Genomic DNA, 55,544 nt, shown 5'->3' with positions numbered 1-55,544 from the left:
TTCCGCGCACCGACGAATACACCAATGGCTTGCAAGCCATTGGTGCACGCTTCAGCGCAAAGCAATGCTTTGCGAATTCCTGAAAACGTGTGTCAGTGATCATCAAAACCATGGCATTACTCCGGCAACCGGATTACTTGCTGCCCTTCTGCGCCGCAATCTTTTCCTTGAGCCAGCGATCCACCGATGGAAAGACGAATTTGGAGACATCGCCGCCCAGCGTAGCAATCTCGCGCACGATGGTGCCGGAGATGAACTGGTATTGATCGGAAGGCGTGAGGAACAGCGTTTCCACATCGGGCAACAGATAGCGGTTCATGCCGGCCATCTGGAATTCATATTCAAAGTCGGATACGGCGCGCAGGCCGCGCACGATCACGCGCGCGTCATGGCGGCGCACAAAATCCTTGAGCAGGCCGGAGAAGCTCTCGACGTGCACATTGGGATAATGACCAAGTACTTCGTTGGAAATCGTCAGGCGTTCTTCCAAGGTGAAGAACGGCTTTTTGTTCCGGCTGTCTGCAACGCCGACGATCAGTTTGTCGAACAAACCCGATGCGCGACGGACCAGATCCTCGTGCCCGCGTGTAAGCGGATCGAAGGTTCCCGGATAGATGGCTGTGACCATATTGGCTCCCGTATGGTGGCTAGTGTCGGCTGGCGGAAGAAGTAAGCGGCGCAGGCGCCTTTGGGCGGCGGGATGGCTAATTAGCGTAAAACGTTTAGCTCGATACTTGCTGGATACTTCACTTGGCGGCCCGACACGGCGGCACCGCAACTAACAGAAAGCGCATTATGCCTGAAGTTGGGGCAATTTTTTTGCCTGTAGCAAATGGTAGAACACCATGCCGGCATGATCGGCGCGCAGGATGTCCCAGTTTTTGAGCCATTCTGGGGCGTTATCTGCTGTCAATGCGACCTCGGATTCTACATAGAGCAGACCGTCGCGGCGAAGCAACGATTCGCACATCGGCACCACCCGATCCAGCCAGTTCTGGTGATACGGCGGATCAAGAAAGATCAAATCGAATTGCTGTTGCTTGCGTTGCAGGGATTGCATGGTTGCGACGGCATCGCCACGCACCAGTTCAATTTGCTCTGCATTCAGCTTGTCTTTGGTCGCCGCAATGTGCTTGAGTGCGGGGCCGAAGTTTTCAATCATCACGACTTGTTCTGCGCCACGGCTGGCCGCCTCAAAACCAAGTACGCCGGTGCCGGCAAACGCATCCAGACACACCATGCGATCCCAGTCGTTGTCGATCACGTGGTTGATCCAGTTGAAGACCGTCTCGCGCACACGATCCGGTGTCGGTCGCAGCCCCTCACCATCGGCAACCGTCAGCGGCGTGCGTTTCCACTGGCCGCCGATAATGCGGACCTGATGCGACGCAGAACGTGGCCTGCTCTGGGGATGACCCTGCGGCTTGCCTTGCTGCCTGCTCTGTTTGCCCGCTGGTTTGCTCATGCTGAAGCGACGGACTTGCCGTGTGAGTGGAAAAAGCGAGGATTGTAATCAGTGGCGACCACGAGCGCCAGCATCACCGCCGGCACCGCGGTCGTTGCCATCATCGTGCGCCGACGATGATGGTCGAGAAATGTTCGGTTTGCAGCTTGCGATTGAAGGCATCGCGAATCTGCGCCATCGTCACGCGCTCGACATTGGCGGTCCAAGTATCCAGATAATCGAGCGGCAAACCGTAAAAACCGATCATGGCGATGTTTTCAAGCAGCTTCTTGTTGCTGTCGATGCGCAATGAAAAACCGCCGACCAGATTATCTTTCGCCGCCTTCAGCTCGGTTGCGGTCGGACCTTGCTTGAGGAAGCCGTCAACCGTTTCGCGTACCACTTGCAGGGCCTGGTCAGCCTGCTCGGCCTTGGTCTGCAAACCAATCTGGAACGGCCCTGGTTGCGCCATCGGCTCGAAGTAACTGCTCACACCATAGGTCAGACCACGCTTTTCACGCACCTCATTCATCAGGCGCGATACAAAACCGCCGCCGCCCAAAACATAGTTACCCACCATCAGCGGGAAGAAATCCGGATCCGGGCGTTGCGCAGCCGGCATGCCGATCAGGATGTGCGCCTGCGAAGACGTATGCGCGATACGCTGCTCACCACCTTTGCCGACAGAAACCGCTGGCAATGCGGGCAGCGGCGCGCCTTGCGGCAGTTGTGCCGTTAGCTCGCGAGCGATGCCGTCGGCCTCGTCACGCGAGACATCGCCAATCATGGTGATGACTGCGTGATTGGCAACGTAATGCTGCTTGTGAAATGCAACCAGATCATCACGCGTGATGGCATTGACCGATGCTTCGGTCAGTTGTGCGCCATAAGGATGCGTGCCATACAAGGCCGTCGAGAAGGCACGTTCTGCAATCACTTCCGGCTTGGTCAGGTTTTCTTTCAGGTTGGCGATCGTGCGCACCTTGTCGCGTACCAAGAGCTCAGCCGGAAAACTCGGTTGCGCCAGCAGGCGCGTCAGCATGGCGACCGCAGGCTGACGCTCGGTCGTCAGCGTGCGCAACGTCAAACCACCCCGATCATTGTCAAGTCGATTACCGCGTTGCGCGGCCAGATCGGCAAAAGCATCGGAAATCTGGGCTTCATTCAAGGCCGGTGCGGTTGTGCTGGCGACAACGCCGCGTGACAGCATGGCGTTGGTCATTGCGGCCGTACCAACCTTGCCGGCAGGATCACGACGCGCACCGGCATCAAAATCCACACTCAAATCCAGAATCGGAATGCTCTTGCTCTGCACAAATAGCACGCGCGCGCCGTTATCCAGTGACCACGACTGAATCTGCAAGGCCGCATGCGAAACCGAGCATGCCAATGCCAGCACCGTACCGGCCATCAATTTGAACATGGGAGAACTCCGGAAAAATCTGGTGAAAGAAGGCGCAAACATGACGTGCCTCATCTCAATGTAATGGGCCGCTCAGCGCAGGCGCGGCAGCAGGCTTGCTCTGTTCCGTCATTGGCAGTGGTACCAGCGTGCCGATCGTCAAGGCATCGTCACCAAAATACTTTTGTGCCACGGCTTGCACCTGTTGTGGCGTGACGTCACGCAAGCGCGCAATCAGACGGTCGATGTCTCTCCACGAATGACCAGACATTTCCATCACACCGATTTCCATTGCCTGCCCGAATACCGAATCACGTTTGTAGATCTGGCTGGCAATCAGTTGTGTCTTGACGCGCTTGAGTTCACTTTCCGACACGCCTTCTTTGGCGATGCGTGCGACTTCGCCACGCAGATAACCTTCGAGTTGCTCGGTCGTTGTGCCCGCAGCCGGCGTGCCATCGAGGATGAACTGCACCGGCCCGCGTGCAACGCCGGAATATGACGCGCCGACCTCATTGGCGACACGATCCGTGCGTACCAGGCGCGCGCCAAGTCGTGCGTTGTCATAACCATCCAGCACGGCAGCCAGCACATCCAGCGCGAGCGGCTCTTCATCCTTGTCGGCATCACGCAGCGCCGGCACCTTGAAAGCCAGCATCACATACGGATTTTCGGCAGGCGCCTTGACCGTCACGCGCTTGATCCCTTTTTGCTCCGGCTCGTTCTGCGGACGCGTGCGGGTCAATGTCTTTGGTTGAAGTTTGCCGAAATATTTTTCGGCAAGACGATGCACCTGCCGGGGATCGACATCACCGGATACAACCATGGTGGCATTGTTGGGCGCATACCAGTGATCGTGCCAATCCTTGACGTCTTCGACGGTCATGTTTTCCAGATCATCCATCCAGCCGATGATCGGATTGCGGTAAGGATGTGCGGCGTAGGCCGTTGCCATCAATGCTTCATACAGCATGGCTTGCGGCTGATCGTCGGTACGCAGGCGGCGCTCTTCCATGATGACGCGAATTTCGCGGCCGAATTCATCCTTGTTGAAAACCAGATTTGCCATCCGATCTGCTTCCAGCGCCATCACAGCTTCAAGATGCGATTTTTCGATCTGCTGAAAATAGGCAGTGTAATCCTTGCTAGTAAAGGCATTTTCGCGACCGCCCATTTGCGCCACGCGACGGCTGAATTCGCCCGGCTTGAGCGTCTTGGTGCCTTTGAACATCATGTGCTCCAGTGCATGCGCGGTACCGGTGGTGCCGTTGCGCTCATCGACCGAACCAATGCGGTACCAGATCATGTGCGCCACCGTGGGTGCACGATGATCTTCGTTGACGATGACCTTCATGCCGTTCTTGAGGGTAAATTCCTGCGTCTGGGCGGCCAGGGCAATGACGGGGGCCAACAACATGGAAGCAACGACCAGCAAGGTCTTGATGCGCAATTTCATAATCTTTTGCTCTGATAGAATACGTCGATTGTAGCGCCTGCCCTGCGCATCCCGCGCTGGTTGACTCGCTAACCGCTGATCAGACTCCATTCCCGATGTTTAGTTTCTTCAAGAAAAAGCCGCAGGAACCTGCGCCGGCGCCCGCGCCGCAAGAGCCGGTTACCCCGTCGGTTACGCCGGATATCCCGGCTGCACCAGTGCATGCGCCCGCTGCACCAGAAACTGAAAACGCTGTCGCGTCTTCCGACACGCATGACATCATTGCCGTCGAAACACCTGCCGCGCAAAAGCAATCCTGGATGACGCGTCTGAAAAGCGGTCTGTCCAAAACGTCCTCCAATCTGACCACCCTGTTTGTCGGCGCCAAGATCGACGACGATCTGTATGACGAGCTGGAAGCGGCGTTGTTGATGTCGGACGCTGGCGTCGATGCCACGCAATTTCTGCTGGATAGCTTGAAGCGCAAGGTCAAGAACGATCGCCTAACAGAAGCATCACAAGTCAAACAGGCCTTGCGTTCACTGTTGATCGAGATGCTGACGCCCTTGCAAAAGCCGCTGGTACTGGGCCAGTACAAACCGATGGTAATGATGATTGCCGGCGTCAACGGTGCAGGAAAGACCACCACGATCGGCAAGTTGGCCAAGCATTTGCAGGCACATCAGCAGTCGGTATTGCTGGCAGCCGGCGACACCTTCCGGGCTGCGGCACGTGAGCAATTGACGGTCTGGGGTCAGCGCAACAACGTGACCGTGATCGCTCAGGAATCCGGCGATCCGGCTGCTGTCGCATTCGATGCCGTCCACTCCGCACAGGCGCGCAATACCGATGTCGTGATGGTCGATACCGCAGGCCGTCTGCCGACACAATTGCATCTGATGGAAGAACTCAAGAAGATCAAACGTGTCATTACCAAGGCGTCGAGCTCGGCACCGCATGAAGTGCTGCTGGTCATCGATGGCAATACCGGTCAGAACGCACTGACGCAGGTCAAGGCATTTGACGATGCATTGCAACTGACCGGACTGGTCGTGACCAAGCTGGATGGCACGGCAAAAGGCGGCGTGCTGGCAGCAATCGCACGAACCCGCCCGATACCGGTCTACTTCATCGGGGTCGGCGAGCAAATCGAGGATTTGCAGCCGTTTGATGCATCGGTATTTGTCGATGCGATTTTGGGTTAAGGCATACGCCAAGAGTCTGGATTGATCCACATCGATGATTGAATTCCAACAGGTTTCCAAGCAGTACCCGCCGAATGTCACGGCGCTGTCTGACATTACGCTCAAGGTCGACAAGGGCGAACTGGTTTTTCTGGCCGGCCCTTCCGGGGCCGGGAAATCCACGCTGCTCAAGATGATCGCCGCGATGGAGCGGCCAAGCGAAGGCACAGTCAATGTCAGCGGCTACGATATCGGCCGCATCAAGAATTCCGGCCTGCCTTATTTGCGCCGCAATCTCGGTTTGATTTTTCAGCAGCAACGCCTGCTGGATGATCGCAACGTGCTGGCCAACGTGATGTTGCCGCTGATCGTCTGCGGCGCAACCCGCGGCGATGCCGAACGCCGTGCGCGTGCAGCACTGGACAAGGTCGGCCTGCTCGACAAGGCACCGATGTCGCCCCAGAGTCTGTCGGGCGGTGAGCAGCAGCGCGTGTCGATTGCGCGTGCCATCGTCAATCGCCCGCAAATCATTCTGGCCGACGAGCCAACTGCCAATCTGGATCGCGAAGCCGCCAACAAGGTACTGGATGCGCTCAAGGCATTCCACGCGGTTGGCGTGACCTGCCTGATCTCGACCCATGACGAGCAATTTCTCGACACGGCGACACGTGTAATTTATCTGGATCACGGCCGGATTATCGAAAGCTGGCGCAGAACGACACCACATTCTTCTCAGGTGATGGCATGACAGGCTGGTTTCGACATCACGGCTTCGCGCTGGCGGACGCCTTCCGTCACTTGCTCAAAACGCCGGGCAATTTTCTGCTGAATGTATTGGTCGTTTCGATCGCACTGACCCTGCCATTTGCCGGCCTGACGCTGATCGAGAACGTGCGTCCTGTATCCGAACAACTGGCTGTCGAGCCTGAAATCAGCGTCTTCATGGAGGTTGATGCGACGCGGGAACGCGCGACTGCAATCGGCCCCGAAATTCGTCGTATTGCGCAGGAAAGCAAGCACGCGGTCAAGCTCGAATTCATCCCGCGTGAGAAAGCGCTCAGCACAATCAAGAGCAAGACCGGACTGGATGAAGCCATTACGGTCCTTGGCAACAATCCCCTGCCGGATGCTTACGTGGTCAAGATGACCGGCTTTCAGGAAGACGGCGATCCCAAGATCGTGACGCAGATCGCCGACAAGCTGAAAGAACTGGACGGCGTTGAATACGTACAGATCGATTCGGCATGGGTGGAAAGACTGGCAGCGCTGATGCAGGTCATGCGCCTGATCCTCGCGTTTCTCGCCATCACCCTGGGCGTGGTGGTCGTGGCCGTTGTCTTCAACACGATTCGCTTGCAGGTCATGACGCAGCGTGAGGAAATCGAAGTGTCGCGTCTGGTCGGGGCGACCGATGCCTTTATCTGCCGCCCGTTTTACTACACCGGCGCGCTGCTGGGTCTGATTGCTGGTGGCGTGGCATTGATTACAGTAGCCATCGGCCTGCAACCGTTGAACACGGCGATTGCCGATTTTGCAAGGTTGTACGCCTCGGAGTTCCGCCTCGCCAATCTGAACCCGCTATCGATGCTGACTTTGCTCGGCATCAGCGCTGCGCTTGGTTTTTTGGGGGCAGTCTTATCCGTTTCCCGCCAATTACGCCGGCTTCAAGACTAAACAGCCTGAAAGAGGGGGAACGCATGCTCCCCCTTACGTTTCGTCACAAAACAAATTAAAAACAACCGGAAAAGCGCCGCTGCAGACGCAACTTCATCGCCTGCAAGCTCTCTAAACTTCTGAACGCGACTTAAATCGTTGTCATAAAAGCCATAGCATTTAGCTATCAACGCCTTCAGAAAGCGCAATTAGCACTCAAAACGATAGAGTGCTAATATAAGGCTCAACAGTGGGATAACAACCCATCTTTCCTGAAGTCGCAAGCAAGGAGAAAACATGAAAGCAGCAACTGCATCCACCGCAATGATTCCATCGAGCAGCATTATGGCGCTCGGGTTTTCGGGCGCGCTGGGCAATATTGACGCTTACATTTCGGCGGTCAATCGCCTGCCTATGCTGACCCAGGAAGAAGAAATTTCGCTGGCTCGTCGCCTGCGTGATGAAAACGATCTGGGCGCTGCACAGAAACTCGTCATGTCGCACCTGCGTCTGGTCGTGTCGATCGCCCGCGGTTATCTCGGTTATGGCTTACCGCATGCCGACCTGATTCAGGAAGGCAATATCGGTTTGATGAAAGCCGTGAAACGCTTCGACCCGGACCAAGGCGTGCGTCTGGTGTCGTATTCGATGCACTGGATCAAGGCCGAAATGCACGAGTACATCCTGAAAAACTGGCGTTTGGTGAAGGTTGCAACCACGAAGGCACAGCGCAAGCTGTTCTTCAATCTGCGCAGTCATAAAACCGGTCTGGATTCGATGACGCCGGATCAGGTCAATGAGCTGGCCAAGACATTGAACGTCAAGCGCGAGGAAGTGATCGAGATGGAAACGCGTCTTTCCGGTCGTGACATCGCGCTGGAAGCGCCAACGGATGACGAAGACGACAAGTTCGCACCGATCGCGTATCTGTCGTCCGATGCGCAGGAGCCGACGCGCGTGCTGGAATCGCAGGATTATGATCGTCTGCAAACCGAAGGCCTGAGCACAGCACTCGAAAAGCTGGATCCGCGTTCGCGTCGTATCGTTGAAGCACGCTGGCTGGCAAACGACGATGGTTCAGGCGCCACGCTGCACGAACTGGCAGATGAATTTGGCGTGTCGGCAGAACGTATCCGTCAGATCGAAGCAGTCGCCCTGAAAAAAATGAAGGGCTCGCTGGCAGCCTTTGCCTGATCAAATCGTTGTTTCAACCAATAAAAAAGCGCTCCCCCGGAGCGCTTTTTCTTTTGTCTTTTTGGGCTGACGCCTTTTTGGCCCGACTTACTAACGTCTAACGACCGGACAACAGAATCTTCAAGTCATGCAGAATCGCGTCGACACCTTGTCCGTGGCGAATAAACAGGCGAATCCGGCCTTCCGGATCAAAGACATAGCTGCCTGCTGTGTGATCGATGGTATAGCTGCCAGGCTCCTTGCCCGCGACCTTTTCGTGGAAAACCTTGAATTCCTTGGCTGTCAGGTCGATTTCTTCCTGCGTGCCCAACAATCCCAGGAAGCGCGGGTCAAAAGCCGTCACATACTGCGACAGCAGATCAGCCGTATCACGTGCCGGGTCCAATGTGATGAAGAGTACCTGTACACGATCCGCATCCGGCCCCAGCACCTTCATGACATTCGACATTTCCATCATCGTCGTCGGACATACATCCGGACAATGCATGAAACCGAAGAACACGACCACGGCCTTGCCTTTGAAATCAGCCAGCGTGCGCTTCTGGCCTGTGTGATCCGTCAGCTCAAACCCTTTGCCGTACGCCAGCCCCGTGACATCCGTATTAACGAAACTGGCGGCTGGCGGTGATTTATCGCCACACGCAGCGAGCGCAAACACAGCAACGGAAAGGGCAAGAAAAGTACGTAGTCGGGATGAAATAGGCATCAATATCAGAATCTGAAGTAGTGATCGACCAGCAAGGCGGCGAACAGAATGGACAGATACACGATGGAATACGCAAACATCTTGCGTGCAATCATGTCGGAATAGTTACGATATACCTGCCATGCGTACCAGAGGAAAATCGCGTCCAGCACCAATGTCACCAGCAGGTAGATCAGGCCGCTCATGCCCACCGCAAACGGCAGCAAGGTACAGGCAACCAGCGCAATCGAGTACAGCAGAATCTGCAATTGTGTATAGGCCATGCCATGTGTGATCGGTAACATCGGCAAACCAGATTGCGCGTACTCGTCACGGCGATACAAAGCCAGCGCCCAGAAATGCGGAGGCGTCCAGACAAAGATGATCAATACCAGTAACCACGCTTCCATCGGCACCGTGTTGGCGATCGCCGCCCAACCGAGTGCGGGCGGCATGGCACCGGACAAACCACCGATCACGATGTTCTGTGGTGTGGCGGGCTTGAGAATCATGGTGTAGATGACGGCGTAACCAACAAAGGTCGCAAACGTCAGCCACATGGTCAGTGCGTTGACAAAGTTGTACAGCACCCACATGCCGGCACCACCAATCACGCCGGAAAAAATCAGCGTTTGCATCACGGTCAGTTCACCGCGCGCCATAGGGCGGCGTGCCGTGCGCGCCATGCGCGCATCGATCTCGCGCTCGACCAGACAATTGACCGCGAAAGCTGCACCAGCCAGCAACCAGATACCGATTGTTGCCGCCACGACAAGACGCCAGTCGGGCAAATCAGAGGAAGAAAGGAACATGCCAATCACAGCACAGAACACCGCAAGCTGCGTTACGCGCGGCTTGGTCAGCGCCCAGTATTGGGCAATGCGATTGGGAGAAGCAGTCAAGGTAGTCACGTTAATCGTTCGAAGCAGCGAGCGTGGGCGAATCGATCCGATCCGCAGTAGATAAATCGCCCGTTTGGCCGGCGATCTTAGCCTTGTAGTTTACCATGACCGTCAGCAGCACCAGCAGTGCGGCACAGCCGTTGTGTGCCACGGCCAACGCCAGCGGCCATTCAAGCGACACGGTTGATAAACCAATCACGATCTGCAATGCCAACGCCCCCAGCAATGCACGACCGACTTTTTCCATTCCTGCAATCCGCGTTGCGCGCCAGGCCGTCCAACCCATGACGGCAACCACCAGCAAGGCGAACATGCGATGCGTCCAGTGGATCGCAATCAAGGCATCAAACGGCAGATAGTCGCCTGCTGCCGTCATTCCGAGGCTGCGCCACAACGTAAAGCCATGCTCAAAATCCATTTGCGGCATGACTGCACCATGGCATAAGGGCAAATCAGGACAAGCCAGCGCTGCATAATTGGTGCTGACCCAGCCACCCAATGCAATCTGCATCGTCAGTACCAGCAACGACAGAAATGCCGGCAAGCGCAATTTCTTTCCTTCGATTGCCACCGGCACATGCGTATTCTGCCGTGCGCCAACCCAGGTCAGCATGGCAAGCAGCACCATGCCCAACAACAGATGAATCGTCACGATGATCGGCTGTAGCTTCATCGTCACCGTCCATGCACCGAAGGCACCTTGCAGACAGACAAAGAAAAACAGCGCCAGCGGAAACCATGGCGAAAATTGTGGGATCGTCTTGCCACTGCGCATCCAGAATCGCCATGAAATAACCAGGATCGCAATGATCAGGACACCAATGCCCATCGCCAGATAGCGGTGAATCATTTCAATCCATGCCTTCATCACCGTCACCGGTCCATCCGGCATCAAGGCTTCCGCCGCACGAATATGCTCCATCGCCTGAATCGGATTGGAATGACCATAACAACCTGGCCAGTCCGGACAACCGAGTCCAGAATCCGTCAGCCGCGTAAAGGCACCGAACATGATGACGTCAAAGGTCAGAAACACCGTGACCCACACCAGCTTGCGATACTTGTTGCGATCCCTGGACGACCAGACGATCACGCCAAACAACAGTCCGACAAACAGGCCCTTGCTGGCCAACTGAAACAGCAACGCCGAGTTATCCAATGGAAGACGCCTTCAACAATTTATACAGATCCTTCTTGATCTTGTTGGGATCGGCATCCTTGGGGAAGCGCATCATCAGGTTACCCAGCGGATCAATCATGAAAATATGATCACTGACCGTCGTATCGGGCTCGACCGGCAACCACGCACTGACCAGATCAGGATTGGCACGCAGCATATGCGTGCCATCAAATTCGCGAATCAGAATGGTATCGATCGGTTGCGCATCGGTAATCAGCCAGACGCGCTCGATGCGCTCCATCTCCTTGCCTTGCGCCAGTCGCAACTGACGGATGTCATGCAACTTCTTTTCGCATGACGACAGGCAGTCGCCACCCGCTACCAGCAGCATGATCCATTTTCCTTTATAGGCTTCCAGCGTGATCGGCTTGCCATCCAGCGTGGTGGTTTCCAGCACGGGCAAGGGATAAGCGCGTGGATCGATAAAGTCGCCGTAGTTGGTGCGGCCTTCCGGCTTGATCACGTAATACGTCAGATAGGAAAAAAAGATGGGCGATGCGCAGACCATCAAGATGGCCAGCAGCTTCCAGCGTCCAATGACCTTTTTACGTTCTTCCACGTCGGAATCCTGTCACAACAAAAAATACACACGCCATCAACGCCAGGCCATACCATTGAAAAGCATAGCCGCGATGCTTGTCGATACCGCTTGATGGCAACGGCCAGTCGCGCACCAGTTGGTCATCCATACGGATGGTGGCATCAGTCTGCTCGACAACCAGTGGCGCCATCGATAACCCGCTTGCCTTTGCCAGTTCCTCGAGTTGCAGATTCTGCACGATCGCACCGGGCCGCAATGCATCCGGTTTACCTAACTGCATGACTTGCCCGATGCCATTGCGCACCACGCCTTCAATCACCACGTCGCCAGCCGGCGTAACGATCGGCGGCAATCTGGTTCGATCAGCGACATCACGTGGAATCCATCCACGCATCACCAGCACGTGTTGACCGCCAGCCGCCATTTTAAAGGGCATCGCCAGATAGAATCCCGCTTGCCCCTTGTAAGGGCGATTGTCGAGATAAATCGGCCAGCCCGAAATAAATTGCCCATACAACTGCACACGTCGGAACTCGATCTCCGCCATCTCTGCAGGCACTTGCTCCAGCATCAAAACTGGCGCAGACTGCCTTGTCTGCCGCATGTTTTCAATAGCCTGTTTTTCATCAGCACGGCGGGTCTGCCACTGCGCCAGCGACACGCCTGTGGCAACCAGAACGACCGAGACGATAAACGGGACAATTCTGAAACGGAAGGAAATCTGCATGCGCTCTGTCTTCAATCCTGTGCTGTATGCGTTCCTGCCACTGACTGATCGCGAGCTCGCATGAAAATCATCGTCGCTGTTGCCTTCATCCTCATCCTTGGCAGCCTTGCTTCTGCACTGTTTTATCTGATGCGCGATCAGGGAAAAAGCAATCGTACCGTCAAGGCACTGGCCTTTCGCGTCGGCTTTTCCATCACGCTGTTTGTGCTGGTTCTGGTGGCATGGCGCCTCGGATATATCCAGCCTACCGGAATTCGCTGATTTCCGCGTCGGACAAGTTGTCCTACCCCTTAACAAAAAAGCCGCACACGGGTGCGGCTTTTGCATTTTTCACATCAAGATCGCATCGGATCAAAGCCAGTAAACAACCACATACAAGCCGAGCCATACCACGTCCACAAAGTGCCAATACCAGGCGGCACCTTCGAACGCAAAATGATTTTCCGCAGTGAAATGTCCTTTCATCACGCGATACAAGACCACCGCAAGCATGATCGCACCCAGCGTGACATGGAATCCATGAAACCCTGTCAACAGAAAGAAGGTGGATCCGTAAATGCCAGAGGTCAGCTTGAGATTGAGGTCGGCATAGGCATGCATGTACTCATACACTTGAAAGCCCATAAAGACAGCGCCGAGCAGAATCGTCGCCGCCAGCCAGATCGCGGTCTGGTTACGCTTGCCCGCACGAATGGCATGATGCGCAATCGTCAGCGTCACGCCAGAAGTAAGCAACAAGGCGGTATTGATCGTAGGAATCCAGAATGGCCCCATCGTGGCAAACGAATCAACAGTGTTGGCAGGACCCACCCCACCCCATTGCGCGCTGAAATCCGGCCATAACAGTTTGTGATCGAGATCCGCCAGCCAAGGCATCGTGATGCTACGCGCATAAAACAAGGCACCGAAGAATGCCGCAAAGAACATGACTTCGGAAAAGATGAACCAGCTCATGCTCCAGCGGAAAGAGACGTCGATCCGCTTGCTGTACATGCCACCTTCCGATTCGCCGATCGCATCACCAAACCAGCGAAACAGCACGAACAAAAAGCCGATCAGCCCAGCCATGTTGGCATAAGCGCCCCAGGCAATATCATTGACCCAGGCTGATGCGCCCGCCATCATCACCAGCAGGGAAATGCCAGCGGCAGCAGGCCAGCGCGATGGTCCCGGAACAAAGTAATAAGGGGCTTCTTTGTGTTGTGTACTCATTTCCGTCTCCTGATACGGACTTCGACGCACATGCAATGATCCGGCATCAGCCGGCTTGATACCTCAATAAGATTCATCATCCTGCCGTTGCCGGTTTGCCCGCTTCGACTTTTTCTGCTTTCCTGTTTTCCGCATTCTTGTCAAAGCCGCCTATATCGAAAAATGTATAGGACAAGGTGATCGTCTTTACATCCTTCGGCAACGCCGGATCGAGATAAAACACTACCGGCATCTGTCTCGCCTGCCCTGCCGTCATCGTCTGTTGCTGGAAGCAGAAGCATTCGACCTTCTTGAAATGCGCGGCAGCCTGTTGCGGCGCATAGCTTGGAATGGCCTGCGCCTCGACACTGCGCTGCTGCGTATTCACCACTTCATACAAGACCTGGGCCATTTCACCCGGATGCACCGTCATGCTGTTGACCGTCGGACGAAAGCGAAACGGTCCTTGTGCGTTTGCATCAAACTCCACCGTAATGGTACGACTGCGATCGATCTGCGAATTATCAATTGGCTTGACCTTCATGCCCTCGCCCTCCTGAAAGGCAAGGATGTTGATACCGGTGATTTCACAAATCTGCTTGTAGAGCGGGACCAATAGATAACCGAAGCCAAACATCATCACGGCAATGATGCACAGCTTGCCCAACATCTGCTTATTCAACAGGCGGATCGACGAATGCTGCGGCTCTTCCATACGCCCTCACATAAACCACATGCGTTTGGCAAACACACCAAACATGAACATTGCAGCAATCGACGCCAGTATCAGCGCCGTGCGCACGTTGCGTTTCTTCTGGTCGCTCGTCACCATCGCAATCGCTTATTTGACGGTTGGCGGTGTTTCAAATGTATGGAATGGCGCAGGGCTTGGCACAGTCCATTCCAGCCCTTCAGCCCCTTCCCATGGTTTGTCCGCGGCCTTGATACCACCACGAATCGACGGCAGCACCACGGCAAACAGAAAATACACCTGCATCAGGCCGAAGCCCAGGCCACCAATCGATGCAATCATGTTGAAGTCCGTGAACTGCGCCGGATAGTCGGCATAACGGCGCGGCATACCAGCCAGTCCGAGAAAGTGCATCGGAAAGAAGGTGATATTGAACAGGATCAACGAGCCCCAGAAATGAATCTTGCCGCGTGTTTCGTCATACATGAATCCCGTCCACTTCGGCCCCCAGTAATAGAAACCTGCAAACAGAGCGAACAAGGAACCCGCCACCAACACGTAATGGAAGTGTGCGACAACGTAGTAGGTATCCTGTAGTTGAATATCGATTGGTGTCACCGCCAGAATCAAGCCGGTAAAGCCGCCCATCGTGAACACGAAGATGAAACCGATCGCAAACAGCATCGGCGTCTCAAACGTCATCGAGCCGCGCCACATCGTGGCAACCCAGTTGAAAATCTTCACGCCGGTCGGCACCGCAATCAGCATCGTCGCGTACATGAAGAACAGCTGCGCCGTGACCGGCATGCCGGTGGTGAACATGTGGTGCGCCCACACCATGAAAGACAGAATCGCGATCGATGCCGTTGCATAGACCATCGAGGCATACCCAAACAATTGCTTGCGTGCGAAAGCCGGCACGATGTGCGAGATGATGCCGAACGCCGGCAGGATCATGATGTAGACCTCGGGATGTCCGAAGAACCAGAAGATGTGCTGATACATCACAGGGTCACCGCCACCAGCCGCGTTGAAGAACGATGTGCCGAAGTGTCGATCCGTCAACGTCATCGTGATCGCGCCTGCCAGCACCGGCATCACTGCAATCAGCAGATACGCTGTAATCAACCAGGTCCAGCAGAACATCGGCATCTTCATCAAGGTCATGCCAGGTGCACGCATGTTGAGAATCGTGACGATGATGTTGATCGAACCCATGATCGACGACGCCCCCATGATATGCATGGCAAAGATCGCCATGTCCATACCCGGCCCCATCTGTGTGGACAGCGGCGCATACAAGGTCCAGCCAGCAGCGGTTGCACCGCCAGGCACAGCAAACGAACCAACGAGAAGAATCGCAGCAGGCGGCAACAACCAGAACGAGAAGTTGTTCATGCGTGCAAATGCCATATCGGACGCACCGATCTGCAAGGGCACCATCCAGTTCGCGAAACCAACGAAAGCCGGCATGATCGCGCCGAACACCATGATCAGGCCATGCATGGTGGTCAGCTGATTAAAGAATTCGGGCTGCATCAACTGCAAACCAGGCTGGAAGAGCTCGGCCCGGATCAGCATCGCCAGAAAACCACCGGACAGCAACATGATGAACGAGAACCACAGATAAAGCGTACCGATGTCCTTGTGGTTAGTCGCGTAGACCCAGCGGCGCCAACCGTGCGGATGATCATGCGCATGGTCGTGTCCATGCTCATGTGCGTGATCGTGCCCGTGAGAATGGTCGTGGCCTTGATCGACTGCGCTTGTACTCATCTCAATCTCCTGATCTGATTCGTTTTATTTCGCAGCCAGAACGTCGGCCGGTTGCACGATATTTTCTGCAGCCTTGTTCGACCAGTGATTACGCGTGTAGGTAATCACAGCGGCGATTTCAGTTTCGGACAGAACGGACTGCCAGGCAGGCATTGCGCCTTTGCCGTGCAGAACGATATCGATATTGGCTTTCTTGGGTCCTAACACGATCGGCGAACCATCCAGGGCGGCAAAGCTGCCGGGAACGCCCTTGCCATTGGCCTGATGGCAGGCAATGCAATTGGAGGAATAGACTTTCTCACCGCGTTGCACAAGCTCATCAATTGTCCATACCTTATTCGGATCATCGACATTGGCGGCCATTTCCTTCTTCTTGCCATCGACCCATGTCTTGTAATCCTCATCGCTCACGACGTTCACGACAATCGGCATGAAGGCATGGTCTTTACCGCACAGTTCAACGCATTGACCACGGTACGTTCCGATCTTTTCCGCCTTGAACCAGGTATCACGCACAAAACCCGGAATCGCATCCTGTTTGACGCCGAAGGAAGGAATCATCCATGAGTGGATCACATCGTTAGCCGTCAGCACGATACGGATTTTTTTATTGACGGGAACGACGACAGGATTGTCGACTTCCATCAGATAATGTTCGCCCTTGGCTTCGGCATTATTGATTTGCTCACGTGGTGTCGACAAGTTGGAAAGGAAATTGATGCCTTCCCCCTCACCGGCCAGATAGTTGTAACCCCACTTCCACTGCATGCCGGTTGCCTTGATCGTGATATCGGCATTCGAGGTGTCCTTCATTGCCACCACCGTCTTGGTCGCCGGGAGTGCCATGCCGATCACAATCAGGAACGGCACCACCGTCCATGCAATTTCAACCGATGTACTTTCATGAAACTTGGCAGCCTGATGACCGAGCGATTTGCGGTGTTTGATGATCGAATAGAACATCACGGCAAACACGGCAATGAAGATCACCAGACAGATGATCAGCATCAGATTGTGGAGGGAATAGATTTCTTCTGCGATCTTGGTAACGGGAGGATGCAGATTAAGCTGACGGACGGTCGGACCGCCCGTATTGTCGGCAAGCACCGCAAGCGGCATGCCTGCCATCAGGAGAGACGCACCGAGCATCAAGGATTGAAGGCGCTTCGCATCTTTCATGGATTTCCCCAAAAGCCCACATTAAGAATTCATTCTAATTACCGGGCGTACTTGTCATCCTCAGTTCCTGACGCAGTTCGTGCATGAAGGCACGACGTTTCTTTTCCGTCAGAAATCGCCCCACTTCAACACAAATGCCGGCCGACTCCAGACCGATCAATCGTGTATGTACCATGAACCGAATTGCCATCTGCCGGCGCATCAGTCTGACTTGCCTGACCTTCTCTGCCTGCACAACCTCGACAATAAGAAAGCCATCGTGCAAAACCAATTGTTCGCGATCGCTCGCGTGACGTGCGTAATAAATGAAAGCGTATGCGACTGCTGCCTGCTCCAGGATTGAAAATCCCAGGATGATCCAGGTACCGCGGATGATAAAAAAGACGGAAATTGCCAGAGATACCGCGCACAATAACCCATAAACCTGTACTAGCTGCTGCGGAGATATCGAGCAATTACGTTTAAATAACCATTCGCGGCTGGCCACCACTGCACGCCCTAATATGGCGCCTCGACCAATCCCTCTACACGCAAAACCGTCGCAGTATAAGTCGGAAACTTACGTGTTATCAAGCATAAATACATGGCGCAAAACCTCCGGAAAAAGGACTTCAACGCAATGACGAAAAAGATAACGACAGCAGCTTGGCTGATTCTGAACGACTTTTCACAAACAGGCGAGCACTATATGCGGCGCCCAATCCGAAGAATAATGTTATTTTCGGGGCAAATCAAAACGAATAATTGATTCCCCGCTTGATGTGACGCGCGGTGCCGGCCGGAAAGCGTGACCGTAGACCACCTCGATTGTCAGCGGGATTTTGCCGTCGCTGGTGCGACGACGCGCTTCCAGCCGTTCGCTGACAGCTTGCCAGGCATGACGCCCCAGCAAGCCGCGCAAACGCGTATCCAGCGGATTGCCACCCAGCGCACGGACATCGGCAATCAGCTTGTCCACCGTACCATATGTAATGGTCAGCAACTCCATATCCATGACGGGCGTGGAAAAACCGGCATTTACCAGCATGTCGCCAAAGTCATGCATATCGACGAAAGGCAACACGTGCATACCGGCTGTTTCGGCAAAAGCGGCACGCAACTCTTTAAAAGTGTCCGGACCGAAGCAGGAAAACATCAGCAGCCCATCCTGACGCAACACCCGACGCCACTCCGAGAAGACAGCATCAGGCTGTGGATGCCAGTGCAAGGACAGATTCGACCAGACCGCATCAACAGCATTATCTGCCAGCGGCAATTGGGCAAAATTACCGCATGCCAGCTTTGCAATCGAATCGCGCCCCATTTTTGCCGGCAACCATTGCTGCAGCAAACGATTCATCGCGGACAGGCCGTCGTTCTGAACCGCTTGTGCCTCACGCAACATGGCATGCGACGCATCAATACCCAGGATCGTCGCCTGGCCAAACCGTTTCTGCAAGGTGCTTAGATCGGCGCCTTCACCACAGCCCGCATCCAGCACCACGCCTGGTTCAAGCTTGATCACCGCCAGACGCTCATGCATGCGACTCGCAACCTCACGACGCAGAAAGACGGATTCAGCCACCTTGACGGGGTCGCTGAACAGATGGCGTACACGGCCCAGATCAATAGGCGCACTCAGTCGGGAGTCGGATTTTGGAAATTCGGCAGACACAGGCAACAAATACGGAGCAAGACGATAGATAATGTGCGCAGTCTACACGGATGAGGATGAGGTTGTGCGATGTCCTATCGATTTCTCTCAAAAGCCGGTCTGCTGCTGCACACATTGCCAACGCTGATTCCTTCATCCTGCGCGTTATGCGGCATCGAGGATGATGCTTTGCTTTGCGCACACTGCGAACAGCGCTTTTTCACACATCGTCCCGTACGTTGTCAGCAATGCGGAATCAGCCTTCACGCCTTCGATGCAGCGCTGCCTTGTGCCCATTGTTTGCAAACAAACCCTGACTTCGATGCCACCATCGTGGCAACGGACTATGTCGCACCAGTGGATCAGTTGATTCTGGCGCTTAAGTTCGGACACCGGCTGGCGATTGCACCCTTGCTCGCACGCCTGCTGCACGACGCCATGCTGCAGCGACAAGACGCCTCACTGCCCGACATTCTGATCCCCGTGCCGCTCGGACAGCAGCGGTTGAGGGAACGTGGATTCAATCAGGCGCTGGAAATCGCACGGCCGCTTTCACGCGCAACAGGCATTGCCCTCGGCATACGGCTACTGGAGCGCACCCGTGACACCGCCATGCAGGCACAATTACCGCTCAAGGAGCGCCATCGGAACATACGCCATGCCTTTGTACCGACGATCAAAGGAGAGCAGGTCTTCCGCAATCGTCATATTGGATTGGTTGATGACGTATGTACCAGTGGCAATACGCTCAATGAAATCGCCGGCGTGCTCAAGCGCTACGGGGCGACACGTGTCACGAATCTGATCGTGGCCCGCACACCGGCGCAATGATTGACGCGCAGATACCTTATGATGTGCGCTTCTGAAAATACGCTGGTCACTTAAGCCGGCGGCAGCAAGGAGAATCGCTTGTTTCACGTTGTTCTGGTCGAGCCGGAAATCCCACCCAATACCGGCAACATCATTCGTCTGTGCGCCAATACAGGCGCGCAGCTTCACCTGATCGAACCCCTTGGCTTTCCATTGGACGACGCCAAAATGCGTCGGGCCGGTCTGGATTACCACGACTACGCCACGATGAAAGTACACGCGGACTGGCATGCTTTTCTTGCCTCCTCCACCGAGACACAACCGCTGAATCCCGCTCGCATGTTTGCGCTGACCACGCACGGATCCACACCGTTTGCAAGCATGGCGTTCCAGCCCGGCGATGTGTTTGTGTTCGGTTCCGAAACGCGTGGCCTGTCGCCCGAACGGCGTGAATCCTTTCCCGCCTCGCAACGCATTCGCCTGCCGATGCGCCCTGACAATCGCAGTCTGAACCTGTCGAATACCGTCGCTGTCGTTGTCTATGAAGCCTGGCGCCAGAACGGCTACCTGGGCGGCCAATAAACAATCCGGCTGGCTTCACAGCGCCGCACTACAATACCTGCTGCCAACCATTAGTGTTCCCCTTGAAAGGACTTACATGAAATTGCAACTTGCCACACTCGCCATCATGACCTCGCTTCTCGCACCGTTGAGCCAGGCGCAGCATGTGCACGGTGACAGCGGTATTCAGATCCACCAAGCCACCGCACGTGCAACGGTGCCCGGACAGACCAGCGGTGGCGCCTATCTCACGCTGGAAAATCATGGCAAGATCAATGACGCCTTGCTCAGCGCGCAGTCCGCTGCTGCCAAATCAATGGAAATCCACACCATGTCGATGGAAGGCAATGTCATGCGCATGCGCGAGGTCGCACGCATCGATATTGCCGCCGGACAGAAAGTTGCCATGGAGCCGGGCAAGGGATATCACCTGATGCTGATGGGATTGAAAGCACCATTGAAAGCGGGTGACAAAGTCCCCGTGACGCTGACGTTTGAAAAAGCGGGCAAGGTGGAAACCACGCTTGAGGTCAAAGATAGTCAGACCGCCAACCAGAAACAAGGCGGCCATCAGCATTAAGCGACGGTGACAGCCAATAAAAAAGGACGCCGTGGCGTCCTTTTTTCATACTCTCTGCAGACGTTCATTCTGCCGCAACATGCCGATACACGGTATGACTTCCATCCTTTTGGAATAGGAGAACGTCGTATGCATCAGCCTTCTGGCCCGGCACTTCCATACCGGGTGAGCCCATTGGCATGCCCGGCACAGTCAACCCTGCGGCCTTCGGCTTTTCTTTCAACAAGCGTTGAATATCGGCCGCAGGCACATGCCCTTCGAGCGCGTACCCTCCTACCGTCGCCGTGTGGCAGCTCCCCAGCGAAGGTGGCACCTGATACCGCTCGCGATAAGCCGCGGTATTGGGCACATTACGCGCCTTGACCGCGAAGCCATTTGCTTCCAGATGCTTGACCCACTCGGTACAACAACCGCAAGTCTCGCTTTTATATACCTCGATCACCTGTTTACCGGATTGCGCTATTGCCACGCCCGGCAAGAAGGCAAAGACCGTGAGCAGCTTGAACAAATTACGACGCGTCATCATGGATCATCCTTTCGATTTCAGACAAGAAAAAGGCCGCAACACGTGCGGCCTTCTTGCGGGTGGTACTGATCAGGCGGCCTGCGCTTGCACTGCTGCGAGTCGCGTCACGATTTCCTTGCGGTAGCGATTGAGATCCTGCACCGTGCCGAATGTACGCTCGAACAACAACGACATATTGTGCAGAATGCGGTCGACCACTTTCTTTTCCCATTCGCTGTCAAACTTGATCTGGTTATCGAGCCAGCGCTCCAGCCATTCCGGATCAGGCAGGCGCGACTGCACCGTGTCGTTCGGGAACAGCGACTGATTGACATGCAGATTGGTTGGATGCAGCGGCTTTTCGGTACGACGTGCCGAAGCCATCAAAACACCAATCTTGGCAAACGCAGCACGTGCGCTGTCGCCCACATCATTCAATGCCTTCTTCATGTAACGCAGATAAGCACCGCCGTGGCGCGCCTCATCCTGGCTGATGATTTTATAGATCTGCTTGATGACCGGTTCAGTATGCCATTCGGCCGCACAGCGATACCAGTGGTTCAGACGAATCTCGCCGCAAAAATGCATCATCAGCGTTTCCAGCGCCGGCGCAGGGTCGAATTCGAAACGCACGTTATGCAGTTCTTCTTCGGTTGGCACGAGTTCAGGACGGAAACGACGCAGGTATTCCATCAACACCAGTGAATGCTTTTGTTCTTCAAAAAACCATACCGACATGAACGCGCAAAAATCGCTGTCGCCGCGATTGTCGCGCAGAAACATTTCGGTCGCAGGCAAGGCAGACCATTCCGTAATCGCATTCATGCGAATGGTCTGAGCCTGTTCGTCCGTGAGCTTGGAACCGTCAAACTGATCCCATGGAATATCGTGCTCCAAATTCCAACGAACCTGTTCAAGCGATTTAAACAATTCTGGGTACAGCATAAGCGCCTTCAAAATGAGTTAAGTGCTTGATTCTACCAAGAAAATCACGCTCTACACACCCCTGCCCATGATGGAATCAGGGATTTTGAATCGTAAATTAACGATGTGACAAGGTGATGAAAAGAATAAGAAGCAGCCGAAAACCCGCATCGACACTCGCATCAAGATTCTGTTAAGAGCTTGAAGATTGATAAAAAGACACATTCTCAATTCATAAATTTTTTCCGTTGAACAGCCGCTTGGGCACCGCATGCGGGATGACAATCTGCGCAACTTGATGCAAGATGCAGCGATTACAGATTCCGGCCCACCTCTGCATGCCCTCTGCCCTGACCGCCCTGCTGCTACGCTGCGCACTTGCTCTCTTTCTGGGACCGAGTCTGTCTGCCATGGCGCAGAGCAATAGCTGTCCGGCAACGCTTAATTTCAAGATGGATCGGCTGCAGGATGAAACGCCGCAGAACCTTTGCCAATACGCGGGCAAGGTCGTATTGGTCGTCAATACGGCCAGCTATTGTGGCTTTACCAGTCAGTACGAAGGTCTGGAGAAACTGTACGCACAATATCAGTCGAAAGGACTGGTCGTACTCGGATTTGCCTCTAACGACTTTGGCCAGCAGGAACCAGGCAGCAATCAGGAAATTGCCGCTTTCTGCCACAACACCTTTGGCGTGAAATTTCCGATGTTTGCCAAAAGCAGTGTCATTGGCAAGGATGCCAGCCCGTTCTACCAGTCCCTGATCAAGGCTGGCGCATCACCGCCCAAATGGAATTTTCACAAGATTCTGCTGGATCGAAACGGACGCGTCATCCAAAGCTATCCTTCCAGAGTCAACCCGAATGACAAGGTGCTCGTTACGGATATCGAACACGCACTCGCACAAAAGCCCTGAAAATCGCCCTGCCGCAATCATCGCCATCCAAAGCGGCAGCGTACGGTCTGAGGGGCAAAATGCTAGGATCACGCATTCGCAGCGCTTGCAGCTTGTCTCTTTTATCTTTTGCATCAACACGCGCAGTCGCAGTCTTGATCAAGCATTCACAAAACAATATCCATGTCTGCACCTAACCGCTCTCAAACCATGCGCATTCTTATCATTGAAGACAACGCCGACATCGTCGCCAATCTCTACGCTTTTCTGGAGCCACGTGGCTACGTGCTCGACTCTGCTGCCAACGGTTACGCCGGCTTTGCACTGGCAGCGCAACACGAATATGACGCCATCATTCTCGACATCAAAGTGCCGGGCATTGATGGCCTGGCCGTCTGCCGCAAGCTACGCGACGAGCTGAAAAAAGATACGCCAGTTCTGATGCTGACCGCTCGCGACACACTCGACGACAAGGTTGCAGGTTTCGACAGCGGTGCCGATGATTATCTGGTCAAGCCTTTCTCGTTGCTGGAAGTCGAAGTCCGCCTCAAAGCCCTGATCCGTCGTGCACGCGGCAAAAATCAAGGCACCAATTCGCTCAGCGTTGGCGATCTGGTATTCGATACCTCGACATATGAAGTCAGCCGCAACGGCATTCCCATCACGCTGACCAAAACAGGCTTCAAGATCCTGACCTGCCTCATGAAGGAAGCGCCCAAGGTCGTTTCGCGCGAAACACTTGAACTTGAAGTCTGGGGCGATCATCCACCAGATAGCGATGCACTGCGCACGCACATCCATGCCCTGCGTCAGGCTCTCGACAAATCCCATCCGTTCGCGATGTTGCGCACCGTGCAGGGGATTGGTTACCGGCTGGTAGAGTCGGATGATCAAGGGTAATGCCCAGTCACTACGCCGGCGCATCGTTACGGCTTATCTGTATTTTGCGCTAGCAATCTGTACCTTCTTTGGTCTGGTCGCTTCGTTCGCCGTGCATGGCGTTGAAGACTTGCTGGTCGACGAACATCTTCACAGTATTGCGGAGTGGGCCTCGCCACGCTATTCCTCCGGCCAACCGGTGGAAATGCCTTCCGGCCTCGCCTTCTATCACGGCGGCGCCATCCCCGAAGAGCTGCGCAGTCTGCCGCTTGGCGTCGGCCGTGTAAATTTCGAAGACAGCACCGTTCATGTGCTGGTCGGTGAAGACTATGTCGGACGCTATGTCGTGATCGACAAGGCCAGCGAATTCAAAAGCATTGAGCGTGTCATTTACGTTGCCATCACGATTGGCCTGCTCGGCTTCGTCGCTTTCTCCTTTTTCCTCGGCACCTTTATTGCACGTGGTTTTGTTGACCCGATCGGACGCCTGGCGGAGTCTGTCAAAAGTCAGAAATCCAGCTCCCTTCCCTTGCTCGACAACGAAGATGAACTCGGCGTGCTGGCACGCGCATTTGATGCCCACACAGCCGAACTCAAACAGTTTCTTGCCCGCGAACGCTTCTTCACCGGTGACGTCAGCCACGAGCTGCGCACACCCCTGACCATCATCATCGGTGCGGCAGAGTTACTGATCGAACAAACAGAAGATCGCCCCGCACTGAATGCCGCTGCCAAACGCATTCTGCATGCAGCCAAAGACGCGACCGAATGTGTGAGTACGCTACTGCTACTTGCACGCAAGCCTGACAGTCTCGAACGACCGGAAACATCGGTTGCCGACGTCATCCACGCTGAAGTCGAACGTTGTCGTCAGCTGGTACGCGACAAACCCGTCGACTTGCATTACGAAGAAGAAGACGACTTCATCGTGTGCGCACGACAGGAACTGCTGACGTCAGCCATTGGCAATCTGGTACGCAATGCCTGTCAGTACACCGAAGAAGGCAGCGTCATCGTTCGCACGCGTGGACGTACCGTCTCGGTTGAAGATACCGGCCCGGGCATTCCTGACGTGATTCGCGCCCGACTGACCAATCATGCCAATGGCACGCCACTGGTCGGCTCCGCCGGATCGGGTCTCGGCCTGGCACTGGTAGTGCGTATTTGCGAGCATCTTGGTGCGACGCTTGAGATTGCAGACCAGCCAGACCATGGCAGTATTTTCCGTATTCACTTCCCACCACAGTTAACGTCAACTTAACGATTTAATGACGTTACTTTGATTTTGCGCTCGCTAATCTGAAACCACTTGATACCACAACGGTGTCTGGTTCGACCGCCCATGGCAGCCGAACAGTTTCTGTAACAACGCACTGCGTGGATCGCATCCAGTCGACCGGATGACGAAATCACAGTCGCGAAGACGACTGCCACGTTCGTTTAACTTCGTCTCTGGCCGCATCGGAGAGCGAGCACTCATGAGGAAGACATGGAATTACTGACTACCCCAGCATTTTGGGCTGCCCTAGGCAACATTATTCTGATCAACATCGTGCTGTCCGGCGACAATGCCGTCGTGATCGCACTGGCTGCCAAATCCCTGCCTGAAAAGCAGAAGAAACTCGCGGTTCTTTACGGGAGCGCTGCTGCCATCATCCTGCGTATTGTCCTGACGATCTTCGCACTGCAATTGCTGACGCTGCCTTATCTGAAACTGATCGGCGCTGCCGCCCTGTTCTACATCGGCGTCCAGTTGCTGGCAGAGGAGGATGGCGATGAAGATATCGAAGGCCACGCCAATCTGTGGGGTGCCATCAAGACCATTCTGATCGCCGATCTGGTCATGAGTCTGGACAACGTACTGGGCGTTGCTGCTGCAGCAAACGGCAATATCACCTTGCTGATCATCGGCCTGGCCATTAGCGTGCCGCTGATCGTATTTGGCAGCACACTGGTGCTGAAACTGATGGAAAAATTCCCGATCATCATCACCTTGGGTGCGGGTCTGCTTGGTTATCTGGCCGGTGAAATGCTGTTCTCGGACACCGCCGTGCAACCGTGGATCCATGATCACATTCCACACCATGAGGTCGCCCTGTTTGGCAGCAGCCATCTGAGCCTGCCAGGTCTCGCACTCGCAGCGGGCGTAATCGTCATTGGCACCTACCTGTCGAAACGTCACAACAAACCTGCTGCTGCATAAAACAAACGTGGCAGCAATGCCACTACTGTTGCAAAAAAGAGTCGGTCACACCCACAGTGTGCCGACTCTTTTTTCATTTTCCTTCACAGAAATTTAACAACCCGTCCAACGCGCTAAAATTTTCTTATCTGAAAGTCATGATCCGTCACGATATCGGTGGCGGCAATCAACGGACTCAAGCCGAGTACAAGTTGCGTCAACACATCTGCCGGCAGGTGCCATCGTTGTCCCTGCTGCATGGCTCCGCCGGTTGCCGCAGCAATCGCCGGCGCTACCCATGCAGCGTCTTCCGGCACATCAAGTACGACGTCACCCTCTTGCGTGGTGTGCAGATAAATCGTGCCGCCCAATGCAAGATGAAAACTCAGGCCGCAACGCTCCGATTTGCTCTTGCCGGCATGCCGCTGCAAGTGTCGATTCTGATGATCAATCCACGTTTCCACATCGTAAGTTGTCTTTAGAACGATCCACGGTCGCTCGGTCGTGGAATCAAATTCCTCGTCTTCCAGGTTTGCCATACTGATTCTGTTCCCATCGAATTGAGACAAGTGCAAAGGGCATGCTATCCTGCCGGCTGATTTACCTTGTCTGATTGCTGTTCATGACCACCAACGAATCCACGTCAACATCCACCGATACACCGCGCACGCTCCTGAAAGAGCTGCAGGAAAAATTTTCCGTCTTTGGCGAATGCCAGCCACTTGCCATCGGCATCGACAAGCAGTTGTTCGCCGAACGTCCGGACGTCAGCCGCAAGATGCTGCGTACCGCGCTCGGTATCCATACCAACTCGCTGCGTTATCTGAAAGCGATGGAAAAAGCGACCGCACGTTTCAATCTGGATGGTTCGCAAGCCGACGAAGTCACGGAAGAACACCGTCAGCATGCCGCCAATACGCTGAAAGAACGCTTCAAGAAAAATGCCGAACAACGCAAGGCACAACGTCAGGCAGAAGAAGCGCAGCGCAAAGCGGAAGAAGCCGAACGTCAGCGCGCTGACAAACTCAATCAGCTTGCCGCCAAATTCTCCCGCAAGCATTAAGCGTGCTGCTGCTTGCGGCGGATTCTTACCAGTAAGTCCACAACATCTTTGCCGCCAGCACATACAGCAGGCAGGCAAAGATGCGCTTGAGCGTCACGACGGGCAAGCGATGCGCCAGTCGCGCGCCCATCGGTGCGGTAAAGACACTGCCGCAAACAATCCCTACCAGTGCCGGCAGCAGAATAAAGCCCATGGTGTAATCGGGCAAACCCTCCACACGCCATCCCGAAATGGTATAGCCAATCGTTCCAACGATCGCGAGTGGAATTCCCATCATCGCGCCGGTCCCGATCGTCTTCTTCATCGGCACGCCACACCACAGCATGAACGGCACGGTAAGAAATGCGCCGCCGGCCGACACCAGTCCGGCAACGGCGCCGATCAACACACCGACCAGAAACAAGGGAATCGCCGATGGCAAGGTGCGCGCCGCCGTCGGTTTTTTATTGAGGATGATCTGCGTCGCGCCAAAAATCACGATGACGGCAAAACTCAATGCCAGCATACGCTGCGGAATCCATGCGGACACCGAGGTTGCCAGCAGACTGCCCACCAGCAAACCCGGCGTCATGCGTTTGACGATGGTGAAATCGACACCATCGAATTTCAGATGCTCGCGTACGCTGGAACTGGACGTAAAGACAATCGACGCCATGCAGGTCGCCAGCGCCATATGGACGATATGGTCGGGCGCAAAGTGCTGTGCCGCAAACAACGCCGCCATGATCGGCACCAGCGTCATCCCGCCACCAATTCCCAGCAGTCCGGCCAAGACGCCGACAAATGCACCTGCCAAAACATAGGCCGCAAACCAGATCATCGCTTTTCCTTCATGAGAACATGCAACTCGGCAAGGGCAACCATACAGACGGAAATATCGGAATTTCTTTTATGAACAACAAGGTGATGCACAGCAACATCAAGGGAGGCAATTATACGATTTGCATTCCGTCACAGAGCATAAAAAGTCCGTCATTTTCAACTCTGCAGTAAACTAGCGCCGCTGCACTTCCATTAATGATCAATCTGTACACAAATTGTCCGAAACCACCACCACGATTCCACCTGAAAACAAACGTTCACTGCTGGGTGCAGTGGCAACGTTTCTTTACCTGATTGCCGTCTCGCTGATTATTCTGGTGGTCTGGAGCGTCTGGCAAACACGTGTACAAACCCTCAATCAAAGCAAAGGTGCCACCGCCAATCTGGCCCTTGCGCTCTCGCAGCATGCAAGCAATACCATTTTGGCTTCCGGCACCATCCTCCGCAATGTCGTCCGCGAAGTAGAGAAGAATGATGTTCGCCTGACGTCACCACATGACTTGCATCTCTTCCTGAAAGATACGATTGTCGATCAGCCCATGCTGTCGAATCTGGTGGTGTACGACGCACAAGGCAAAACGGTTGCCAACTCCGGATCCCGCAATTCACCCGATGCCACTGTTGCCGATCGCGCTTACTTTCAGTTTCACAAGGATTCGAACGATCGGGGCCCGCATGTTGGCGGTCCGATCGTTGGTCGCCTCACCAATGAATGGGTGATGACCGTCTCGCTGCGACTCAACGATCCTCTCGGTGGATTTGCCGGCATTGCATTAGCGTCGGTGCGTGTCGATTTTTTCAGAAAGTATTACGAGAAATTCGATATCGGCAATTTCGGTACGATCCTGCTGGCATCCGACACCGGTGAGCTGTTTGTACGCCTGGCACAGAAAGATGTGCCGGTGGGTACCAGCATCGCCAATGGGCCGCTGTTCAATGAATATCGCACCAAAGGCCCGACGGGCACCGCCATGCTGGTTGCGCGTCTGGACAATACCGAGCGTCTCTACAGTTATCGTCATCTGGAACAGTATCCGCTGATCGTTGCAGTGGCGCTGGCAAAGGAAGATATCTTTGCCACATGGCAGGCACAGACCTATCAGATCATCTCCATCACCACAGGATTGTTGCTGTTACTTGGCATGATCGGTTTCCGGCTGGTCTACATGATCACCGCCAAGGATGCGATCGAAGATGAATTACGCAGCGCCAAGGATCAGTTGCAGGAATTGAACGGCGAGCTGGAAACGCTGGCGTCGCTCGACAGCCTGACAGGATTGGCCAATCGCAGAAAGTTTGACGGAACGCTCGCCATCGAATTCAATCGCGCCCTGCGCAATCACACATCGATTGCCCTCATCATGCTCGACGTCGATTGCTTCAAGCAGTACAACGATCTGTACGGCCATCCGGCGGGAGATGAGTGTCTGCGTCAGATCGGACGCGTACTACGCGAACAGGGCCCTAATCGCGCAACCGATTTACCCGCGCGCTACGGTGGGGAAGAGATGGTGATACTGCTGCCTGATACCGATCGCACGGGCGCTGTCGCCATTGCCGAGCGTATCCGTTTGGCTATTCGGGAACTGGCGATCGTGCACCAGGCCAATCAAAACGGCATCGTCACGATCAGTGCAGGCGTCGCGGCTTGCACGCCACAGCATGCAGAACACACCGCTGCGCAGTTGATCAAGGCAGCCGACGCCGCCTTGTATGAAGCCAAGGCCACTGGCCGGGATCGCGTCTGCAGCAATGATGTGGCGTCAACATCCGCTGCCTGACAATCGATACGATCAGGGCCGCTGCATACGACAACTCGTTTTGAGTGCTGTCTGGGCCGATGGCAGATAACGCTCGGTACGGAATCCGTAGCCACTGCCTTCGTTATCAAAACGAATACCGCCATCCTGGATACGCCGCATCACCGACACATACAAGGGTTGGATCAATTGATGGTCTTCTGCCCGCATCATCGCATCGTGAAAACTGTTGTGATAAGACGCCCCTTCCAAGGCGCGCGCGACAGCAATCGCCTCTGTTGATCCCGCCTTCTCAATCGCCTTGACCAGCATATCGATCATGACATGCATACGCAGCAAGAGATAATCATCCTGCGGTTGCGGATAACGCTGACGGAATCGTTGATAGAACCGATCGCTTGCATTGTCTGTCTGCATTCCGCCAACATTCGGATGCCACTCCGCAACTGCACGCACACGATCCACGCCAGCATCACCGATGGCAGCAGGCGCGCCAAGACTATTGCCGTAAAAGGTATAAAACTTGGCATCCAGACCAAATTCCTTGGCGGCTTTAACAAGCAGCGTCAAATCATTGCCCCAGTTGCCGGTCATGACCGTATCCGCACCGGCGGCCTTGATCTTGGCAATGTAAGGTGCAAAGTCCTTGATCTTGCCAATCGGATGCAGTTCGTTGCCGACAATGCGGATGTCCGGTCGCTTGGCACGCAATTGCTGACGCGCCGCTTCCGCCACCATGCGACCGAAGCTGTAATCCTGACCAATCAGGTACACCCGACTCGCTTGCCGGTCACCGCGAATGACTTCAGTCAGGGCATGCATGCGCATGTCGGCATTGGCATCAAAACGAAAATGCCAGAAACTGCACTGACTGTTTGTCAATGCCGGATCGACAGCGGAATAATTAAGAAACAGCACACGCGCATCCGGTGCGCGTCGATTGTGTCGCTCGATCGCATCGACCAGCGCCGCCGCCACCGAGGAGCTGTTCCCCTGCAAGACGAAGCGAATATGGCGGTCCGTCAGGCGACGCAACTCGATGAGTGACTCTTCAACACCCTGCTTGTTATCGAAAATCTCGAGCCGCAATGGATGCATGCCGTCCGGCAGACGCACTCCGCCACGCGCGTTGACATCCTCAATCGCCATTTGCAGATTGCGCACAACCGCCTCACCTGCATTGGCAAAAGGCCCGGACATGCCCTCGATCATGCCCAGCGAAATAGGTGCTGCGGCGTATGCGGAAACAGCAACGCAGCTCAAAAACGAAATCAGTAACTTCTTGATCAACATACTTGTCCAGCAGGTGCAATAAACCGTCATTTTACGTGTTGGATTTCCATCCCGGGACAGCCCGCAATCAGGCGCTTGCCGCTACACTAGCGCGATGACATCGGCTGCATACTCATTCTCCACGTCCAGACAGAAAAACATGCGCTGGCATTGGGTCGTCATGCTGCTTCTGTCTGTACTGTTGCACCTGATTTTTATCGGCAGCGTCAGCGACCTGATCGCCTTTCCGTCCAAAACAGCACCACAGGACCATCCTGCATCCAGTGTTGTCTCTGCCGCGCTGATCGCACCGCCTGCACCACCACCGGCCATGCCGCAGGTCAAGGCGGCAACGATCAAACCCAAACCTGTCAAACGCCCACCACCAGCGGAGCAGGAGCCTGCTTCAAATGCCACGCCCTTTGCCGAAGCCGCAGGCACCCCGACAGGAGAGTCGGAAGGTGTGACGACAGAAGCTGCATCGTCATCAGAGCAACCAGAAAAGGCTACGACAGAAAACGGCCCCGCATCAGAGAGTTCCCCCACCTATCGCATCGCCTTACTGCCGTCAGCCCAGTTGAAATTCGATATTGAAAAGACGCCAGCCAATGGTGCGTCCATGCATGGCAGCGGTACGATCGACTGGCAAACCGACCAACAGCGCTATGAAATCAGTGGCGACTTCGGCGTATTGTTCATCACTGCCTTGCGGTTCAAGAGCAGGGGAACCATCGAACAGACCGGCATCGCCCCCGAACTGTATGCAGAAAAACGCATGCGTCGCTCCGAAACCAATACGCATTTTCATCGCGAACGCCATACCATCAGTTTTTCTGCCTCGACAAACAATTATCCGCGACTGGGTGATGAACAGGATCGCGCCAGCATCATCTGGCAGGTTGCCGCCATCGGTCGTGGCGATCCCGCGCAGTTTTATCCGGGCGCCGTCATTCCGATTACCGTTGCCGGCACGCGCGATGCCACTCCATGGCAGATCACGATTGTTGGCAACGAGCAAATCGACGTCGATGGCAAACCACTCGCAGCATGGCGCTTGTTACGCGCACCGCGTCCCGGCTCCTATGACCAGACGCTGGAATTCTGGCTCGCGCCGGAAATCGGCTGGTATCCGGTGCGCTTGCGCTATACCGAACCTAACGGCGACGTGCTGGATATGGTGATGCGTCGTCTGAACGTTTCCGCCCCATTGCAGTCTGATTGACAACAACATTCCATTTGGTGACCCCATGAAGTACAAGGCATCCTCCGCATTTTCTCTCTTGTTCGTGACGAGCATGCTGCTCGTGCCCTCCACGCAAGTATTGGCCCAAAAGGCAAGCAGAACCGCCAACGTACCGCCCTCGGCCGATCTCACCTACGCCATTAGCGCCGTGCAAAAAGGTTTGTCACTCAACGGCAATGCCTCCTTGCAGTGGCGTGCTGATGACGGACGCTATTCAATTGCAAGTGAAACGCGTGCGTCGATCGTGGGCAAGATTCTGGAATCAAAAAGCGAAGGACGCATCGACAGTAACGGACTAGTGCCACAAACGTCCGTGGAAAAACGCTTCCGTAAAGAAGCCACCACAACGACGTTTGATCGCGATGCAAACGTCATCCGCTTTTCTGCCTCTGATCAAACCTATCCAATCAAGGGGGGTGAACAAGATCGAAATAGCGTGATCTGGCAACTGGCCACCATCGCACGCAGCACACCTGCCAAATTCAAGAGTGGCTCGACCGTTTCCGCCTTTGTAGCCGGTCAAAAGAATGCCGAAGCCTGGTCCTTCAAAGTTGGCAAAGCTGAAAATATCAAGACAGGAATCGGGGATATGAGCGCGGTCAAAGTCAGCAAGGTTGCAGGCACGGACAAGGATCAGAAAATCGATCTGTGGCTGGCACCATCGCAAAACTGGTATCCGGTACGTATCCGCTTTTCCGAACCGGATGGCGACTTCATCGAACAAACCATCAGCAAAATCACCACACCATAACCCGGCCGCCCTTACAGATTTATAATCGCGGTGATTCGATGGCGCCATGGTGGCGCCATCCTGCTTCCGACGATCAAGGGCAACATGATTTCTCAAGAGGGCGCATTGGTTCTTTTCAGTGGTGGTCAGGACTCCACCACTTGCCTGGCCTGGGCACTCGACCGCTATGCGCATGTGGAAACCATCGGTTTCGACTACGGCCAGCGTCATGCAGTGGAACTGGCCGTCCGCCCGACAGTCCTGCAAAAAATCCGCACGCTTTCCGTTGACTGGGACCAGCGGCTTGGCAACGATCACATGATCGATCTATCGCTCATCGCGCACATTTCAGATACGGCGCTGACCAGCAATATGGAAATCGCCATGCAGGAAAACGGTTTGCCAAACACCTTCGTGCCAGGCCGCAATCTGCTTTTCCTGACAACGGCCGCGACCGTTGCCTACCGGCGTGGCTTGAACGTTCTGGTCGGTGGCATGTGTGAGACCGATTTTTCCGGCTACCCCGACTGTCGCGATGACACGATCAAGGCGTTACAGGTTGCACTCAATCTTGGCATGGCGACCCGCCTCAAACTGGAAACCCCCTTGATGTGGCTGGATAAAGCCCAGACATGGCAACTAGCCCAAGCGGCGGGCGGAAAGAAACTGGTCGATCTGATTCGCAGCGAAACCCACACTTGCTATCTGGGTGAACGTGGCACCCTGCATGATTGGGGCTACGGCTGCGGCACCTGTCCTGCCTGCGCATTGCGGGCGCGTGGCTATCAACAGTTCGCGACCGGAAAAACAGACTGACAGATGCACGTAAAAAAGGCAGCCAGGGCTGCCTTTTCTTCTTCAATAACGCTGTGCTGGTGGCGGGACAACAGGGACCGGCTCATAAGCTGGCGCAGGAGGTGGTTCCACTGGTACGGTGGTACGCGTTTCGCGGTAGATGCCGCCTGACTCCACGCTACCTGAAGCGGTACCCGCTCCCTGCACGCGCCGGATACAGTCATCACGGTCTGCCGGCGGCAAAACGGAACAGCGCTGGGAGGCATTATTGTCGTAAGACGAGCTCTCGGTCAGATTGCCACGCTTGGCCTCACCGCGCGCCGCAGCGGCTTCGCGCAGGCAGGTTGCACGATCCTGGTGTGACGTGCCATCCAGACAGGCGGCGCGCTCCTTTTGGTATGTATCCGTCGCTTTGGCGTCTGCCGCATTCGCCGACGAACCGAACGCAACGCTCGCTGCCATCAGGGAAAAACCGATCAGATATTTGCGGGTCATGCCCTTTACATGATGGTGGTAAGACATGGTGCCTCCTCGCTTTGTAAATGGATAAAAATCACGGTAAAGTTTAGGCATGGCACGACAGCCCGTATGTACGGTAACCGACTTACGGCAACCATTCAAAGAATAACAATATGCCGGTCCACATGCCCATTTCCAGCAGCTTCAGTGCATACTGTGCAGAGACAACCACAGCCGGACCGACGTCATGACAGGGATCGCAAACATTCATGCAATCAGATAAACCGCCACGCAAACATTTTTCGATGCTGCGGGAATTCCATCTCGCGGACTTCTTCACGCTTGGCAATGCTGCCTGTGGTGTGGCTGCGGTCTTCTTCGCCATGTTGTACATGGGCAGCCAGTCGCTTGATCACTTCTATGCAGCCGCGGCAATGGCACCGGCGGCTTTTATCTTTGATGTACTGGATGGCCGTATTGCACGCTGGCGCCAGCAGCATTCCGCTCTGGGACGCGAACTGGATTCATTGGCGGACATCATTTCATTCGGTGTGGCACCCGCTACTCTCGGTTTTGCCGCCGGCCTGACCGGAGGCTGGGACTGCGCAATCCTGATTTATTTCGTGTGCTGCGGTGTCAGCCGACTGGCGCGCTTCAATGTCACGGCAGAAACGCTGTCCAATGACAGCGGCAAAGTCGCCTACTTTGAAGGCACGCCAATCCCGACCAGTGTGGTGCTGACCGGCGTGCTAGCTTGGCTGGCCTCTCAGTCACTCGTTGGTGACGCCTTGTGGGGCGGGACCTGGATGATCGGGCCTTGGCAGCTCCATCCTGTCTCGCTGCTATTCGGATTGTCTGGCACCTTGATGATCAGCAAAACACTGCATATTCCAAAGTTCTGATCACGCCAGCTCGTAGGAAAATGGCAAGTTCGGTGTGATTTCGCACGGAAAGGGTTGATGATTCGCCAGAAGATGGCACTCGCCAGACGACATTTTGCATGTAAGCAAGCTTGCTACAAATGTAACAATCCGTAAATGAAGTTGGGGATATAAAGCATTCGGCATTCAATGGTTGGACTGCGCATTCGTCTTGATAGGGGAGTATCAAATGAACGCTAAACACCTGATTACCATTTCCGCCTTATTTTTCAGCCATCTTGCACTTGCGCAATCTGTTGTGCCGGCAAGCATTCAAAAAAACGCCTCCATGCCGAACCTGCAGGTTTCCAATCCGGTTCAAAGCATCACCAAGGCAGAAGCAAAACATGCAGGCATCACGTTGATTGTCGAGAATTTTGACAAGATCGACGCCAACCGAGATGGCATCGTCACCCGCGCAGAACTACGTTCCTATCTTTTGGCCAATCGTCGTCACGTACCGATGACTTGAGCACTTGTATAACGCCTGCACGTACCCAAAGCCACTGTTAGTCAGTGGCTTTTCCGCATCTGGCCAGACAGGCCTTGACCATGGAAACACGTTGCTGGTGAATCGCCTCTGGAATACGTTCTGGCTGATCCGGATAACGTTGTCGTGTCGCCGCAGCCACCAACCCGCCGTCCACCGTTTGTGCACTCTCCAGTGCAGCGGTCAGATAGGCACGCTGCGGAAACGCGCGATCCGCGAAACCGGTTCTGCCTCGGTGGTCGCATTCCGCCGCGGCCAACATGTCAAGAAAACGCTGTGGCTTGCGAAAGGCATCACAACGCTCGAACAACGCGACGATCGTGGTCGCGCGCAATTCCATCGCACGCCCTACATTGCCGTGCTCCCGCGCTGTCATCAACGCCAGATCACGGCATTCATTGGGAAGGCGCAAGCGTTTGCTGACGGCTTCCACCAGACGTGCGCTGTGCATTTCATGTCCGTGATGACGGGGCCAGAGTTCTGGCGGTGTCACCCCCTTACCCAAATCATGTAACAACGCCGCGCACCGGATCGGCAGACTCAGATGCTGGCTGGCTGCATAATCAATCACCATCATGATGTGCACGCCCGTATCGATTTCCGGATGATGCTGGGCCGGTTGCGGCACACCCCACAACACATCCAGCTCCGGCAGAATGCGCTGCAGGGCACCGCAGTCACGCAACACGGCAAACATGCGCGATGGCCGCACTTCCATCAGACCTCGTGCCAGCTCCTGCCAGACACGTTCTGGCACCAGTGCATCCACTTCCCCCTGCGCCACCATCTGCTGCATGAGGCAGTTGGTTTCTTCCGCAACGGTGAACTCGGGAAACCGAGCCGCAAACCGCGCCACGCGCAGGATACGTACGGGGTCTTCCGCGAATGCCGGCGACACATGGCGAAACAGACGCTGCGACAGATCAGTCTGGCCGCCGAACGGATCGACGATGCGACCATCCTCATCCTGTGCCATCGCATTGATGGTCAGATCACGCCGGATCAGATCCTCTTCCAGCGTGACATGGGCATCGGTATGAAAAACGAATCCCTTGTAACCGGGCGCCGTCTTGCGCTCGGTGCGTGCCAGCGCATATTCGGCACGCGTATCAGGATGCAGGAAAACCGGAAAGTCTTTGCCAACGGGCCGGTAACCGAGTTGTACCATCTGCTCAGGCGTCGCGCCCACCACGACGTAATCCTTGTCCTTGACCGGCACACCGAGCAAGGCATCACGGACGGCTCCGCCAACAACATAGGTTCTCATGCCGGATCAGGATAGTTGTCGTACTTCGCGATATGCGTGGTCTCAAGCTCGGCGGCATTGATCCATTGCGCTACCGGCGGATATGCAAGGACGCGCTCCACATAAGCGTCGAGCAACGGTCCCAGCGACACATCATAGGTGCGAAAACGTGTCGCCACGGGGGCAAAATAGGCATCGGCAATCGAAAACTCACCAAACAGAAAATCGTTGGGACCCGACACGGCCAGGCAGTCCTCCCAAATCTCGCTGATCCGTCCGATATCGGCCTGAGCACCGACCGTACGCCCTCGACCGGGAAAACGCGCGCGAATGTTCATCCACATCGCGCTGCGCAGATCACGAAAGCCAGCATGCATTTCGGCACAGATTGACCGTGCAATGGCGCGCGCGCTTACATCTTCCGGCCACATGCGTTTTTCCGGGAACTGCTCGGCCAGATATTCACAGATCGCCAGCGAATCCCAGATTGCTGCTTCCCCCGTCAGCAGGATAGGGACACGGCCCGACGCAGAGTAATGCGTAATCTGCGCAGCGGTATCGTCTCTGTCGAGCAGTACCTTAATTTCCTGAAAAGGAATATTGAACGCCGTCATCAATACCCATGGCCGCATGGACCACGACGAATAATTCTTGTTGGCGATGACGAGCTTGAGACCGCTGTTTTCCGCATCGCTGAGAGCCAGCGATACGCCCGGATCGAGTTCGGTGGTTTGCATAGGGTCTGACATCAATCAGGGAAGCGTACTCGGCACGAAAGCTGCGGGCCCGACCATCCCGAGTCGCGCCTTGAGCGACTGCGGACGATTCTCGAACATGGCCGCGTAGTAGGTGGCGTTAGACAGCACCTTCTTCACGTAATCACGCGTTTCGGAGAAGGGAATCGACTCCGCAAAGATGGCGCCTTCCACCGGTTGTGCCAAGGTGGAACGCCATGCACGCGGGCGCCCCGGCCCTGCATTATAGGCAGCCGTTGCCATCGTTTGCGAGCCTTCCAGATCGCCAAGGACCATGTTCAGATAATTTGTGCCGAGCAGCACATTGGTTTCGATCTCATTCACACGAGCGGGCGTGAAATCGTTGTAACCGATCCTCTTCGCCACATAACGCGCCGTCGCCGGCATCAACTGCATCAGGCCGGAAGCACCGACATGCGAACGTGCATCACGCACAAAGCGCGACTCCTGACGAATCAGGCCATAAACCCATGCCATCTCAAGTTGCAGACGCTGCGTCGCCGTCGCCATCACTTCGCGATGGGGAGTCGGAAAGCGTTGATCGTAATTGACTTCAACCACGGTGCGATCCGACGTATTAACCATGCGATCCAGTACATCATTGCGACGCGCGAATTCGGCTGCTGCAAGCAACTGTCGTTCGTTCATGCCACGCAGTTCCCAGTTCCATTCGCGGTAGCCTTCAAAGCGCAATCCCAGTTCAAAGAATTTGAACGCACGCTTGAAACCCGCGTTGTTTTCCATGGGCGCAAGTTCTGCTGCCGTCACCGCGGCAGCACGTGGCGGAATCGTTGTACGCTGGCCCAATTCCTCCAGCGCCAGTTGTCCGTAAAATCCGGGCTGGGAAGCAATCGATTGCCATAGCGTGATGGCTTTTTCTTTCTTGTCATCCTGCGCATAAGCGCGTGCCAGCCAGTACGTCCAGGTCGGATCATTACGCAGCGCATTCGGCATCATTTCAATCCCGTGTCGCACCAGTTTCCAGTCACCGGCACGCAAGGCCGAACGAATCTTCCATTCGTGCGCTTCGACAGACAACGGCGCATCGCCTGCCTTGCGCCAATACTCGACTGCCTCCGGTTGCAGTTTTCGCGCTGATTGCAAAGCAATCTGCGCCCAAGCCAGCTTTTGCTGCTTGTTGTTCAGGCGTTGCCCATCGTTCGACATCAATGCATCGGCAGCCTGCTGAGGGTTGTTCCGCGCCACACGGCCCAGCGCCACGATATACACCTCGTGCTTGACGCGACGGAAACCCGGGCCTTTGGCAACAATCAGCGCAGGTTTGTCGATGGCTGTCATCAGGGAACCATCGTCAATGCCTGACAGTGGTACCAGCCGGCGGACGAAATCCGCATTGCCGGTATCAGCAGCCAGACGAATTTGCGCCCACAGGTCGTCCTCGTCAAACTGCTTGGTTTCCATCAGCAAGGCAATCAGCGCAATGCACGCTTCGCCAAAATCTTTGGGCACCGCCAGCAACGCACGCGCCTCGTCAGCGACATTGCCTCCCTTGAGTGCCTTGGACATCAATGCATAACACTTGAGCTGCGTATCATCATTCAGGACGAACATGGGATACTGCGCATCAAAGGTCGCCCAGTCGCGACGCTTGCCCAGCTCCAGCAACCAGTCGTTGCGCAAACGATCTGCAATCGCCGTGCCACGATATTGATCGATGAAGCCCAGCACATCGGAAGCCGAGGCATCCTTGATGCGCGGACGAATCTGGTAATAGTCAACGTAGGAAGGAATCGGATAATTACCAAGGCCGGCGGCAATCTCAGCTGCCTTGGTGGCGTCGCCACGGCGCGAGGCATCGCGCAAAGCCAGAAAAGCATCATCAGCACTGGCGAAGCCGGCAACACGTTGTGCCTGCGCGGCAGGAACAAAAGCCGCTACGGAAACGGCTGCGAACAGAAAGCGGGTCAGCACTTTTTTTACAAACATAAACTTCTCGATCCTTTCGATGGTCTGGCCCAGCCGTGCGCGCCAACGACGGCTTGCGCATTGACGGCTAGAATAGCACGCGACGTCAAGCAATAAACAACGATACGCACGCATCAATACAGGCAAAAATACATGCAGAAATCCGAGCTGAGAAAGCCCTTGCTGGTACAACGCTCCAGCCTTGATCACGATGACAAGATCCGCATGGATCAGGCCATCGGCAACCGCCTGCTCGACTGGATACAAACCCACAAGCCCGCCGTGCTGGGCGTGTATTCACCCATGCGGGGCGAACCGGATCTGCAGGTAACGTTTCTCGCCCTGCACAAGCAGGGCATACGTCTCGCGTTGCCCACGGTTGTGAGTGACAATGCCCCATTAAAGTTCGTGGAATGGCTCCCCGGCGAAGCAATGATCAAGGATCGATTTGGTGCCATGATGCCGGCCGCCGAACGCGATGAAATCTTTCCCCACGCGCTGGTAATCCCTTGTGTCGGGTTCAGCCAGCAACTGTTTCGCCTTGGCTATGGGGGCGGCTTCTATGACAGGACGGTCGCGCGTGCGCCACGACCACACATGGTTGGTGTCGCCTATGCGTTTAGTCTGATCGAGTTCGAAGCAGACTCGTTCGATATTGCGATGGATTGCGTTCTGACAGAGAGGGAAGCGCTGCGTTGATCTGCCATGATGCGCAGACATAAAAAAACGGAGAGCCACGATCGGCTCTCCGTTTTTCTTGATCTCACACTATTACTTTGCGGACAGATTGAGCCGCGACCAGATCGCATGGGTTGCCGCAGCCTGATTCAATGAGTAGAAATGCAGACCCGGCGCGCCGCCCGCCAGCAAGCGCTCACACAGATCCGTCACGACATCGAGCCCAAACGCACGGATCGAGTCGGCATCATCGTTGTACGCGGCCAGCTTCAGGCGAATCCAGCGCGGAATCTCGGCACCGCAGGTATCCGAGAAACGCATGAGATTCGCATAATTGGTAATGGGCATGATGCCGGCGACAATCGGCACATCGGCACCGGCTTTGTTCGCATCGTTCACAAACCGAAAATAGGCATCCGGATTGTAAAAATACTGCGTGATTGCCGAGTTGGCGCCGGCCTTCACCTTGCGCACAAAATTGGTCACGTCATCCTGCGGCGATTTTGCCTGTGGATGCATTTCCGGATAAGCCGCCACCTCGATATGGAACCAGTCGCCGGTTTCGGCACGGATGAATTCCACCAGTTGATTGGCATGATGAAACTCACTTGAGGACATATCCATCGCACCGTAACCGCTCGGCAGATCGCCGCGCAAGGCGACGATACGCTTGATGCCATGGGATTTGTACTCTTGCAAAATGGCGCGCAAGCTTTCGCGCGAGCTGCCAATGCACGAAAGGTGCGGCGCTGCATCATGGCCCGCCTTGCGGATTTCCAGCACGGTATCGAGCGTACCGTGCTGGGTCGAGCCACCCGCACCAAAGGTGACGGAAAAATATTTGGGATCGAGCTCCCCCAGCTTGGCGCAGGTTTCACGCAGCTTCTCGACACCAGCCGGTGTCTTTGGGGGAAAAAACTCGATACTGAAATTCTGTTGTGTCATTTTTCTTGTAATAAAAGCGAGGACAGCACCCACGAAATGACGCTGTACACAATCGCGCCAAAGAAGGCTGACCAGAAGCCTGCCACATGGAAGCCGCTTACCAGCTCAGATGCCGCCCAGAACATCAGCGCATTGATCACGAAGATAAACAAACCAAGAGTCAGCAGGGTTGCCGGCAAGGTCAGCAAGATCAGGACCGGCCGGATCAAGGCGTTGATCAGCCCCAATACCAGCGCTGCAATGATCGCCGTGCCAAATCCGTCGATGCGGATCGACGACATCAGAAAAGGCAGCGCAAACAGCGCAGCCGCATTGATTGCCCAGATGATTAATAAACGCATGTCATTCTCCCCTTGAAGGATACCCGGCACGAACCGGTTATCGACAAATTGCCTAGTCTGACATCAGACAAGGCAGGCAACGCAATGAAGCCTTGCTTGAGCGTATGACCAGATTTAGTAACGATAGTGCTCTGGCTTGTACGGACCAACCTGCTTGACGCCGATATACGCCGCTTGCTCTTCGGTCAGCGTGGTCAGTTGCGCGTTCAGTTTCTTCAGCTGCAGGCGGGCGACTTTCTCGTCCAGATGCTTGGGCAGGGTGTAGACGCCAACCGGATAAGCACTGGTGTTCGTGTACAGCTCGATCTGCGCGATCGTCTGGTTGGCGAACGAGGAGCTCATTACATACGAAGGATGACCAGTACCGCAACCAAGGTTCACGAGGCGACCTTCGGCCAGCAGGATGATGCGCTTGCCATCCGGGAAGATGATGTGATCGACCTGCGGCTTGATGTTTTCCCACGTGTATTTCTTCAGCGCGGCGACTTCGATCTCGTTGTCGAAGTGACCAATGTTGCAGACGATGGCCTGGTCTTTCATCTTGGTCATGTGGTCATGCGTGATGACGTGGTAGTTACCGGTACAGGTGACGAAAATGTCGCCGTGTTCAGCCGCATAATCCATCGTCACGACACGGTAGCCTTCCATCGCCGCCTGCAACGCGCAGATCGGATCGATTTCGGTCACCCAGACTTGCGCCGACAAGGCACGCATCGCTTGCGCCGAGCCCTTGCCGACGTCACCGTAGCCAGCAATGACAGCGATCTTGCCGGCGATCATCACGTCGGTCGCACGCTTAATACCATCGACCAGCGATTCGCGGCAGCCGTACAGGTTGTCGAACTTGGACTTGGTGACCGAGTCATTGACGTTGATCGCAGGGAAAGCCAGCTTGCCTTCCTTGTGCATTTGGTACAAACGATGCACACCGGTCGTGGTTTCTTCTGTCACGCCCTTGATTTCTTTCAGACGCTTCGAATACCAGGCCGGATCGATCGCCAGATATTTCTTGATCGCGGCGTACAGACAAACGGCTTCTTCCGAATCCGGATTGTTCAGAACACTGATGTCTTTCTCAGCACGTGCACCCAGGTGCAACAGCAGTGTTGCATCACCACCGTCATCGAGAATCATGTTGGCTTGTTCGCCGTTCGGCCAGTCGAAAATACGGTGCGTATATTCCCAGTACTCTTCGAGCGTTTCGCCCTTGATCGCGAACACCGGCGTACCGTTCGCAGCAATCGCGGCAGCGGCATGATCCTGCGTCGAATAGATGTTGCACGATGCCCAGCGAACCGATGCGCCCAATGCTTCCAGCGTCTGGATCAGGACGGCCGTCTGGATCGTCATGTGCAGCGAACCGGTGATGCGTGCGCCCTTCAATGGTTGCGCCGCCGCGAATTCTTCACGGATGGCCATCAGGCCAGGCATTTCGGTTTCGGCGATGCGAATTTCCTTGTTGCCCCAGTCAGCCAGCGAGAGGTCGGCAACAATGTAGTCTTTGGAATTGGAATTCAGTACTGCGGCGTTCATCACGCCCTCCTTTCGTTAGAAAAAAAGAAAACGTGAGCGCAGTTGCAGATGAGACATGCATCAAGCCTGGCAGGAAGATTTCCTGTCGCAACGCTCCTTGATGCGGGTTGCCATTTTAATCGAAAAACCTGTACAAGGCACCTGCCTGCCTTGCGACTCTGGTTAAATGTTGCCGGCAGTGCTAGCCAGCATCAGCGCGCTGGTGAGCCCAGCCCCGCTTTAGCCGAGCGCGCGCTGGATTTCGCTTCCTTGACCGGATCCTCCTGCGGCTCGACCTTGTCATTAATCCAATTCAGCATATCCACCCAGATGCGCCGCACCTCCGCTTTGGGTGGCATTTTTTGCGCATTGGGCAATTCAATCGTGATCACCGGCACATTTTTATGGACACCGCTGTAATTGCCCAGCGACCCCGGATAGATGCCGACGCGATTGAGCAGTAAACGACCGAACTTGCGTGGCGGCTGCGCCGGGCCGTCAAAATCCAGCACACCATACGGTGCATGGACGGAAATGATCACGTCCGGCTTGAAGACCTGCATTTCATGTTCCACCCAACGACTTTCCGGCTCGGACAAAGGCGCTTTGCCGGGGAAACGACGTGGATCAGAACGTGTACGTGTCTGCCAGTATGCGGGGGCTTCCGCCTCCCAGTCCGGCGTCGGAAAATTGCGATTCAGATCAACCCCATTCGCATTCATGCGTGACGCTTTTTTTGCCAACAAGCCATCAGGGTTCACCACCGGCATGATGCGCCATCGAATGCTTTGGGCAATCGGGCCAGACATCCCGTCCAGCCAGCGATAGACAATCGCGGCCGATGTCAGCTCATCGCCGTGGATGCCGCCCATCAGCAACACACGCAAGGGACGTTTTTTCTTCCCTTTGCCATTGGCTTTCACATCTTTTGCCAACAGCGGAAAACCTTGCAGGGAATGGCGGCCGGTCGGTAAAAATCCTGCCTGCTCGCATGCACTTTGCGTCACTGTCGGCATGCGTGGAATCAACCGCTCGCACCATTCGGCAGGTTTCAACTCCACAGACTTGGCAGCGTACGCAGACATCGGCGCTAACACCGCCGCGACTGCCATAAGCAAGGCAGGAACAATCAGGTTGGCATTCAACATGCAGGCATTCCACAAACAAAAAGGCCGGCCAATCCTTGGATTGATCCGGCCCGCACTTCAAACAGGTTTACAGTCCTGCTGCTGCACGCAAGGCAGCTGCCTTGTCCGTGCGCTCCCAGCTGAACTCGGGCTCTTCACGACCGAAGTGGCCGTATGCTGCCGTCTTGCTGTAAATCGGACGCAGCAGGTCCAGCATCTGCACAATCCCTTTCGGACGCAGGTCGAAATGTTCCTGTACCAGTTGCGCAATTTTTGCGTCACTGATCTTGCCCGTGCCAAAAGTCGTCACCATGACCGACGTCGGCTTGGCAACACCAATCGCATACGAAATCTGAATTTGCGCACGTTCTGCCAGGCCGGCAGCAACGATATTTTTCGCCACGTAGCGACCCGCGTACGCCGCCGAACGATCAACCTTGGAAGGATCCTTGCCGGAGAAGGCACCACCGCCGTGTGGTGCTGCGCCGCCGTAGGTGTCAACGATGATCTTGCGACCGGTCAGACCGCAATCGCCTTGCGGGCCGCCGATAACGAAACGGCCGGTCGGATTGACTAGGAAACGTGTGTCTTTCAGCCATTCCGCAGGCACGACCGGCTTGATGATGCTTTCAATGACCGCTTCTTCGATCTGCTTATGCTGCATTTCCGGCGCATGCTGGGTCGACAGCACGATCGTATCGATCGACACCGGACGACCATCTACGTAGCGCAGGGTAACCTGTGATTTGGCATCCGGACGCAGCCATGGCAAACGACCATCCTTGCGCAAATCTGCCTGGCGTTCGACGATGCGATGCGCATAATAGATCGCTGCAGGCATCAGTTCCGGCGTTTCGTCACAGGCATAACCAAACATCAAGCCCTGATCGCCTGCCCCCTGATCAAGGTCGATACCCGCGCCTTCGTCCACACCTTGTGCGATGTCAGGCGACTGCTTGTCGTACGCGACCAGCACGGCGCAGCTCTTGTAATCGATACCGTAGTCGGCATTGTCATAGCCGATACGCTTGATGGTGTCGCGTGCAACCTTGATGTAATCGACGTTGGCGGTCGTGGTAATTTCACCAGCCAGTACTACCAGACCGGTGTTGCACAGCGTTTCTGCAGCAACACGCGCTTTCGGATCTTGTTCAAAGATCGCGTCGAGGATGGAATCGGAGATTTGATCCGCAACCTTGTCAGGATGGCCTTCGGAAACGGATTCAGAGGTAAACAGATAATCATTTGCCATGATGGCAGGACTCCCTGGCAACTACAGTTGGTCAAATGTCGCGGCCAACCTGGCGAGCCTGCGACGCTTTAGCGAAATTTATATACCGCCTCGCAAGTTGTCATTAACTCGGCGGGTAACACTTTGTGCTATTTTACGCGTCTTGAATCAAAACGGCAAAATCTCGCGACGAATCTCGCGGGACCCGCGCTGACGGCATGCTTGTCTTACTCTTCCGCCTCCTTTCCTATCTGCCTTTGCCGGTTCTGCATGCCCTCGGCGTCGCAGCGGGCTGGCTGGTCTATCTCGCCTCACCGCGTTATCGCAAGCACCTGCGTAACAATATTCATCAGGCTGGTCTTGGTCAGCACTTAAGTGCAGCCATTGGCGAAGCCGGCAAGAACGTTCTTGAACTTCCCTTCATCTGGTGTGCCGCACCGGAACGTGTGTTGCGTAGCGGTCGTATCGAAAACTGGGCGGTCGTCGAAGCCGCGCGCGCTAAAGGCAAGGGGCTGCTTTTTCTGACCCCTCACCTTGGCTGCTTTGAAATCTCAGCCCAACTGGCTTCGGTACATGAACCCATGACCGTCATGTATCGCCCGCCCAAACAGGCTGCACTCAAACCATTAATAGAAGGCGCCCGTGCACGCACCAACCTGTCGCTGGCACCTGCGAATCTGAGCGGCGTGCGCAGCCTGTTCAAGGTGCTTAAACGCGGCGGTGCGATCGGCGTACTACCGGATCAGGTCCCGCAAAATGGTGAAGGCGTCTGGGCGGATTTTTTTGGCAAACCAGCCTACACCATGACACTGCCGGGGAAGCTGGCGGAAATGACGGATGCGGCCATTGTGCTCGCCTATGCCGAACGCCTGCCGCGTGGCAAAGGGTATGTATTACACATGAGCAGCTTTGAACTGCCAACCGGACTTTCGCCGCAGCAGCAGGCAACCGCCATCAACGCTGCCATGGAAAAATTGATCTTGCGCTGCCCGGCGCAGTACTTCTGGAGCTACAACCATTACAAAGTACCCTCGGGCGTGACCCCACCCGATGCGCAATCTGATGGGAAGGAAAACTGACGATGCGTATTGCACTGGCGTTTCTGTGGCTATTGCACTGGCTGCCCTTGTGCGTGATCGGCCGTTTGGGTGAAGCGATTGGCCGCTTTTTGTATGCCTATAAGAAAAAACGCCGCCACATCACCCTCACCAACCTGCGCTTATGCTTCCCGGAGTGGAGCGAAGCGGAACGTGAAGCCGTCGCGAAACAGCATTTTCAGGCGTATGCGCGCAGCGTACTGGAACGCGGTATTCTCTGGTGGGCATCCGAAGCGCGACTGCGTCGGCTGATCCGCATCGAGCCTGGCGTGCCAGTCGAACAAATCGCTGCCAAGCCGACCATTTTGCTGTGCCCGCATTTCGTCGGGCTGGATGTGGCTGGCGTGGCCGTCATGCTCGAATCGTCGCTCTGTTCGATTTATACCAAGCAACTCAACGATGCTTTCGACAAAGTGCTGCGCAAAGGCCGCTCCCGCTTCCGTCCGGTCAAACTCTTTTCACGGGAAGAAGGCGTCAAGCCCATCATTCGTGCCATGCGCGAAGGTCTGCCCTTCTTCATGCTGCCTGATATGGATTTTGGCGCCAGGGATGCCGCCTTCGTCCCCTTTTTTCATACGACGGCCGCAACACTGACTGCGCCGGCCCGTATTGCTGCGGCAACGGGCGCGCAGGTCATTCCCGTCATTGCGACCTATCGACCCCATTACGCCGGCTGGGTCGTGCGCTTTTATCCGGCATGGGAAGATTACCCGGGCGATGATCTGATCGAGGCAACACGTCGCATGAACCGCTTCATCGAAGCGCGCTCTCGCGAGGTGCCAGCCGAGTATTTCTGGACGCATAAGCGCTTCAAAACACGTCCGCCAGGCGAACCCGGCGTGTACTGATCGCCACACACCAGCGCGATCAGGATGACCTTTCCCCTGACGTCTTGATCACCGATCACTATAATCATTCTATGAAACTCAAGTTCACCAAAATGCACGGTGCCGGCAATGATTTTGTCGTCGTCGATGCCATCAACCAAGACATTCACCTGACACCGGAACAATGGCGTTTTGTCGCCGATCGTCGTTTCGGTATCGGCGCCGACCAGATTCTGGTGGTTGAAAAACCGCAAAGCGACGACGTCGATTTCCGCTACCGTATCTATAACGCCGATGGCGGCGAAGTCGAACAATGCGGCAACGGCGCACGTGCCTTCGTCCGCTTTGTGACCGAGAAGGGTCTGACCGACAAGCAGGCAATCCGTGTGCAGACCATGAGCGGCATCATCGAACCACGCCTTGAAGCAGATGGTGGCATCACGGTCGACATGGGCGCCCCCATTCTCGATCCGGCACAAGTGCCCTTCAACAACGAAGGCTTGTTGGGCAAGGTCGAAGGCGACGAGACACTCTGGCCACTCGAACTGCCTGGTGGCACCTGCTGGGTTGGCGCCGTTTCCATGGGCAATCCGCATGCCGTGCAGATCGTCAACGATGTCGACAAAGCCCCCGTACAAGAGCACGGCACCTTGATCGAACGCCATCCGCGTTTCCCACGTCGCGTCAACGCCGGCTTCATGCAGGTCATCAATCCGCATGAAATCAAGCTGCGCGTATTCGAACGCGGCGCCGGTGAGACACTCGCATGCGGTACCGGCGCGTGCGCTGCCGTGGTTTCGGGTATCCGTCGTGGCATGCTGTCATCGCCGGTCAAGGTGCATACACGCGGCGGCGACCTGTCAATTGCATGGGCTGGCGACAATCAGCCGGTCATGATGACCGGCCCCGCCGTCACAGTCTTCGAAGGTGAGATCACGCTGTAAGGGTATCGTCATGCCTGACCGGCTGTTGCCGCATGACGATGGTTGTCGGTTAAAATCCCCGCACACTTTGTCGGCATTCGACCGGCGCACCACACATTCTCAGGAAAAAACGCTCCATGGATTCTCAAGCCGTTGCCGACTATCTGTTGAACAATCCCCAGTTCTTTGAAGAACATGCCGAAGTATTGGCACAGGTTCGCCTGTCCAGCGCACTTGGCGCACGCACCCTTTCTCTGCAAGAGCGCCAGATGGACGTCATGCGCGAGAAATTCAAGGTCATGGAACTGCGTCTGGCAGAACTGATGCGTATCGGACAAGAGAACGACCAGATTTCCCAGAAATTTCAGGTGTGGACACGCGACTTGCTTGTTGCGCGCAATGATGTCGATCTGCCGCACACGCTGACCAGTGGCCTGCAGCGCACCTTCGATGTCCCGCATGTCACCTTGCGGCTGTGGGGTGTTGCCGAAGCGTTCTCGCATGCTTGGTTTGCCGCGCCGGTCTCCGACGATTCGCGCCTGTTTGCCAGCGGCATGACGGTACCGTTTTGCGGTGCCAACAACGACTTCGAAGCCACCACCTGGTTTGAAGAAGCACCGGCCATTCAATCGGTTGCACTGATCCCTCTGCGTCAGGAAGACAGTGGCAAGGCATTCGGCCTGCTGGTGCTCGGCTCCCCTGATGCGGCACGATTCACCGCCGACATGGCAACCGACTTCCTCGACAACATTGGCAAAACTGCCAGTGCTGCGCTGACCAGTCTGCTCGACTAAACCTCATGTCTGCCGCCAACCTTGCCTGGATAGACGACTACCTCGACTATCTGGCGGGACAGCGGCAACTTGCCGCACTGACGCGCAACGCGTATCGCCGCGATCTGCTTGAACTGGCTACGTTGGTAACGCAACCGAAGCCGCACGCCGTCCTGACCGAAGTCGATCACTTCCAGATTCGCAAATTGACTGCGCAATTGCATAGTCAGGGATTGAATGCACGCTCGATCGCCCGCAAGCTTTCCGCATGGCGCGGTTTTTTCGACTGGCTGGCAGAACAGCATGCGATCGCTGCCAATCCTGTCGCGGGCATCAAGGCACCCAAGCGTAACAAGACGCTCCCCAAAGCACTCTCCGCAGATGATGCCGTGCGGCTGGTTGCCCACGAGGGCGTAACAAGTACGCAGTCAGCCATGCAAAAGTGCAATCACGCGATGTTTGAATTGTTGTATTCGAGCGGCCTGCGCGTTTCCGAACTGGTCGGACTGGATCTGCATTATGTGAAGGAAGAGCGTTACGTTTCGCAAGGCTGGATCGATCTTGATGCACAGGAAGTGACGGTTACCGGCAAAGGCAGCAAAATGCGCAGCGTACCGATAGGACAAGCAGCGGTCACCGCCTTGCACGACTGGCTGGGTGTACGCGCCACACTGATCAAACTGGATCCATACCCGCTGTTTCTCAATGAGCGCGGCGCACGGATCTCCGCCCGGGTCTTGCAGTTGCGGCTGAAATCACACGGACAAACCATCGGTCTGCCGACCAATGTACACCCGCACGTCCTCCGCCATTCCTTCGCGTCTCATGTATTGCAGTCATCGGGCGATCTGCGTGCGGTACAGGAAATGCTCGGCCACGCGTCAATTTCTGCCACGCAGATTTATACTTCACTGGATTTTCAGCGTCTGGCGCAGGTCTACGATGCCGCCCATCCGCGCGCGAAGAAAAAATCAGGCAAATAAACGCCTTCATCGCAGCCTCCTTGATGTCATCGCCAACAATCACATGCAACTCAATTGCATATACGGCATAATCGTGCTGTTGCCTCCCGAAGTATCACCATGAAAAAGAATGCTCCCGATTTTCAGTCGCTTGCTGAAGAACAACTCCGTAGCTCATCGCTACGCACGACCGATGCACGCATCAGGGTACTAGCCACCCTGCTCGGCGCACGCCACGCACTGTCGCATCAGGATGTGCAGGACAAACTGGTCGATATGGATCGCGTCACCCTGTATCGCGCCCTGGATGGCTTAACCGATGCGGGGCTGGCACATAAGATTTCCGGCGACGATCGCGTCTTCCGCTACAACGCGGGCGTGGAAGAAACGGAAGCCGGTCACGGTCATGCCCATCATCACCAACATGGACATTTCAAATGCACACGCTGTGCAAAGGTTTTCTGCATCGACAATGTGGATGAAAAACTATTCAACACTGATATGGATAGCAAACAGGGCAATTCCAGCCTGACCTTGCGCCAGCAATTGCAAAAAATCCTGCAAAGTACATTGGGCAAAGGTTTCCAGAGTCACGAAGTGGAACTTACCATCAAAGGCTGGTGCGCGGAATGCGCTCTGCAAGCCAAGTAACTGTCATTGAAAGCGATACATGGCCCTGATTCCCGCTACCATTCTTACCGGCTTTCTTGGCGCCGGCAAAACCACGCTGCTCAATCGCATCCTGCACGAACCACATGGTTTCAAGATTGCGGTGATTGAAAACGAGTTTGGCGAAGAAAACATCGACAATGAAATACTCGTACAGGAGAGTCGCGAACAGATCATCGAAATGAACAACGGCTGCATTTGCTGCACCGTGCGCGGCGATCTGATCATGGGACTGACCGATCTGGCACGCCGTCGCGCCGCTGGCGAGCTGCAGTTCGATCACGTCGTCATTGAAACCACCGGCCTTGCCAATCCGGGACCGGTTGCACAAACCTTCTTTATCGATGAAGAAGTCGCCGCCGACTATCTGGTCGATGCGGTTGTCACGGTCGTTGATGCACGCCACGCCATGCATCAGCTGGATACCTACGAAGAGGCACAGCGTCAGGTCGGGTTCGCCGACAAACTGCTGCTTTCCAAAACCGATCTGGTCGATGGCGCCGCGCTCGAAAGATTGACGGCACGGTTACGCCACATCAACCCGCGCGCACCGATCGTTACCAGCGATTTCGGCAAGGTTGCGATTGCAGAAGTCCTTGATCTGCGCGGCTTCAACCTGAACGACAAGCTCGAACTCGATCAGGATTTCCTGTTGGCAGACGACCATGCACATGACCACGATGATCATGCATGCGGCGCAGATTGTGGTCACGAGCATCACCACCATGACCACAATCACCATCAGGGGCACCACAGCGATAGCATCACAGCCTTTGTCTTTCAGGCAGATCGTCCGTTTCAGGCTGAAAAACTGGACGAGTATCTGGGCATCATCGTGCAAGTCTATGGGCCGCGCATGCTACGTTACAAAGGCGTACTGTGGATGGATGGCGCCGACCGAAAAGTCATTTTTCAGGGTGTACACCAGATCATGGGGACCGACATTGGCGCCAAATGGGGTGAAAACGAGCCAAAAGGCAGCAAAATGGTTTTCATCGGACAAAATCTCCCGAAGGAAACTTTTATTCTCGGTTTGAAACAATGTCTGGTATAAACTAGCGTGGTTGATTTCGTGCGGCAGGCCGCAAGACGCGAGGCTGTCGTCGTTTGAGCGTGGTAAGGTTCATCAAGGACAGGGGACTATGAACGCAACCGTCACAAAAGCTGCGAAAAGCACAAAAAAAGCTGCTCCCAAACCGATCGCGACCAGCAAGACGAAGCTGACAACAGCCAAATCTGCTGTCAAAAGCACTGCCAAGTCACTGGCCGGCAGCGTTGTCAAGGCATTGTCCAAATCGATCAAACCAGCCAGCAAGACAGTTGCTGCGGCGGCAAAAAAGGCGGTCGCCAAGAGTGCGGTAAAATCCCCCGCGAAGAGCAAGGCACCTGTTGCAACGCGCGCCAGTGCAGCCAAGACGACCAAGGCCGCCGGCGCAGCGAAAACGCCCGCTAAAAAAACCGCTAAAACGGCAACAAGTTCGGCAACCAAAACCGCAGTCACGGCGTCCAAACCAGCGCTCACTGCAACAACAAAAACCGCGTCCCGATCCGGAGCAAAAAAAGCGGCGCAACCCGCTGCTCCAATCGTGGATAAAATTGAACCATCCGTAGTTTCAAAGGCAAGCGAAGTGGCAACTAAAACATCAAAAGCACAAACGACCGCCCCTGGCGCCCTGTTGACAGAAGAACAGATTCTGAAAATGGGTGAAAAGGATTACATGAACGAGGCGCAGCTCGCCTTCTTCAAGGATCGTCTGCAGCAACTCGAAAAAGAGTTGCTCAAGAATGCCGACGAAACCACCGAACATCTGCGTGAAACCGTTCTGGTTCCCGATCCGGCTGATCGCGCCACCATTGAGGAAGAACATGCGCTTGAATTGCGTACCCGCGACCGCGAACGCAAACTGTTGAAAAAGGTGCAGCAGTCAATTGTCGCCATCGATGCCGGTGACTATGGCTGGTGTGAAGAAACCGGCGAACCGATTGGTGTGCCGCGTCTGCTGGCTCGCCCAACGGCAACCCTGTCACTCGAAGCGCAACAACGCCGCGAACTCAAGCAGAAGTTGTACGGCGACTGAGTTCGTACTCACGTTCGACTTGGTCGGATCAGACAAAAGCGCACGGCTCTTTCCGTGCGCTTTGTTTTTTTGTAGAATGCAACCATGTTGCAAATCGAGAACCTTGTGCATCGTTATGATGACGCATCCCATCCACAACTGGCCGTACCTGAGTTCGCCCTCGAAAAAGGGCAGCACGCAGTATTGGCCGGCCCCTCCGGCAGCGGCAAATCCACGCTGCTGCACCTGCTGGCCGGCATTCTGACGCCACAAGGCGGACGCCTTTCGATTGGCGGCACCGACCTTACCCAACTCTCTGCCTCATCTGCAGATCAGTGGCGCAGCCGGACCATCGGCTTCCTGCCACAAAAACTGGCGCTCATTCCCAGCCTGACGGTACGTGAAAACATTCTGGTTGCAGCCTATGCCGGCAATCACAAGCATGACACGGCACGGGCAGACGCCCTGCTCGGCAAACTGGGCATGCAAGACCGCGTGCACGCGAAGCCACATCAGCTAAGCCACGGCCAACGACAACGTGTTGCCCTCGCCCGTGCGCTTTTCCAGCGACCATTGCTGTTGTTGGCCGACGAGCCAACAGCCAGCCTGGACGACATCGCCGCACATGACGCGATTACCCTGTTGCGTACTCAAGCCGAGGAAAATGGCAGTTCCCTGATCATCTCCACGCATGATGCACGTGTGCTGCACGCCATGCCGGACGCCAAGACCCTGCGTCTGGCAGCACCGTTTTCGACGCAGGGGCTCTGATGCAATTGAATGCGTTCTCCCTTGCACTGAAATCACTGTGGCATCGCCCGCTCGCAACGGTACTCAATCTGTTCTTGATGGCCATCGGTATTGCGATGATGACCTTCATTCTGTCCGCATCGTCCCAGCTCACTGATCGGGCACTGCGCGATGCAGAGGGGATTGATCTGGTGGTGGGCGCGAAAGGCTCGCCGCTGCAACTGATCCTGTCCTCGATTTATCAGATCGATGCACCCACCGGCAACATTCCACTGGCAACCGAAACGCAACTCAAACAGAATCGCATGGTGAAGACAGCGATTCCGCTGGCGCTGGGTGACAGTTATCGTGGCTTTCGTATCGTTGGCACCAATGACGACTACATCCGGCATTACAAAGGTCAACTCGCGCAAGGCAACCTGCCGACGCACAGCATGCACGCTGTCATGGGCGCACTCGTCGCCCAACGGACCAAAGCTGCCATCGGCAATCATTTTTTTGGCTCACACGGTCTTGCCGATGGTGGATACGCGCATGAAGAAGCCGCATTTGAAGTCGTCGGCATTCTGCAACCCACCGGGACCGTACTTGATCGTCTGATCATTACGCCGGTAGAGTCTGTCTGGAAAGTGCACGAAAAAATCGATGGTCTGAATCCCGATGATCCCGAAGAACGAGAAGTCATGGAACAACACAGGGAACTGACGGCGCTGCTGGTCCAGTACAGTTCGCCACTGGCCGCCGTCACCATGCCACGCTTTATCAACAGTCAGCCACAATTGCAGGCCGCACAACCTGCGTTCGAATCGGCCAAGCTGTTCCGCCTGATGGGGGTTGGTATCGATGTCCTGCGCGGTATTGCCGCCATCGTTCTGCTGGCGGCAACGCTGGCCATGTTCGTTGCGCTCTACCATGCATTGGAAGAGCGCCGTACGGACCTTGCCATCCTGCGCACACTCGGCGCTTCACCCGCGAAACTCTTGCGCCTGCTGCTCACAGAAGGCTTGTTGCTCGCATTGCTCGGTGCCGCGCTGGGCTGGCTTCTTGGTCATGCAACCGTCGGCCTGCTCGCGCAGATGATGGCGAGCGAACACAATATCGTTCTGTCCGCCTGGTTTATCGCGGCGGACGAGATCTGGTTACTGCCACTCGCTATCGTGATTGGTATCGCCGCCGCACTGATTCCCGCGATGCGCGCCTACCGCACCGATATCGCGACCACACTCGCACATTGATCAACAGATTGAACGCATCATGAAAAAATTACTGTTCGCCCTGCTCGTTGCCTGCGCCCTGCCTGTTGCCGCACATGAACCCAAGTCGGATCACGCCAGGGAAACCATTGCACAACATCAAGCCATGGCAGAAGCCCATGCCGCTGCAGCGCAATGCCTGCGTAGCGGCAAGGATGAAAAAACATGTCATGCAGAACTGACTGCAGCATGCAAAGGTCTGGCGCTCGGCAAGCGCTGCGGCATGCGCCATGCGCACTAATGCCTGACGTTCATCGATTCCGTCCATTCATTCACTAGAATGCAACCCTGATTATCACGCTGGAGTTTGTCATGTCCCTGCCTCGCCGCTTTAGCCTGATCGTGTGCGCGCTGTTGTCGTACAGTGCAACCCATGTCGCCCTCGCACAATCTTCTGCGGAACAACATGCGAATACCACGACGCCGCCGCCCCAGATGCCGGTCCTCAAGGAAATACCGGGTGTCACGTCGTGGAACACGCTCGCCATGGTGAAGCAAAAGAAGGTGAAGAATCAGATTCTTCCCGCCTTTGCCAAAGAGGTGGTTGCCCTCGACAAACGGGAAATCAAGGTGCAGGGATTCATGATGCCGCTTGAACCAGGCGAAAAACAAAAGCACTTTCTGCTGTCCATTTATCCGCAATCCTGCAGCTACTGTTTGCCAGCAGGTCCGGAAGGCGTGGTGGAGGTGAACGCCAAGACGCCCGTCAAATACACGTTTGAACCGGTCGTTATTTCGGGCACCATGGAAATCCTGCAGGATGATCC

62 protein-coding genes, 1 pseudogene and 1 riboswitch (1 of these 64 cut by a window edge) are annotated in these 55,544 nt (G+C 55.3%); of the genes and pseudogenes, 33 read left to right on the top strand and 30 right to left on the bottom strand.

Annotation, left to right across the window (positions count from 1 at the left end; all coding sequences use genetic code 11):
- Nucleotides 1-133: 133 nt before the first annotated feature.
- From coaD to IEV29_RS11095, 4 genes are all read right to left on the bottom strand, one after another.
- Nucleotides 134-628, bottom strand: coding sequence for a pantetheine-phosphate adenylyltransferase (gene coaD / locus IEV29_RS11110; RefSeq protein WP_188381369.1), 495 nt, complete (start codon nt 626-628; stop codon nt 134-136).
- Between the two features lie 165 nt (nt 629-793).
- Nucleotides 794-1,465 (bottom strand): 16S rRNA (guanine(966)-N(2))-methyltransferase RsmD, encoded by a 672-nt coding sequence (gene rsmD / locus IEV29_RS11105; RefSeq protein WP_188381368.1) that lies wholly within the window; start codon nt 1,463-1,465, stop codon nt 794-796.
- 100 nt (nt 1,466-1,565) lie between these two features.
- Nucleotides 1,566-2,867 (bottom strand): M16 family metallopeptidase, encoded by a 1,302-nt coding sequence (locus tag IEV29_RS11100; RefSeq protein WP_188381367.1) that lies wholly within the window; start codon nt 2,865-2,867, stop codon nt 1,566-1,568.
- 55 nt (nt 2,868-2,922) lie between these two features.
- Nucleotides 2,923-4,302 (bottom strand): M16 family metallopeptidase, encoded by a 1,380-nt coding sequence (locus IEV29_RS11095; protein ID WP_188381366.1) that lies wholly within the window; start codon nt 4,300-4,302, stop codon nt 2,923-2,925.
- A gap of 95 nt (nt 4,303-4,397) precedes the next feature.
- On the opposite strand from IEV29_RS11095, the gene ftsY reads away from it, so the two are divergent.
- From ftsY to rpoH, 4 genes are all read left to right on the top strand, one after another.
- The gene (gene ftsY / locus IEV29_RS11090) at nt 4,398-5,486 is read left to right on the top strand and encodes a signal recognition particle-docking protein FtsY (RefSeq protein WP_188381365.1); all 1,089 of its coding nucleotides are present in this window, start codon (nt 4,398-4,400) and stop codon (nt 5,484-5,486) included.
- Between the two features lie 34 nt (nt 5,487-5,520).
- On the top strand, nt 5,521-6,213 hold the full coding sequence (locus tag IEV29_RS11085) for a cell division ATP-binding protein FtsE (RefSeq protein ID WP_188381364.1): 693 nt from the start codon (nt 5,521-5,523) through the stop codon (nt 6,211-6,213).
- On the top strand, nt 6,210-7,139 hold the full coding sequence (gene ftsX, locus IEV29_RS11080) for a permease-like cell division protein FtsX (RefSeq protein ID WP_188381363.1): 930 nt from the start codon (nt 6,210-6,212) through the stop codon (nt 7,137-7,139). The genes IEV29_RS11085 and ftsX overlap by 4 nt, the downstream gene beginning before the upstream one ends.
- A gap of 276 nt (nt 7,140-7,415) precedes the next feature.
- Nucleotides 7,416-8,312 carry an RNA polymerase sigma factor RpoH gene (gene rpoH, locus IEV29_RS11075; RefSeq protein WP_188381362.1) on the top strand — a complete coding sequence of 299 codons (897 nt, stop codon included), beginning with the start codon at nt 7,416-7,418 and terminating at the stop codon, nt 8,310-8,312.
- A gap of 97 nt (nt 8,313-8,409) precedes the next feature.
- On the opposite strand, the gene IEV29_RS11070 is transcribed toward rpoH, so the two are convergent.
- Genes IEV29_RS11070 through IEV29_RS11050 form a run of 5 tightly spaced genes read right to left on the bottom strand, consistent with a single transcriptional unit; the run spans nt 8,410 to nt 12,347 of the window.
- Nucleotides 8,410-9,018: an SCO family protein gene (locus tag IEV29_RS11070; RefSeq protein WP_188381361.1), complete on the bottom strand. Its 609-nt coding sequence runs from the start codon at nt 9,016-9,018 to the stop codon at nt 8,410-8,412.
- 5 nt (nt 9,019-9,023) lie between these two features.
- Complete coding sequence (gene cyoE, locus IEV29_RS11065; protein WP_188381360.1) at nt 9,024-9,908, bottom strand: heme o synthase; 885 nt, start codon at nt 9,906-9,908, stop codon at nt 9,024-9,026.
- A 1-nt stretch (nt 9,909) separates the two neighbouring features.
- Nucleotides 9,910-11,058 carry a COX15/CtaA family protein gene (locus IEV29_RS11060; protein ID WP_373868127.1) on the bottom strand — a complete coding sequence of 383 codons (1,149 nt, stop codon included), beginning with the start codon at nt 11,056-11,058 and terminating at the stop codon, nt 9,910-9,912.
- A complete protein-coding gene (locus tag IEV29_RS11055; protein ID WP_229726407.1) occupies nt 11,051-11,587 on the bottom strand; it encodes an SCO family protein in 537 nt (178 codons plus the stop codon). The genes IEV29_RS11060 and IEV29_RS11055 overlap by 8 nt, the downstream gene beginning before the upstream one ends.
- A gap of 37 nt (nt 11,588-11,624) precedes the next feature.
- Nucleotides 11,625-12,347, bottom strand: coding sequence for an SURF1 family protein (locus IEV29_RS11050; RefSeq protein WP_188381358.1), 723 nt, complete (start codon nt 12,345-12,347; stop codon nt 11,625-11,627).
- Between the two features lie 60 nt (nt 12,348-12,407).
- Between IEV29_RS11050 and IEV29_RS11045 the strand changes: the two genes are divergently transcribed.
- Nucleotides 12,408-12,608: a twin transmembrane helix small protein gene (locus IEV29_RS11045; protein ID WP_188381357.1), complete on the top strand. Its 201-nt coding sequence runs from the start codon at nt 12,408-12,410 to the stop codon at nt 12,606-12,608.
- 90 nt (nt 12,609-12,698) lie between these two features.
- Here IEV29_RS11045 and IEV29_RS11040 read toward each other — a convergent pair whose 3' ends face one another.
- From IEV29_RS11040 to IEV29_RS11015, 7 genes are all read right to left on the bottom strand, one after another.
- Entirely contained in the window at nt 12,699-13,559 is an 861-nt protein-coding gene (locus IEV29_RS11040; protein ID WP_188381356.1) for a cytochrome c oxidase subunit 3, read from the bottom strand.
- Between the two features lie 76 nt (nt 13,560-13,635).
- Nucleotides 13,636-14,253: a cytochrome c oxidase assembly protein gene (locus IEV29_RS11035; RefSeq protein WP_188381355.1), complete on the bottom strand. Its 618-nt coding sequence runs from the start codon at nt 14,251-14,253 to the stop codon at nt 13,636-13,638.
- A gap of 6 nt (nt 14,254-14,259) precedes the next feature.
- The gene (locus IEV29_RS16210; protein ID WP_229726358.1) at nt 14,260-14,370 is read right to left on the bottom strand and encodes a cytochrome oxidase small assembly protein; all 111 of its coding nucleotides are present in this window, start codon (nt 14,368-14,370) and stop codon (nt 14,260-14,262) included.
- A 9-nt stretch (nt 14,371-14,379) separates the two neighbouring features.
- On the bottom strand, nt 14,380-16,005 hold the full coding sequence (ctaD, locus tag IEV29_RS11030) for a cytochrome c oxidase subunit I (RefSeq protein WP_188381354.1): 1,626 nt from the start codon (nt 16,003-16,005) through the stop codon (nt 14,380-14,382).
- Nucleotides 16,006-16,029: 24 nt separating this feature from the next.
- Nucleotides 16,030-17,184 carry a cytochrome c oxidase subunit II gene (coxB, locus tag IEV29_RS11025; RefSeq protein ID WP_188381353.1) on the bottom strand — a complete coding sequence of 385 codons (1,155 nt, stop codon included), beginning with the start codon at nt 17,182-17,184 and terminating at the stop codon, nt 16,030-16,032.
- A gap of 34 nt (nt 17,185-17,218) precedes the next feature.
- Nucleotides 17,219-17,671 (bottom strand): DUF2244 domain-containing protein, encoded by a 453-nt coding sequence (locus tag IEV29_RS11020; RefSeq protein ID WP_188381352.1) that lies wholly within the window; start codon nt 17,669-17,671, stop codon nt 17,219-17,221.
- A 228-nt stretch (nt 17,672-17,899) separates the two neighbouring features.
- Nucleotides 17,900-18,838 (bottom strand): methyltransferase domain-containing protein, encoded by a 939-nt coding sequence (locus tag IEV29_RS11015; RefSeq protein ID WP_188381351.1) that lies wholly within the window; start codon nt 18,836-18,838, stop codon nt 17,900-17,902.
- A gap of 69 nt (nt 18,839-18,907) precedes the next feature.
- Between IEV29_RS11015 and IEV29_RS16205 the strand changes: the two are divergent.
- The 4 genes and pseudogenes from IEV29_RS16205 to IEV29_RS11000 all read left to right on the top strand — a co-directional run.
- Nucleotides 18,908-19,108: pseudogene (locus IEV29_RS16205) on the top strand (double zinc ribbon domain-containing protein); the annotation flags it as partial.
- A 42-nt stretch (nt 19,109-19,150) separates the two neighbouring features.
- Complete coding sequence (locus tag IEV29_RS11010) at nt 19,151-19,648, top strand: ComF family protein (protein ID WP_229726406.1); 498 nt, start codon at nt 19,151-19,153, stop codon at nt 19,646-19,648.
- Nucleotides 19,649-19,726: 78 nt separating this feature from the next.
- On the top strand, nt 19,727-20,209 hold the full coding sequence (gene trmL, locus IEV29_RS11005; protein ID WP_188381349.1) for a tRNA (uridine(34)/cytosine(34)/5-carboxymethylaminomethyluridine(34)-2'-O)-methyltransferase TrmL: 483 nt from the start codon (nt 19,727-19,729) through the stop codon (nt 20,207-20,209).
- 76 nt (nt 20,210-20,285) lie between these two features.
- The gene (locus IEV29_RS11000) at nt 20,286-20,768 is read left to right on the top strand and encodes a copper chaperone PCu(A)C (RefSeq protein ID WP_188381348.1); all 483 of its coding nucleotides are present in this window, start codon (nt 20,286-20,288) and stop codon (nt 20,766-20,768) included.
- A 64-nt stretch (nt 20,769-20,832) separates the two neighbouring features.
- On the opposite strand, the gene IEV29_RS10995 is transcribed toward IEV29_RS11000, so the two are convergent.
- A complete protein-coding gene (locus tag IEV29_RS10995; protein ID WP_373464218.1) occupies nt 20,833-21,294 on the bottom strand; it encodes a DUF411 domain-containing protein in 462 nt (153 codons plus the stop codon).
- Between the two features lie 69 nt (nt 21,295-21,363).
- Nucleotides 21,364-22,218, bottom strand: a complete 855-nt coding sequence (locus IEV29_RS10990) for a ferritin family protein (protein WP_188381347.1) — start codon at nt 22,216-22,218, stop codon at nt 21,364-21,366.
- 317 nt (nt 22,219-22,535) lie between these two features.
- On the opposite strand from IEV29_RS10990, the gene IEV29_RS10985 reads away from it, so the two are divergent.
- From IEV29_RS10985 to IEV29_RS10970, 4 genes are all read left to right on the top strand, one after another.
- Nucleotides 22,536-23,111, top strand: a complete 576-nt coding sequence (locus IEV29_RS10985; RefSeq protein ID WP_188381346.1) for a glutathione peroxidase — start codon at nt 22,536-22,538, stop codon at nt 23,109-23,111.
- A gap of 189 nt (nt 23,112-23,300) precedes the next feature.
- Entirely contained in the window at nt 23,301-23,990 is a 690-nt protein-coding gene (locus IEV29_RS10980) for a response regulator transcription factor (protein ID WP_188381820.1), read from the top strand.
- Nucleotides 23,977-25,230, top strand: coding sequence for a sensor histidine kinase (locus IEV29_RS10975; RefSeq protein WP_188381345.1), 1,254 nt, complete (start codon nt 23,977-23,979; stop codon nt 25,228-25,230). The genes IEV29_RS10980 and IEV29_RS10975 overlap by 14 nt, the downstream gene beginning before the upstream one ends.
- A 228-nt stretch (nt 25,231-25,458) precedes the next feature.
- Nucleotides 25,459-26,172 carry a TerC family protein gene (locus tag IEV29_RS10970; protein ID WP_188381344.1) on the top strand — a complete coding sequence of 238 codons (714 nt, stop codon included), beginning with the start codon at nt 25,459-25,461 and terminating at the stop codon, nt 26,170-26,172.
- A gap of 113 nt (nt 26,173-26,285) precedes the next feature.
- On the opposite strand, the gene IEV29_RS10965 is transcribed toward IEV29_RS10970, so the two are convergent.
- Entirely contained in the window at nt 26,286-26,690 is a 405-nt protein-coding gene (locus IEV29_RS10965) for a hypothetical protein (protein ID WP_188381343.1), read from the bottom strand.
- An 83-nt stretch (nt 26,691-26,773) separates the two neighbouring features.
- Between IEV29_RS10965 and IEV29_RS10960 the strand changes: the two genes are divergently transcribed.
- Nucleotides 26,774-27,214 (top strand): ProQ/FINO family protein, encoded by a 441-nt coding sequence (locus IEV29_RS10960; RefSeq protein ID WP_188381342.1) that lies wholly within the window; start codon nt 26,774-26,776, stop codon nt 27,212-27,214.
- Between the two features lie 25 nt (nt 27,215-27,239).
- Here IEV29_RS10960 and IEV29_RS10955 read toward each other — a convergent pair whose 3' ends face one another.
- Complete coding sequence (locus IEV29_RS10955) at nt 27,240-28,034, bottom strand: sulfite exporter TauE/SafE family protein (RefSeq protein ID WP_188381341.1); 795 nt, start codon at nt 28,032-28,034, stop codon at nt 27,240-27,242.
- 217 nt (nt 28,035-28,251) lie between these two features.
- On the opposite strand from IEV29_RS10955, the gene IEV29_RS10950 reads away from it, so the two are divergent.
- A complete protein-coding gene (locus IEV29_RS10950; protein ID WP_188381340.1) occupies nt 28,252-29,817 on the top strand; it encodes a sensor domain-containing diguanylate cyclase in 1,566 nt (521 codons plus the stop codon).
- 12 nt (nt 29,818-29,829) lie between these two features.
- Here the strand turns inward: IEV29_RS10950 and IEV29_RS10945 are convergent, their stop codons facing one another.
- Nucleotides 29,830-31,089, bottom strand: a complete 1,260-nt coding sequence (locus tag IEV29_RS10945; protein ID WP_188381339.1) for a branched-chain amino acid ABC transporter substrate-binding protein — start codon at nt 31,087-31,089, stop codon at nt 29,830-29,832.
- A 139-nt stretch (nt 31,090-31,228) separates the two neighbouring features.
- On the opposite strand from IEV29_RS10945, the gene IEV29_RS10940 reads away from it, so the two are divergent.
- The 3 genes from IEV29_RS10940 (at nt 31,229) to queC (ending at nt 33,857) form a co-directional block, all read left to right on the top strand.
- The gene (locus IEV29_RS10940; RefSeq protein ID WP_188381338.1) at nt 31,229-32,290 is read left to right on the top strand and encodes a DUF3108 domain-containing protein; all 1,062 of its coding nucleotides are present in this window, start codon (nt 31,229-31,231) and stop codon (nt 32,288-32,290) included.
- Between the two features lie 25 nt (nt 32,291-32,315).
- Nucleotides 32,316-33,062: a DUF3108 domain-containing protein gene (locus IEV29_RS10935; RefSeq protein ID WP_188381337.1), complete on the top strand. Its 747-nt coding sequence runs from the start codon at nt 32,316-32,318 to the stop codon at nt 33,060-33,062.
- A gap of 84 nt (nt 33,063-33,146) precedes the next feature.
- Entirely contained in the window at nt 33,147-33,857 is a 711-nt protein-coding gene (queC, locus tag IEV29_RS10930; RefSeq protein WP_188381336.1) for a 7-cyano-7-deazaguanine synthase QueC, read from the top strand.
- A 42-nt stretch (nt 33,858-33,899) separates the two neighbouring features.
- Here queC and IEV29_RS10925 read toward each other — a convergent pair whose 3' ends face one another.
- Complete coding sequence (locus IEV29_RS10925) at nt 33,900-34,358, bottom strand: hypothetical protein (protein WP_229726356.1); 459 nt, start codon at nt 34,356-34,358, stop codon at nt 33,900-33,902.
- Nucleotides 34,359-34,564: 206 nt separating this feature from the next.
- Here IEV29_RS10925 and IEV29_RS10920 point away from each other — a divergent pair, with 206 nt between their 5' ends.
- The gene (locus tag IEV29_RS10920) at nt 34,565-35,197 is read left to right on the top strand and encodes a CDP-alcohol phosphatidyltransferase family protein (protein ID WP_188381335.1); all 633 of its coding nucleotides are present in this window, start codon (nt 34,565-34,567) and stop codon (nt 35,195-35,197) included.
- Between the two features lie 208 nt (nt 35,198-35,405).
- Nucleotides 35,406-35,687: an EF-hand domain-containing protein gene (locus tag IEV29_RS10915; RefSeq protein WP_188381334.1), complete on the top strand. Its 282-nt coding sequence runs from the start codon at nt 35,406-35,408 to the stop codon at nt 35,685-35,687.
- Between the two features lie 37 nt (nt 35,688-35,724).
- On the opposite strand, the gene IEV29_RS10910 is transcribed toward IEV29_RS10915, so the two are convergent.
- The 3 genes from IEV29_RS10910 to IEV29_RS10900 are packed head-to-tail and all read right to left on the bottom strand — an operon-like array spanning nt 35,725 to nt 39,653.
- Nucleotides 35,725-36,972, bottom strand: coding sequence for a multifunctional CCA addition/repair protein (locus tag IEV29_RS10910; protein WP_188381333.1), 1,248 nt, complete (start codon nt 36,970-36,972; stop codon nt 35,725-35,727).
- Entirely contained in the window at nt 36,969-37,688 is a 720-nt protein-coding gene (locus IEV29_RS10905) for a glutathione S-transferase family protein (protein WP_188381332.1), read from the bottom strand. The genes IEV29_RS10910 and IEV29_RS10905 overlap by 4 nt, the downstream gene beginning before the upstream one ends.
- A 15-nt stretch (nt 37,689-37,703) precedes the next feature.
- On the bottom strand, nt 37,704-39,653 hold the full coding sequence (locus tag IEV29_RS10900) for a lytic transglycosylase domain-containing protein (RefSeq protein ID WP_188381331.1): 1,950 nt from the start codon (nt 39,651-39,653) through the stop codon (nt 37,704-37,706).
- A 132-nt stretch (nt 39,654-39,785) separates the two neighbouring features.
- On the opposite strand from IEV29_RS10900, the gene IEV29_RS10895 reads away from it, so the two are divergent.
- A complete protein-coding gene (locus IEV29_RS10895; RefSeq protein ID WP_188381330.1) occupies nt 39,786-40,331 on the top strand; it encodes a 5-formyltetrahydrofolate cyclo-ligase in 546 nt (181 codons plus the stop codon).
- A gap of 72 nt (nt 40,332-40,403) precedes the next feature.
- Here IEV29_RS10895 and metF read toward each other — a convergent pair whose 3' ends face one another.
- The 5 genes from metF to metK all read right to left on the bottom strand — a co-directional run bounded on the left by metF (nt 40,404) and on the right by metK (nt 45,487).
- Nucleotides 40,404-41,255 (bottom strand): methylenetetrahydrofolate reductase [NAD(P)H], encoded by an 852-nt coding sequence (metF, locus tag IEV29_RS10890; RefSeq protein WP_188381329.1) that lies wholly within the window; start codon nt 41,253-41,255, stop codon nt 40,404-40,406.
- Complete coding sequence (locus tag IEV29_RS10885) at nt 41,252-41,596, bottom strand: phage holin family protein (protein ID WP_188381328.1); 345 nt, start codon at nt 41,594-41,596, stop codon at nt 41,252-41,254. The genes metF and IEV29_RS10885 overlap by 4 nt, the downstream gene beginning before the upstream one ends.
- Nucleotides 41,597-41,710: 114 nt before the next feature.
- A complete protein-coding gene (gene ahcY / locus IEV29_RS10880; protein ID WP_188381327.1) occupies nt 41,711-43,129 on the bottom strand; it encodes an adenosylhomocysteinase in 1,419 nt (472 codons plus the stop codon).
- A 27-nt stretch (nt 43,130-43,156) separates the two neighbouring features.
- Nucleotides 43,157-43,234: riboswitch (S-adenosyl-L-homocysteine riboswitch) on the bottom strand.
- Nucleotides 43,235-43,320: 86 nt separating this feature from the next.
- Entirely contained in the window at nt 43,321-44,256 is a 936-nt protein-coding gene (locus IEV29_RS10875) for a M14 family zinc carboxypeptidase (RefSeq protein WP_229726355.1), read from the bottom strand.
- A gap of 67 nt (nt 44,257-44,323) precedes the next feature.
- Nucleotides 44,324-45,487 carry a methionine adenosyltransferase gene (gene metK / locus IEV29_RS10870; RefSeq protein WP_188381326.1) on the bottom strand — a complete coding sequence of 388 codons (1,164 nt, stop codon included), beginning with the start codon at nt 45,485-45,487 and terminating at the stop codon, nt 44,324-44,326.
- A gap of 197 nt (nt 45,488-45,684) precedes the next feature.
- Here metK and IEV29_RS10865 point away from each other — a divergent pair, with 197 nt between their 5' ends.
- The 12 genes from IEV29_RS10865 to IEV29_RS10805 form a co-directional block, all read left to right on the top strand.
- Nucleotides 45,685-46,545 carry a lysophospholipid acyltransferase family protein gene (locus IEV29_RS10865; RefSeq protein WP_188381325.1) on the top strand — a complete coding sequence of 287 codons (861 nt, stop codon included), beginning with the start codon at nt 45,685-45,687 and terminating at the stop codon, nt 46,543-46,545.
- A gap of 2 nt (nt 46,546-46,547) precedes the next feature.
- Nucleotides 46,548-47,411 carry an LpxL/LpxP family acyltransferase gene (locus IEV29_RS10860; RefSeq protein ID WP_188381324.1) on the top strand — a complete coding sequence of 288 codons (864 nt, stop codon included), beginning with the start codon at nt 46,548-46,550 and terminating at the stop codon, nt 47,409-47,411.
- Between the two features lie 71 nt (nt 47,412-47,482).
- The gene (dapF, locus tag IEV29_RS10855) at nt 47,483-48,334 is read left to right on the top strand and encodes a diaminopimelate epimerase (protein WP_188381323.1); all 852 of its coding nucleotides are present in this window, start codon (nt 47,483-47,485) and stop codon (nt 48,332-48,334) included.
- A 116-nt stretch (nt 48,335-48,450) separates the two neighbouring features.
- On the top strand, nt 48,451-49,107 hold the full coding sequence (locus tag IEV29_RS10850) for a DUF484 family protein (protein WP_188381322.1): 657 nt from the start codon (nt 48,451-48,453) through the stop codon (nt 49,105-49,107).
- A 5-nt stretch (nt 49,108-49,112) separates the two neighbouring features.
- Nucleotides 49,113-50,069, top strand: a complete 957-nt coding sequence (xerC, locus tag IEV29_RS10845) for a tyrosine recombinase XerC (protein WP_188381321.1) — start codon at nt 49,113-49,115, stop codon at nt 50,067-50,069.
- Between the two features lie 99 nt (nt 50,070-50,168).
- Nucleotides 50,169-50,699 carry a Fur family transcriptional regulator gene (locus IEV29_RS10840; protein ID WP_188381320.1) on the top strand — a complete coding sequence of 177 codons (531 nt, stop codon included), beginning with the start codon at nt 50,169-50,171 and terminating at the stop codon, nt 50,697-50,699.
- Nucleotides 50,700-50,718: 19 nt separating this feature from the next.
- Entirely contained in the window at nt 50,719-51,771 is a 1,053-nt protein-coding gene (locus IEV29_RS10835) for a CobW family GTP-binding protein (RefSeq protein ID WP_188381319.1), read from the top strand.
- A 166-nt stretch (nt 51,772-51,937) separates the two neighbouring features.
- Nucleotides 51,938-52,795: an RNA polymerase-binding protein DksA gene (gene dksA / locus IEV29_RS16375; RefSeq protein WP_425531682.1), complete on the top strand. Its 858-nt coding sequence runs from the start codon at nt 51,938-51,940 to the stop codon at nt 52,793-52,795.
- Between the two features lie 84 nt (nt 52,796-52,879).
- Entirely contained in the window at nt 52,880-53,545 is a 666-nt protein-coding gene (locus IEV29_RS10820) for an ABC transporter ATP-binding protein (protein ID WP_188381316.1), read from the top strand.
- Entirely contained in the window at nt 53,545-54,759 is a 1,215-nt protein-coding gene (locus IEV29_RS10815; protein WP_188381315.1) for an FtsX-like permease family protein, read from the top strand. The genes IEV29_RS10820 and IEV29_RS10815 overlap by 1 nt, the downstream gene beginning before the upstream one ends.
- 19 nt (nt 54,760-54,778) lie before the next feature.
- Nucleotides 54,779-55,018 (top strand): hypothetical protein, encoded by a 240-nt coding sequence (locus tag IEV29_RS10810; RefSeq protein ID WP_188381314.1) that lies wholly within the window; start codon nt 54,779-54,781, stop codon nt 55,016-55,018.
- A gap of 71 nt (nt 55,019-55,089) precedes the next feature.
- A protein-coding gene (locus tag IEV29_RS10805; protein WP_188381313.1) for a DUF3299 domain-containing protein crosses the window boundary here: on the top strand, nt 55,090-55,544 show its 5' portion. Its footprint extends 46 nt past the window's final position; the window shows 455 of its 501 coding nt (coding positions 1-455); the start codon lies at nt 55,090-55,092; its stop codon lies off the right edge, out of view.

It is taken from the genome of Oxalicibacterium faecigallinarum (genome assembly GCF_014635705.1).
Taxonomy (GTDB): Bacteria; Pseudomonadota; Gammaproteobacteria; order Burkholderiales; family Burkholderiaceae_D; genus Oxalicibacterium; species Oxalicibacterium faecigallinarum.
The sequence above is the reverse complement of the archived record's forward strand: the minus strand, read 5'-3'. Positions and strand labels throughout refer to the sequence as shown.

What these genes read in the sequence shown, in the direction of transcription:
- IEV29_RS10865 (WP_188381325.1), top strand. Translation starts at nt 45,685, where the DNA reads ATGCTTGTCTTACTCTTCCGCCTCCTTTCCTATCTGCCTTTGCCGGTT.
- IEV29_RS10980 (WP_188381820.1), top strand. Translation starts at nt 23,301, where the DNA reads ATGCGCATTCTTATCATTGAAGACAACGCCGACATCGTCGCCAATCTC.
- IEV29_RS10810 (WP_188381314.1), top strand. Translation starts at nt 54,779, where the DNA reads ATGAAAAAATTACTGTTCGCCCTGCTCGTTGCCTGCGCCCTGCCTGTT.
- IEV29_RS11050 (WP_188381358.1), bottom strand. Translation starts at nt 12,347, where the DNA reads ATGCAGATTTCCTTCCGTTTCAGAATTGTCCCGTTTATCGTCTCGGTC.
- IEV29_RS10905 (WP_188381332.1), bottom strand. Translation starts at nt 37,688, where the DNA reads ATGCAAACCACCGAACTCGATCCGGGCGTATCGCTGGCTCTCAGCGAT.
- IEV29_RS10955 (WP_188381341.1), bottom strand. Translation starts at nt 28,034, where the DNA reads ATGATCTGGTTTGCGGCCTATGTTTTGGCAGGTGCATTTGTCGGCGTC.
- metF (WP_188381329.1), bottom strand. Translation starts at nt 41,255, where the DNA reads ATGACACAACAGAATTTCAGTATCGAGTTTTTTCCCCCAAAGACACCG.
- IEV29_RS11000 (WP_188381348.1), top strand. Translation starts at nt 20,286, where the DNA reads ATGAAATTGCAACTTGCCACACTCGCCATCATGACCTCGCTTCTCGCA.
- IEV29_RS16210 (WP_229726358.1), bottom strand. Translation starts at nt 14,370, where the DNA reads ATGGTGACGAGCGACCAGAAGAAACGCAACGTGCGCACGGCGCTGATA.
- IEV29_RS11100 (WP_188381367.1), bottom strand. Translation starts at nt 2,867, where the DNA reads ATGTTCAAATTGATGGCCGGTACGGTGCTGGCATTGGCATGCTCGGTT.
- IEV29_RS10840 (WP_188381320.1), top strand. Translation starts at nt 50,169, where the DNA reads ATGAAAAAGAATGCTCCCGATTTTCAGTCGCTTGCTGAAGAACAACTC.
- IEV29_RS11070 (WP_188381361.1), bottom strand. Translation starts at nt 9,018, where the DNA reads ATGCCTATTTCATCCCGACTACGTACTTTTCTTGCCCTTTCCGTTGCT.
- IEV29_RS10875 (WP_229726355.1), bottom strand. Translation starts at nt 44,256, where the DNA reads ATGTTGAATGCCAACCTGATTGTTCCTGCCTTGCTTATGGCAGTCGCG.
- IEV29_RS10965 (WP_188381343.1), bottom strand. Translation starts at nt 26,690, where the DNA reads ATGGCAAACCTGGAAGACGAGGAATTTGATTCCACGACCGAGCGACCG.
- IEV29_RS10970 (WP_188381344.1), top strand. Translation starts at nt 25,459, where the DNA reads ATGGAATTACTGACTACCCCAGCATTTTGGGCTGCCCTAGGCAACATT.
- IEV29_RS10975 (WP_188381345.1), top strand. Translation starts at nt 23,977, where the DNA reads ATGATCAAGGGTAATGCCCAGTCACTACGCCGGCGCATCGTTACGGCT.
- ftsY (WP_188381365.1), top strand. Translation starts at nt 4,398, where the DNA reads ATGTTTAGTTTCTTCAAGAAAAAGCCGCAGGAACCTGCGCCGGCGCCC.
- IEV29_RS10860 (WP_188381324.1), top strand. Translation starts at nt 46,548, where the DNA reads ATGCGTATTGCACTGGCGTTTCTGTGGCTATTGCACTGGCTGCCCTTG.
- rsmD (WP_188381368.1), bottom strand. Translation starts at nt 1,465, where the DNA reads ATGAGCAAACCAGCGGGCAAACAGAGCAGGCAGCAAGGCAAGCCGCAG.
- ahcY (WP_188381327.1), bottom strand. Translation starts at nt 43,129, where the DNA reads ATGAACGCCGCAGTACTGAATTCCAATTCCAAAGACTACATTGTTGCC.
- IEV29_RS10885 (WP_188381328.1), bottom strand. Translation starts at nt 41,596, where the DNA reads ATGCGTTTATTAATCATCTGGGCAATCAATGCGGCTGCGCTGTTTGCG.
- IEV29_RS11045 (WP_188381357.1), top strand. Translation starts at nt 12,408, where the DNA reads ATGAAAATCATCGTCGCTGTTGCCTTCATCCTCATCCTTGGCAGCCTT.
- queC (WP_188381336.1), top strand. Translation starts at nt 33,147, where the DNA reads ATGATTTCTCAAGAGGGCGCATTGGTTCTTTTCAGTGGTGGTCAGGAC.
- IEV29_RS10900 (WP_188381331.1), bottom strand. Translation starts at nt 39,653, where the DNA reads ATGTTTGTAAAAAAAGTGCTGACCCGCTTTCTGTTCGCAGCCGTTTCC.
- IEV29_RS10925 (WP_229726356.1), bottom strand. Translation starts at nt 34,358, where the DNA reads ATGTCTTACCACCATCATGTAAAGGGCATGACCCGCAAATATCTGATC.
- ctaD (WP_188381354.1), bottom strand. Translation starts at nt 16,005, where the DNA reads ATGAGTACAAGCGCAGTCGATCAAGGCCACGACCATTCTCACGGGCAC.
- IEV29_RS10960 (WP_188381342.1), top strand. Translation starts at nt 26,774, where the DNA reads ATGACCACCAACGAATCCACGTCAACATCCACCGATACACCGCGCACG.
- IEV29_RS11055 (WP_229726407.1), bottom strand. Translation starts at nt 11,587, where the DNA reads ATGGTCTGCGCATCGCCCATCTTTTTTTCCTATCTGACGTATTACGTG.
- coxB (WP_188381353.1), bottom strand. Translation starts at nt 17,184, where the DNA reads ATGAAAGATGCGAAGCGCCTTCAATCCTTGATGCTCGGTGCGTCTCTC.
- xerC (WP_188381321.1), top strand. Translation starts at nt 49,113, where the DNA reads ATGTCTGCCGCCAACCTTGCCTGGATAGACGACTACCTCGACTATCTG.
- IEV29_RS10915 (WP_188381334.1), top strand. Translation starts at nt 35,406, where the DNA reads ATGAACGCTAAACACCTGATTACCATTTCCGCCTTATTTTTCAGCCAT.
- IEV29_RS10815 (WP_188381315.1), top strand. Translation starts at nt 53,545, where the DNA reads ATGCAATTGAATGCGTTCTCCCTTGCACTGAAATCACTGTGGCATCGC.
- IEV29_RS10940 (WP_188381338.1), top strand. Translation starts at nt 31,229, where the DNA reads ATGCGCTGGCATTGGGTCGTCATGCTGCTTCTGTCTGTACTGTTGCAC.
- ftsX (WP_188381363.1), top strand. Translation starts at nt 6,210, where the DNA reads ATGACAGGCTGGTTTCGACATCACGGCTTCGCGCTGGCGGACGCCTTC.
- IEV29_RS10910 (WP_188381333.1), bottom strand. Translation starts at nt 36,972, where the DNA reads ATGAGAACCTATGTTGTTGGCGGAGCCGTCCGTGATGCCTTGCTCGGT.
- IEV29_RS10895 (WP_188381330.1), top strand. Translation starts at nt 39,786, where the DNA reads ATGCAGAAATCCGAGCTGAGAAAGCCCTTGCTGGTACAACGCTCCAGC.
- coaD (WP_188381369.1), bottom strand. Translation starts at nt 628, where the DNA reads ATGGTCACAGCCATCTATCCGGGAACCTTCGATCCGCTTACACGCGGG.
- IEV29_RS10850 (WP_188381322.1), top strand. Translation starts at nt 48,451, where the DNA reads ATGGATTCTCAAGCCGTTGCCGACTATCTGTTGAACAATCCCCAGTTC.
- rpoH (WP_188381362.1), top strand. Translation starts at nt 7,416, where the DNA reads ATGAAAGCAGCAACTGCATCCACCGCAATGATTCCATCGAGCAGCATT.
- IEV29_RS11040 (WP_188381356.1), bottom strand. Translation starts at nt 13,559, where the DNA reads ATGAGTACACAACACAAAGAAGCCCCTTATTACTTTGTTCCGGGACCA.
- dapF (WP_188381323.1), top strand. Translation starts at nt 47,483, where the DNA reads ATGAAACTCAAGTTCACCAAAATGCACGGTGCCGGCAATGATTTTGTC.
- IEV29_RS10995 (WP_373464218.1), bottom strand. Translation starts at nt 21,294, where the DNA reads ATGATGACGCGTCGTAATTTGTTCAAGCTGCTCACGGTCTTTGCCTTC.
- IEV29_RS11035 (WP_188381355.1), bottom strand. Translation starts at nt 14,253, where the DNA reads ATGGAAGAGCCGCAGCATTCGTCGATCCGCCTGTTGAATAAGCAGATG.
- metK (WP_188381326.1), bottom strand. Translation starts at nt 45,487, where the DNA reads ATGGCAAATGATTATCTGTTTACCTCTGAATCCGTTTCCGAAGGCCAT.
- IEV29_RS10935 (WP_188381337.1), top strand. Translation starts at nt 32,316, where the DNA reads ATGAAGTACAAGGCATCCTCCGCATTTTCTCTCTTGTTCGTGACGAGC.
- IEV29_RS10820 (WP_188381316.1), top strand. Translation starts at nt 52,880, where the DNA reads ATGTTGCAAATCGAGAACCTTGTGCATCGTTATGATGACGCATCCCAT.
- IEV29_RS11095 (WP_188381366.1), bottom strand. Translation starts at nt 4,302, where the DNA reads ATGAAATTGCGCATCAAGACCTTGCTGGTCGTTGCTTCCATGTTGTTG.
- IEV29_RS10990 (WP_188381347.1), bottom strand. Translation starts at nt 22,218, where the DNA reads ATGCTGTACCCAGAATTGTTTAAATCGCTTGAACAGGTTCGTTGGAAT.
- IEV29_RS10835 (WP_188381319.1), top strand. Translation starts at nt 50,719, where the DNA reads ATGGCCCTGATTCCCGCTACCATTCTTACCGGCTTTCTTGGCGCCGGC.
- IEV29_RS10945 (WP_188381339.1), bottom strand. Translation starts at nt 31,089, where the DNA reads ATGTTGATCAAGAAGTTACTGATTTCGTTTTTGAGCTGCGTTGCTGTT.
- IEV29_RS11085 (WP_188381364.1), top strand. Translation starts at nt 5,521, where the DNA reads ATGATTGAATTCCAACAGGTTTCCAAGCAGTACCCGCCGAATGTCACG.
- IEV29_RS10920 (WP_188381335.1), top strand. Translation starts at nt 34,565, where the DNA reads ATGCAATCAGATAAACCGCCACGCAAACATTTTTCGATGCTGCGGGAA.
- IEV29_RS10985 (WP_188381346.1), top strand. Translation starts at nt 22,536, where the DNA reads ATGCCCTCTGCCCTGACCGCCCTGCTGCTACGCTGCGCACTTGCTCTC.